This window comes from Pseudomonas sp. NPDC087817, assembly GCF_044742875.1.
Lineage (GTDB): Bacteria > Pseudomonadota > Gammaproteobacteria > Pseudomonadales > Pseudomonadaceae > Aquipseudomonas.
Window position 1 is genome coordinate 57,672 of sequence record NZ_JBIUVJ010000007.1, and the last position, 57,671, is coordinate 115,342.

44 protein-coding genes and 2 pseudogenes (2 of these 46 cut by a window edge) are annotated in these 57,671 nt (G+C 60.0%); 20 read left to right on the forward strand and 26 right to left on the reverse strand.

Features of this window, described 5'->3' with window-relative positions:
* From ACIONG_RS09165 to ACIONG_RS09175, 3 genes are all read left to right on the forward strand, one after another.
* Positions 1–137, forward strand: partial view of an amino acid permease gene (locus ACIONG_RS09165; RefSeq protein WP_401298421.1) — the final stretch only. The gene continues 1,282 nt to the left of window position 1, outside the view; the window shows 137 of its 1,419 coding nt (coding positions 1,283–1,419); its start codon lies off the left edge, out of view; it ends in the stop codon at positions 135–137.
* Positions 138–311: 174 nt separating this feature from the next.
* The gene (locus tag ACIONG_RS09170) at positions 312–1,805 is read left to right on the forward strand and encodes a glucosyltransferase domain-containing protein (RefSeq protein ID WP_401298424.1); all 1,494 of its coding nucleotides are present in this window, start codon (positions 312–314) and stop codon (positions 1,803–1,805) included.
* Between the two features lie 115 nt (positions 1,806–1,920).
* Complete coding sequence (locus ACIONG_RS09175) at positions 1,921–2,283, forward strand: GtrA family protein (protein WP_401298544.1); 363 nt, start codon at positions 1,921–1,923, stop codon at positions 2,281–2,283.
* Positions 2,284–2,318: 35 nt separating this feature from the next.
* Here ACIONG_RS09175 and ACIONG_RS09180 read toward each other — a convergent pair whose 3' ends face one another.
* Together ACIONG_RS09180 and ACIONG_RS09185 are read right to left on the reverse strand one after the other, a co-directional pair.
* Entirely contained in the window at positions 2,319–3,938 is a 1,620-nt protein-coding gene (locus tag ACIONG_RS09180) for an FMN-binding glutamate synthase family protein (RefSeq protein ID WP_401298427.1), read from the reverse strand.
* Between the two features lie 133 nt (positions 3,939–4,071).
* On the reverse strand, positions 4,072–4,872 hold the full coding sequence (locus ACIONG_RS09185; RefSeq protein ID WP_103304594.1) for a LuxR C-terminal-related transcriptional regulator: 801 nt from the start codon (positions 4,870–4,872) through the stop codon (positions 4,072–4,074).
* A 125-nt stretch (positions 4,873–4,997) separates the two neighbouring features.
* Between ACIONG_RS09185 and ACIONG_RS09190 the strand changes: the two genes are divergently transcribed.
* Both ACIONG_RS09190 and ACIONG_RS09195 read left to right on the forward strand, forming a co-directional pair.
* Positions 4,998–5,813, forward strand: coding sequence for a carbon-nitrogen hydrolase family protein (locus ACIONG_RS09190; protein ID WP_401298430.1), 816 nt, complete (start codon positions 4,998–5,000; stop codon positions 5,811–5,813).
* Between the two features lie 186 nt (positions 5,814–5,999).
* The gene (locus ACIONG_RS09195; RefSeq protein WP_401298433.1) at positions 6,000–7,325 is read left to right on the forward strand and encodes an APC family permease; all 1,326 of its coding nucleotides are present in this window, start codon (positions 6,000–6,002) and stop codon (positions 7,323–7,325) included.
* Between the two features lie 7 nt (positions 7,326–7,332).
* On the opposite strand, the gene ACIONG_RS09200 is transcribed toward ACIONG_RS09195, so the two are convergent.
* From ACIONG_RS09200 to ACIONG_RS09230, 7 genes and pseudogenes are all read right to left on the reverse strand, one after another.
* A complete protein-coding gene (locus tag ACIONG_RS09200; RefSeq protein ID WP_401298547.1) occupies positions 7,333–7,998 on the reverse strand; it encodes an ATP-binding protein in 666 nt (221 codons plus the stop codon).
* A gap of 57 nt (positions 7,999–8,055) precedes the next feature.
* Positions 8,056–8,142: pseudogene (locus tag ACIONG_RS09205) on the reverse strand (sensor histidine kinase); the annotation flags it as partial.
* A gap of 156 nt (positions 8,143–8,298) precedes the next feature.
* A pseudogene (locus tag ACIONG_RS09210) lies at positions 8,299–8,736 on the reverse strand (response regulator); the annotation flags it as partial.
* The gene (locus ACIONG_RS09215; protein ID WP_401298436.1) at positions 8,733–10,547 is read right to left on the reverse strand and encodes a DAHL domain-containing protein; all 1,815 of its coding nucleotides are present in this window, start codon (positions 10,545–10,547) and stop codon (positions 8,733–8,735) included. The pseudogene ACIONG_RS09210 and the gene ACIONG_RS09215, both read right to left, overlap by 4 nt.
* A complete protein-coding gene (locus ACIONG_RS09220) occupies positions 10,544–11,497 on the reverse strand; it encodes a cytochrome-c peroxidase (protein ID WP_401298439.1) in 954 nt (317 codons plus the stop codon). Before ACIONG_RS09220 ends, ACIONG_RS09215 begins: the two co-directional genes overlap by 4 nt.
* A gap of 44 nt (positions 11,498–11,541) precedes the next feature.
* On the reverse strand, positions 11,542–13,413 hold the full coding sequence (locus ACIONG_RS09225; protein ID WP_401298442.1) for a putative bifunctional diguanylate cyclase/phosphodiesterase: 1,872 nt from the start codon (positions 13,411–13,413) through the stop codon (positions 11,542–11,544).
* Positions 13,410–15,674 (reverse strand): EAL domain-containing protein, encoded by a 2,265-nt coding sequence (locus tag ACIONG_RS09230; RefSeq protein WP_401298444.1) that lies wholly within the window; start codon positions 15,672–15,674, stop codon positions 13,410–13,412. The genes ACIONG_RS09225 and ACIONG_RS09230 overlap by 4 nt, the downstream gene beginning before the upstream one ends.
* A 254-nt stretch (positions 15,675–15,928) precedes the next feature.
* Between ACIONG_RS09230 and ACIONG_RS09235 the strand changes: the two genes are divergently transcribed.
* From ACIONG_RS09235 to ACIONG_RS09260, 6 genes are all read left to right on the forward strand, one after another.
* Positions 15,929–17,284 carry an HD domain-containing phosphohydrolase gene (locus ACIONG_RS09235; protein ID WP_401298447.1) on the forward strand — a complete coding sequence of 452 codons (1,356 nt, stop codon included), beginning with the start codon at positions 15,929–15,931 and terminating at the stop codon, positions 17,282–17,284.
* Positions 17,285–17,353: 69 nt separating this feature from the next.
* Positions 17,354–17,785 (forward strand): NUDIX domain-containing protein, encoded by a 432-nt coding sequence (locus ACIONG_RS09240; RefSeq protein WP_401298449.1) that lies wholly within the window; start codon positions 17,354–17,356, stop codon positions 17,783–17,785.
* A 24-nt stretch (positions 17,786–17,809) separates the two neighbouring features.
* Positions 17,810–18,448, forward strand: coding sequence for a LysE family translocator (locus tag ACIONG_RS09245; protein ID WP_103304603.1), 639 nt, complete (start codon positions 17,810–17,812; stop codon positions 18,446–18,448).
* Between the two features lie 2 nt (positions 18,449–18,450).
* Positions 18,451–18,948 carry a GNAT family N-acetyltransferase gene (locus ACIONG_RS09250; RefSeq protein ID WP_401298453.1) on the forward strand — a complete coding sequence of 166 codons (498 nt, stop codon included), beginning with the start codon at positions 18,451–18,453 and terminating at the stop codon, positions 18,946–18,948.
* Positions 18,949–19,232: 284 nt separating this feature from the next.
* Positions 19,233–22,814, forward strand: coding sequence for a hypothetical protein (locus ACIONG_RS09255; RefSeq protein ID WP_401298456.1), 3,582 nt, complete (start codon positions 19,233–19,235; stop codon positions 22,812–22,814).
* A gap of 676 nt (positions 22,815–23,490) precedes the next feature.
* Positions 23,491–23,850, forward strand: a complete 360-nt coding sequence (locus tag ACIONG_RS09260) for a DUF6124 family protein (protein WP_315449314.1) — start codon at positions 23,491–23,493, stop codon at positions 23,848–23,850.
* Between the two features lie 253 nt (positions 23,851–24,103).
* Here the strand turns inward: ACIONG_RS09260 and metR are convergent, their stop codons facing one another.
* On the reverse strand, positions 24,104–25,021 hold the full coding sequence (gene metR / locus ACIONG_RS09265) for a transcriptional regulator MetR (protein ID WP_103305460.1): 918 nt from the start codon (positions 25,019–25,021) through the stop codon (positions 24,104–24,106).
* A 113-nt stretch (positions 25,022–25,134) separates the two neighbouring features.
* On the opposite strand from metR, the gene metE reads away from it, so the two are divergent.
* Entirely contained in the window at positions 25,135–27,447 is a 2,313-nt protein-coding gene (metE, locus tag ACIONG_RS09270; RefSeq protein ID WP_401298460.1) for a 5-methyltetrahydropteroyltriglutamate--homocysteine S-methyltransferase, read from the forward strand.
* A 75-nt stretch (positions 27,448–27,522) separates the two neighbouring features.
* Here metE and ACIONG_RS09275 read toward each other — a convergent pair whose 3' ends face one another.
* Positions 27,523–33,054 (reverse strand): dermonecrotic toxin domain-containing protein, encoded by a 5,532-nt coding sequence (locus ACIONG_RS09275; protein ID WP_401298463.1) that lies wholly within the window; start codon positions 33,052–33,054, stop codon positions 27,523–27,525.
* A 209-nt stretch (positions 33,055–33,263) separates the two neighbouring features.
* On the opposite strand from ACIONG_RS09275, the gene ACIONG_RS09280 reads away from it, so the two are divergent.
* Both ACIONG_RS09280 and ACIONG_RS09285 read left to right on the forward strand, forming a co-directional pair.
* On the forward strand, positions 33,264–34,298 hold the full coding sequence (locus ACIONG_RS09280) for an alpha/beta fold hydrolase (RefSeq protein WP_213026470.1): 1,035 nt from the start codon (positions 33,264–33,266) through the stop codon (positions 34,296–34,298).
* A gap of 161 nt (positions 34,299–34,459) precedes the next feature.
* Positions 34,460–35,125 (forward strand): DsbA family oxidoreductase, encoded by a 666-nt coding sequence (locus ACIONG_RS09285; protein ID WP_103305464.1) that lies wholly within the window; start codon positions 34,460–34,462, stop codon positions 35,123–35,125.
* Between the two features lie 198 nt (positions 35,126–35,323).
* Here the strand turns inward: ACIONG_RS09285 and ACIONG_RS09290 are convergent, their stop codons facing one another.
* From ACIONG_RS09290 to ACIONG_RS09330, 9 genes are all read right to left on the reverse strand, one after another.
* Complete coding sequence (locus ACIONG_RS09290) at positions 35,324–35,653, reverse strand: GlpM family protein (RefSeq protein ID WP_177431437.1); 330 nt, start codon at positions 35,651–35,653, stop codon at positions 35,324–35,326.
* An 8-nt stretch (positions 35,654–35,661) separates the two neighbouring features.
* On the reverse strand, positions 35,662–36,990 hold the full coding sequence (locus ACIONG_RS09295; protein WP_103305466.1) for a sigma-54 dependent transcriptional regulator: 1,329 nt from the start codon (positions 36,988–36,990) through the stop codon (positions 35,662–35,664).
* Positions 36,987–38,888, reverse strand: coding sequence for an ATP-binding protein (locus tag ACIONG_RS09300; RefSeq protein ID WP_401298467.1), 1,902 nt, complete (start codon positions 38,886–38,888; stop codon positions 36,987–36,989). The genes ACIONG_RS09295 and ACIONG_RS09300 overlap by 4 nt, the downstream gene beginning before the upstream one ends.
* Before the next feature lie 158 nt (positions 38,889–39,046).
* Positions 39,047–39,781, reverse strand: a complete 735-nt coding sequence (locus tag ACIONG_RS09305) for an amino acid ABC transporter ATP-binding protein (RefSeq protein WP_007927141.1) — start codon at positions 39,779–39,781, stop codon at positions 39,047–39,049.
* Positions 39,778–40,449 carry an amino acid ABC transporter permease gene (locus ACIONG_RS09310; RefSeq protein WP_103305468.1) on the reverse strand — a complete coding sequence of 224 codons (672 nt, stop codon included), beginning with the start codon at positions 40,447–40,449 and terminating at the stop codon, positions 39,778–39,780. Before ACIONG_RS09310 ends, ACIONG_RS09305 begins: the two co-directional genes overlap by 4 nt.
* Positions 40,449–41,195, reverse strand: coding sequence for an amino acid ABC transporter permease (locus ACIONG_RS09315; protein ID WP_103305469.1), 747 nt, complete (start codon positions 41,193–41,195; stop codon positions 40,449–40,451). The genes ACIONG_RS09310 and ACIONG_RS09315 overlap by 1 nt, the downstream gene beginning before the upstream one ends.
* A 194-nt stretch (positions 41,196–41,389) precedes the next feature.
* On the reverse strand, positions 41,390–42,304 hold the full coding sequence (locus tag ACIONG_RS09320) for a glutamate/aspartate ABC transporter substrate-binding protein (protein WP_401298472.1): 915 nt from the start codon (positions 42,302–42,304) through the stop codon (positions 41,390–41,392).
* A gap of 260 nt (positions 42,305–42,564) precedes the next feature.
* Positions 42,565–42,978: a DUF4440 domain-containing protein gene (locus tag ACIONG_RS09325; RefSeq protein ID WP_401298474.1), complete on the reverse strand. Its 414-nt coding sequence runs from the start codon at positions 42,976–42,978 to the stop codon at positions 42,565–42,567.
* Positions 42,959–44,326: an MFS transporter gene (locus ACIONG_RS09330; RefSeq protein WP_401298477.1), complete on the reverse strand. Its 1,368-nt coding sequence runs from the start codon at positions 44,324–44,326 to the stop codon at positions 42,959–42,961. The genes ACIONG_RS09325 and ACIONG_RS09330 overlap by 20 nt, the downstream gene beginning before the upstream one ends.
* Positions 44,327–44,431: 105 nt before the next feature.
* On the opposite strand from ACIONG_RS09330, the gene ACIONG_RS09335 reads away from it, so the two are divergent.
* Positions 44,432–45,319 carry a LysR substrate-binding domain-containing protein gene (locus tag ACIONG_RS09335; RefSeq protein WP_401298551.1) on the forward strand — a complete coding sequence of 296 codons (888 nt, stop codon included), beginning with the start codon at positions 44,432–44,434 and terminating at the stop codon, positions 45,317–45,319.
* Positions 45,320–45,523: 204 nt separating this feature from the next.
* Here ACIONG_RS09335 and glpD read toward each other — a convergent pair whose 3' ends face one another.
* The 4 genes from glpD to ACIONG_RS09355 form a co-directional block, all read right to left on the reverse strand.
* Positions 45,524–47,059 (reverse strand): glycerol-3-phosphate dehydrogenase, encoded by a 1,536-nt coding sequence (gene glpD, locus ACIONG_RS09340; RefSeq protein ID WP_103305473.1) that lies wholly within the window; start codon positions 47,057–47,059, stop codon positions 45,524–45,526.
* 274 nt (positions 47,060–47,333) lie between these two features.
* Complete coding sequence (locus tag ACIONG_RS09345) at positions 47,334–48,089, reverse strand: DeoR/GlpR family transcriptional regulator (protein ID WP_016986643.1); 756 nt, start codon at positions 48,087–48,089, stop codon at positions 47,334–47,336.
* Between the two features lie 95 nt (positions 48,090–48,184).
* Positions 48,185–49,687: a glycerol kinase GlpK gene (glpK, locus tag ACIONG_RS09350; protein WP_103305474.1), complete on the reverse strand. Its 1,503-nt coding sequence runs from the start codon at positions 49,685–49,687 to the stop codon at positions 48,185–48,187.
* A 77-nt stretch (positions 49,688–49,764) separates the two neighbouring features.
* Entirely contained in the window at positions 49,765–50,616 is an 852-nt protein-coding gene (locus ACIONG_RS09355) for an MIP/aquaporin family protein (RefSeq protein ID WP_103305475.1), read from the reverse strand.
* Between the two features lie 362 nt (positions 50,617–50,978).
* On the opposite strand from ACIONG_RS09355, the gene ybaK reads away from it, so the two are divergent.
* Entirely contained in the window at positions 50,979–51,449 is a 471-nt protein-coding gene (gene ybaK / locus ACIONG_RS09360) for a Cys-tRNA(Pro) deacylase (RefSeq protein WP_114885222.1), read from the forward strand.
* Positions 51,450–51,547: 98 nt separating this feature from the next.
* A complete protein-coding gene (locus tag ACIONG_RS09365; RefSeq protein ID WP_103305477.1) occupies positions 51,548–52,330 on the forward strand; it encodes a PhzF family phenazine biosynthesis protein in 783 nt (260 codons plus the stop codon).
* A gap of 115 nt (positions 52,331–52,445) precedes the next feature.
* Here the strand turns inward: ACIONG_RS09365 and ACIONG_RS09370 are convergent, their stop codons facing one another.
* Positions 52,446–53,555, reverse strand: a complete 1,110-nt coding sequence (locus ACIONG_RS09370) for an ABC transporter ATP-binding protein (protein WP_401298484.1) — start codon at positions 53,553–53,555, stop codon at positions 52,446–52,448.
* On the reverse strand, positions 53,552–54,472 hold the full coding sequence (gene argF / locus ACIONG_RS09375; protein ID WP_045123046.1) for an ornithine carbamoyltransferase: 921 nt from the start codon (positions 54,470–54,472) through the stop codon (positions 53,552–53,554). The genes ACIONG_RS09370 and argF overlap by 4 nt, the downstream gene beginning before the upstream one ends.
* A gap of 403 nt (positions 54,473–54,875) precedes the next feature.
* Between argF and ACIONG_RS09380 the strand changes: the two genes are divergently transcribed.
* From ACIONG_RS09380 to grxD, 3 genes are all read left to right on the forward strand, one after another.
* Positions 54,876–55,166, forward strand: a complete 291-nt coding sequence (locus tag ACIONG_RS09380; RefSeq protein ID WP_401298487.1) for a hypothetical protein — start codon at positions 54,876–54,878, stop codon at positions 55,164–55,166.
* Between the two features lie 133 nt (positions 55,167–55,299).
* Complete coding sequence (locus ACIONG_RS09385) at positions 55,300–57,405, forward strand: molybdopterin oxidoreductase family protein (protein WP_401298490.1); 2,106 nt, start codon at positions 55,300–55,302, stop codon at positions 57,403–57,405.
* A gap of 97 nt (positions 57,406–57,502) precedes the next feature.
* A protein-coding gene (gene grxD / locus ACIONG_RS09390; RefSeq protein ID WP_016773402.1) for a Grx4 family monothiol glutaredoxin crosses the window boundary here: on the forward strand, positions 57,503–57,671 show its 5' end (the start). It continues 173 nt past the right edge of the window; only the first 169 of its 342 coding nucleotides appear in the window; it begins with the start codon at positions 57,503–57,505; its stop codon lies off the right edge, out of view.

The following is a 57,671-nucleotide window of genomic DNA, read 5'->3' on the forward strand; positions in this document are numbered from 1 at the left end:
TGATGGCGTACTTCCCGGACACGCGCATCGCGCTGTATGTCGGGCCGGTGTTTCTGGTGCTGCTGACTGTCTTGTTTTACGTGTTCAAACTGCAACCGACCAATGCGTCGCAGGGCGCGGTGCGTTCTGCTTCGTAAGTTGTAGCGGTTGAAACATCAAAGCCTCGGCCATTTGGTCGGGGTTTTTTTCTGGGCTGCAATAACCTTGTGGCGTGGGGCAGCGCCTTGCCGCTGGTCTGAATTACCGATAAAAAGCCGCCGCACGGGTTCCAAGCGTTATCCCTTCGCGCAGCAATGAACAGAGGCGCAGCCATGAGGACGAGTGCGTTTCTTGAGCGAGAACTCAGTCAGCGGCAAGTCTTGCTGTTCTTTCTACTGGCGACCTTTCTTTATGTTCTGCCAATAATCCTCGCCGACTTCCCCTACATCGACGACAACTGGCGCGCGCTCGCGGCCGGCAATGAGTGGGCCGGGCAGGGGCGTTTGTTCAGCGACTGGTTGTATCAGGCGCTCACGTTCACCGGTGCTGCGCCGGACATCTTTCCGCTGCCGCTGCTACTAGCCAGCATGGCGATGAGCCTGGCGCTGACCCGGCTGACTTTTCACTATTTTTCCGAGCCGACCCTGGCCTGTTGCTGCGTGGCGCTGCCAATCTGGTACAGCCCGTTCCTGTTGCAGAACCTGTCCTATCAATACGACGGCCCGGCCATGGCCTTGAGTGTGGTCGCGGTGGTGTATGCGATTACATTGCAGAGCGATTCCCGGATACAGCGCTGGCTGGTTCCAGCAGTGCTGATTGCCTTGGCCATCGGGCTTTATCAAATCTGCATCAACGTGTTTCTCGGTCTGTGCGCCGTGGAATTGATCCGGGTTGTGCATCGCCAAATGGCGTGGCGCGACGTGGCTTGTCTGTTCGGTGGAAAACTCGCGCAACTGGTGTTGGGCGTGCTGATTTACGGCATCACCGCGTACCCGTTCATGGCGTCCGGCCGTGGCGAACTGCTGAACTGGCGCGCCGATCCACTGTTGCAAATCGGCATCAACCTTGGCCGGGTGCTGGAGAAGGTCGCACTGTTGCTTCATGGCGGTTACGCATGGATTTTTGTCGGTCTGACGCTGTTTGCGTTGGCCGGTATCGCCTGGGTCAGTCGGCGGTGGAACTCGCGTGGGAATAGCGCGCTGCGCAGCCTGATCTGCCTACTGCCTCTGCCTTTATTGATGCTGCTGGTGCCGGGCATCACCCTGTTTTTCCGCGACTTCAATGAAGGCGCGCGCACGCTGATGGGCTTTGGTGTGCTGCTGGTGTTTCTGTTCTATCTCGCGCATATCGCCTTGGCGGCGCACCACCCGCGACTGCCGCTGCTGCTGATCATCCCTCTGCTGGCAACGCTGTCGCTGTCCTTCGCTTACGGCCGGGTGCTGACGATGCAAAAGATCTTCGCCAACAGCGCGCTCTACAGCTTGAGCCACGATATTGCAGCGCACCCCGAACTGCGCAAAGCCAAGCGGATTTACCTGTCAGTCAGCTATTCGGATCGTTGGCTGACGGCGGCAGCCGGGTCGTTCAGACAGCTACCGGTTTTGCATTATCTGCTTAACGTCGACTACTACATGCTCGCTGAAAATCTGCCGAGTGCAGGCATCACCAACGTGGTTGCCGAACGCGAGCGGCGCAACGCTACTCGCGTGGGGTATATGGGTTATTCAGCGCTGGTGGATAGCTTGAATTACCGGATCTACCTGTTGGGCGATTACGGTTTCATTGTCATGAAAGAGCCTCCGCACGGGAGGTTGTTGCAATGGTGAAGCAGCCATGACCGTTGGTCGGAACTACCCTCGTACCTGTAATTTCTGACAGTAGACCGGCCCATCGCCATGAACTAGCTTGAAAGCCCGCCAAGTGGAATCAGCAGGAATGGCCATGAAAGAATTCTCTGCAATCAGCGTGATCGGACTGGCCGACGCGCTGATCCATTGGCAAATATTTTTCGTACTCCGTACTGCCGTCGGTCTTGATCAGGCGGCCAGCAATTTTGCGGCGTTCTGCGTGGCCGCAGCGTTCTCGTTTTACGTGAACGCGCTTTACACGTTCGAGCGAGAAACATCGGTATTCCTTTATCTGATGTTCATCGCTGTGATGGGCGCCATAAGTTATGGCGTGGGGGTGATGGCGGATATCTGGCGTTTACCGGGGCTGGTGACGGTTGTTTCGTTTTCGTTGCTGAATCTGTTGCTGGGGTACGGTTTTTTCCGGTTTGTGTTGTTTCGCAATAATCCTGCTTGAGGCGCCAGCTGCGGGCAGACTGGCGCACTCAATCGTCAGGCCGCCGCCACTTCCTGCGGCTCAAAACTGTCCGCCCGCGCCATCTGCCACATCCGCGAATAAAACTCGCCGTTCACTTCGCCAGTGAGCAGTTCGCCGGGTTTGAGGAACACATGCAACTGCGAGAACAATTTGATCTCGGTCGCGGACATGCGTCGTACCAGGTGCTTGGCCGACAATTGTGATGGATGTTCTAGCCCGGCTGCGGCGAGCATTTCCGCCAGCGCCTTCAACGTGTTGCGATGGAAGTTGAACACTCGTTGCGCCTTGTCCGGCACGACCAGCGCACGCTGGCGCAGGGCATCCTGAGTGGCGACCCCGGTCGGGCATTTGTTGGTGTGGCAGCTTTGCGACTGGATGCAGCCGATGGCGAACATGAAGCCGCGCGCCGAGTTGGCCCAGTCGGCGCCGATGGCCAGCACGCTGGCGATGTCGAACGCGCTGACGATCTTGCCGCTGGCGCCGAGTTTGATCTTGTCGCGCAGATTCAGGCCGACCAGCGTGTTGTGCACGAACAGCAGGCCTTCACGCATCGGCACGCCGATGTGGTCGGTGAATTCCACGGGCGCAGCGCCGGTGCCACCTTCCTTGCCATCGACGACAATGAAGTCCGGAAGGATGCCGGTTTCCAGCATGGCTTTGGCGATGCCCATGAATTCCCATGGGTGGCCGAGGCAGAATTTGAAACCCACCGGTTTGCCGCCGGACAGTTCACGCAGTTGCTGGATGAAATGCATCATCTCGATCGGCGTGGAAAAGGCGCTGTGGCGTGATGGCGACACACAGTCTTCACCCATCATGATGCCGCGGGTTTCGGCGATTTCCTTGGTGACCTTGTGCTTGGGCAGGATGCCGCCATGGCCGGGTTTGGCACCCTGGCTCATCTTGATTTCGATCATCCGTACTTGCGGATTCTGCGCCTGGGCGGCGAAGCGTTCCGGGTCGAAACGGCCGTCGCTGGTGCGGCAGCCGAAGTAGCCGCTGCCCAGCTCCCAGGTCAGGTCGCCGCCGTGCTCGCGGTGATAGGGGCTGATGCTGCCTTCGCCGGTGTCGTGGGCGAAGTTGCCGAGTTTCGCGCCCTGGTTCAGTGCGCGAATCGCGTTGGCGCTCAGCGAGCCGAAGCTCATCGCCGAGATGTTGAACACCGACGCCGAGTACGGCTGGCTGCACTGCGGGCCGCCGACGGTAACGCGAAAGCTGCTCGGGTCACTCAGCGGTGCCGGGCGCATCGAGTGGCCGATGAATTCGAAACCCGATTGATAGACATCGATCAGCGTGCCGAAGGGTTTGTCAGCGGTTTCGTTTTTTGCCCGCGAATACACCAGCGAGCGCTGGGCGCGAGAGAAGGGCAGGGCATCGCTGTCGGATTCGAGCAGGTACTGGCGAATCTCCGGGCGAATGCCTTCGACCAGGTAGCGGATGTTGCCGAGGATCGGGTAGTTGCGGCGCACCGCGTGCGGGCTCTGCAACAGGTCGAACAGGCCGATCAGGCTTAATACGCCAGTGACGGCGGTGAATGGCCACAGCCAGTCATGTTCGAGAAAAGGCAGGCTGGCGAGGGTGAAAATCACGCAGACGGCAAAGAAGGCGTAGCGGCTCAGAAGTGACAGGCCCATACGGTTTCCTTGGTTCGGACTCAATGGGTTGCAAGCCTATGGCAGCAGGCGGGCCTGTTGATGAGATCTATTGTGGTGAGGGGATGAATCCCCTCGCCACAGGGGATATCAAGCCACTGCGTGCGTTGGCTGTTCAGGCGTTCTGCGCCTGAAGAAATATCGAAAACAGCTCCGACTGGGATTTGATCCCCAGCTTGCTGTACATGTGTTTCTTATGGACTTTCACGGTTTCTACGGAGATTTCCAGCTTACGGGCGATTTCTTTACTGGAGCAACCGCTGAGCATCAAACGGCCGACGTCCAGTTCGCGGGCGGTCAGTTGCGCGCCCTTGAGTTGTTGCACCGAGGCTTCCAGTTGCACCCGCCAATCCACCGCTGCGGGTGAGGTGGCAAGGGCCACGGTTTCGTTGATCTCATAAGGCAGACGCTGGCGCAACAGGCCCAGCACCCATGGCTGGATCAATGACAGCAAAGCGATCTGCTCGCCAGTGAAACGTTTTTTACTGCCCAGCGACAGGCACAACGTGCGCTCGCCTTCGAGCTGACAATTGAACTGGATTTCGTCGGCGACCACATTCAGACGAAAGTATCGCTGGTAATACTCGGTCAGCTCGAAATGCTCCGGCGCCACCTCCGAGAGGCGATACAAACCGGTACGCGATTGCTCGCGGCAGGCGATGTAGAACGGGTCGAGCAGGTACAGACCGCGCAGATAGTCCTGAAACAGTTGATCCGGACTGCCGTCCACGCCAGGGCATTCAGCGAACACCTGCGGGTGTTGATCGGCGCTGAACAACAGCGCAACCCAGCTATCGAACGCCACGTACTGGTCGAGCAAACGCACCAGTTGCGCCCAGAAATTCGGCTTGTCCAGCGCATCGATCAGCTGCCCGACGGCGCGGTGCCAGGTGATGTCGTCAAACGAAAGTGTCATCGATCTACCCCTATCGGGTTACCCCGGCCGCGTGATTCCCAGGCCGGTTGCTTGCTGCGCATACTGGCTCACAGACAGCCACCGGGCAATCTTTCAGCGCCCGGCACTCAGAACAAGGATTACCGATGAAAGTCGAACTCGCGCAACTGGCGGGCCGTGACAATGGCACCGCCTACAACCTCGAACGGGCCCTTGCCGCGATTGCCGCGTGTGCGGCCGACACGCAACTGATCGTGTTCCCGGAAACTCACCTGATGGGCTTCCCGACTGCCGCGACCGTTGCGCAAACATCCGAGCCAGTGGATGGCCCGACCGTGAACGCAGTGCTGGCCGCCGCCCGCGAACGCAACATGGCGGTGGTGATCGGCATGGCCGAGAACGACAACGGTCGCTTCTTCAACACCACACTGCTGATCACCCCCGAAGGCATTGCCTTGAAATATCGCAAGACGCATTTGTGGGCTTCCGATCGCGGTGTGTTCGAGGCGGGTGATCGCTATGCGACCTGCGTGTGGAACGGCGTGCGCATCGGTCTGCTGATCTGCTACGACATCGAGTTTCCGGAAACCGCCCGTGCCTTGGCGCAACTGGGTGCCGAGTTGCTGATCGTGACCAACGGCAACATGGACCCCTATGGCCCGACCCATCGCACCGCGATCATGGCGCGGGCTCAGGAAAATCAGGCGTTCGCGCTGATGGTCAACCGCGTGGACGCGGGGGATGACGGCTTGATGTTTGCCGGTGGCAGTGCGCTGGTGGATCCGCTGGGGGCGCTGTTGTTCGAGGCGGGGCGCGAAGAAGGGACGTTCAGCGTTGAGCTGGATTTCGCCCAATTGAAGATCGCGCGCAAGGATTACCGCTATCTGGATGATCAGCGCTTGAAGTTGCCGGGGGAGGTGGTGGAGCACGCTTGCGGGCGGCGCGAGTTGCTGATCCCTTGACCCGTTGTACCCGATCGTTCCCACGCTCTGCGTGGGAATGCAGCCCGGGACGCTCCGCGTCCCAAGAGCAGACGCAGAGCGTCCATTGAGGCATTCCCACGCAGAGCGTGGGAACGATCAGCCACACCCGAAACATTCGCCGAACTCGGCTCTGCCATAAAACCAATAATTCGGAGTAAGTCGCCCATGGCTCGTTTGCAACGCACCCTTTCGCTAGGGTCGGTGGTGCTGTTCGGCATCGCCTACATGACGCCGATCATTGTCCTCGGTACCTTCGGCATCCTCGCCCAATCCACCGCTGGCATGGTGCCCGCCGCTTATCTGGCCGCACTGATCGCGATGTTTTTCACCGCGATGAGCTACGGGCGCATGGCCGCTGCGTTCCCCGTCGCCGGCTCCGCCTACAGCTACGTACGCAAGGCGATCAGCCCGAAACTCGGGTTCATTGCCGGTTGGGCGGTGCTGCTCGACTATCTGTTCCTGCCGATGGCGATCTGGCTGATCGGCGCCGCGTACCTGGCCTCGGCCTTCCCGTCAATTGCGCAATGGATCTGGGTCCTTGGGTTCATCGGCATCACCAGTGCGATCAACATCATCGGCCTGAAACTGGCCAACGGCATCAACGCCTTGCTGATGCTGGTGCAGTTTCTTGTGCTGATTGCCTTCGTCGCGCTGTGCGTGCACTACATCGGAGGCGATGCGAGCACGCCGCTGTGGTCGATCAAACCGTTCTTCAACGGCGACATGCAGATGCCACTGATCATGAGCGGTGCGGCCATCGCCTGTTATTCGTTTCTGGGTTTTGACGCGGTCAGCACGTTGACCGAAGAAGCCCGCGATCCACGTCGAACCATTCCTCGGGCGATCATGTTGATCACCTTGATCGGCGGGCTGATTTTCGTCGGTGTTTCGTACTTCGTGCAGATCGCCCACCCGTCGTTCCAGTTCGACAGCGTCGACTCGGCGGCCTACGAAATTGCGCGCAACATTGGCGGCGACCTGTTCGTCTCGATCTTCCTCATCGGCCTGATCGTCGGTCAGTTTGCTTCCGGGCTTTCGGCGCAGGCCAGTGGCTCGCGACTGTTGTTCGCGATGGGTCGCGACGGCGTGCTGCCGAGATCGTTCTTCGGCACCTTGCACGCGCGCTTCGGCACACCGGTCAACAGCATTCTGCTCTGCGCGGTCGTGGCATTGCTGGCGCTGAAACTCGACGTGACCACCTCGACCTCGTTCATCAATTTCGGCGCGTTCCTGGCGTTCAGCCTGGTGAACCTGTCGGTGATCTTTCATTACTGGATAGGCGGTGAAAAGAAGGGGCTGCGCGAGCTGGTGCTGTTCCTGATTTTCCCGTTCATCGGTCTGGTGGCGGATTTATGGCTGATGGTCAGCCTCGATCACCTGGCGGTGTATCTGGGCCTGAGCTGGCTGGCAATCGGTGTCGTGTATCTGGCGGTGCTCACTGGCGGCTTCCGTCGCCAGCCGCCGGAGATGGATTTTCAGGAAGCCACCTGAGGCGTCCTCACGCGCCGGGCCGGCTCTGGCGCAGCGGCAGTTCGACGCGAAAAGTCGTGCCCACGCCTGGCTCGCTGCGCACTGAAATGTCTCCACCGTGTTTTTTCACGATGCCGTAGGACAGGGACAAGCCCAGCCCTGTCCCCTGGCCGACCGGTTTGGTGGTGAAGAAAGGGTCGAAGATTTTTTGCAGAGTGTCCGCTGCGATGCCCGAACCGGTATCGGCAACTTCAATCCATGCAGTGTCTTGCACCTGCCCGGTGCGCAAGGTGATGGTGCCGCGCTCGGCGCCCATGGCCTGAGCGGCGTTGACCACCAGATTCATGATGACCTGATTGATTTGCGACGGCAGGCACTCGATGTCCGGCAGCGCCTGATACTCCCTGACCACGTCGGCCTTGTATTTGAGTTCGCTGGCGACAATGTTCAGGGTCGACTCGATGCCTTGCTGCAGGTTGGCCCACTGCCATTGCTGATTGGTATCGACCCGGGAGAAATCCTTCAGATCCTTGACGATCTGTCCGACCCGGCCGATGCCTTCCTTGGATTCGCGGATCAGCACGGGAATGTCTTCAAGCAGAAAATCCAGTTCGATGTCTGTGCGCAATTGCTCCAGCCGTGCCACGGTCTCGCGGTCCTGGCTGGGGCCAAGCGTCTGGTAGGCGTCGAGCATGGTCAGCAGCTGCTTGAAGTAGCTGTCCAGAGTGCCGAGGTTGGAGGAAATGAAGCCGATCGGGTTGTTGATTTCATGGGCCACCCCGGCCGCCAGTTGCCCCAGTGACGCGAGTTTTTCCGACTGCACCAATTGCCCCTCCAATTGCTTGCGTTCGTCGATTTCTCTTTGCAGGGCTTCACTGGCCTGCTTGAACTGGGCGGTGCGCTGATCGACCAGATCCTCCAGATGATGCATTTGCAGCGAGGCGCGCTCCGTCATCTGCCATTTGGTCAACAGGGTATTGGCCATCTGTTGCACTTCGATGTTGTCGAACGGCTTCTTCAGGATCAGTAATCGATCATGGGCGTGCAGACGTTCCAGCAGTTCGTCCCAGGAATAATCCGAGTACGCCGTGCACACCACCACTTGCAGCAGCGGATCCTGTTGCCAAAGGTGTTCGATGGTTTTCGCGCCGTCCCAGCCATCGGGCATGCGCATATCCACAAAGGCCAGCGCGTAGGGGCGTTGTTCCTGCATGGCCTGCACCAGCTTGCCCAGACCTTCTTCGCCGCCATAGGCCGAATCCAGTTCAAACAGCGGACGCTCGGCATGAGCCTGAGTGCCGAACAGTGCGGCTTCCATCTCGTCCAGTTCCACCGATTGCGCTGCCGGTGGCGCGAGAATCTTGCGAAAGTCCTCATGGATCGACGGCATGTCGTCGATCAGCAGAATACGGCGGTTGGTCTGCTCGCTCATGCGTTCTCCGTGACGCTGATCAGAGGGATCTGCAGGGTGAACAGCGCGCCTTTGCCCGGTCCGTCGCTGTGGGCGGTGAGGTGGCCGTTCATCTCGATGGCCGCCAGGGCGCAGCTGTGCAGGCCGAAGCCGTGGCCTTCCTTGCGCGTAGTAAAACCGTGGGCAAAGATCCGCGTCATGTTCTCGGCGGCAATGCCTTCGCCATCGTCCCGAACGCTGATTTCGAGGAAGTGGTCATCGACGATTTTTACGCCCAGGGTCATGGTGCGTGGGCGATTGCTGAGGTCGGACATGGCGTATTTGGCATTGCTGATGAGGTTGATCAGAATCAGCAGCAAGCGGTGTTTGTCGCCCATCACCTGAGGCACATCGGCGTACTCCTTGACCACCGTGACGTGATGCCGGGTCAGGGCGCCGGCGTTCATGCGCAGCGCGTCTTCGAGCAGTTCGTTGATGAACAGCGGCTCGGTCATGCTGTTGGCCCCGGCATAGGATTGCTGGGTGGCGACAATGTCCTTGATGTGGTCGACGCTCTTGTTCATCTGGTTCAGCTCATCGACCATTTCCTGCTGTTCCAGGGCAATGGCGGCGACCAGTTGATTGAGGTAGCCGGGGAGCAATTTGCCCTTGGCATCCTCGCTGAGAAAATGGCCGAGGTCGTGGGGGTGTTCGTTGATCAACTGCATGGCCTTGCCCAATCCCTGGCTTTTGCTGGCACGCAGTTTTCGCGCGATCAGGTCGGAGGAAATGTTCACGCTGTTAAGCACGTTGCCGACGTTGTGCAGCACGTTGGTCGCGATCTCCGCCATGCCGGCCTGACGCGCGGCGTCGAGCAGTTCGCTCTGGGCGTTCTTCAGTTCGCGGGTGCGCTCCTCGACCCGTTGTTCCAGTGCATCGTTGGCGGCTTGCAAGGCGCTGTTGACCCGATTGATTTCGGCGAAACTGCGAATCAGGCGAACGGCCAGCCACATCAGCGACAACATCAGCAGCACGGAAAACAGCAGCAGATAGAAGTGGTATTTGCGGTCGATGATTTCGACCCGCTGCTGATCCTGGTCGAGCATGGTGGTGATGGTGTCCAGACGGTCGGCCACGGGAATTGCTTCGATACTTTCAAGCAATTGATTGACCCGCGGCTGCTCCCGCGCAATCAGTCTGATGTGGTTACTCAAGATCCTGATCGGCGCCTGAAACTCCTGGGGCAGGCGTTGTGCATTCACCGCCAGTTTGTTCAGACCGACCTCGATGTCGGCGGCCTTTTCGGCGGAGGTGACCTGAGCAAACTCCAGGGCGCTGAGCAGCAGGTCGTAGGTATCGGTGGTGATGTTCTGCAGTTGCAATTTATCGAAATCGGCCAGGTTGGCCAGCTGCGCCTGGATGTCGTCTTCTGCCGTCGGCAGGAATGCCAGCGAGTTGCGCAGCAAGGCGTTGTGCGACTTGAACTGTTCGACCAGACGGGTCTTTTCCTGCATGGCTTGCAGGTAGGCCTCATGGGCGTCGTTCCATTGCGCCGAGTCGTTGCGCCCGTGCCCGGACTCCAGAGAATCAAAGCGCTCCCAGAGCCGGCTCATCTCGTTCATCGGCGATACCAGCGGGTCGTAGTTGTGAGAGATCGCCACTCTGGCCTTGAGCACCTCGTTTTCCCATAGCGCGTTCTGTTGTTTGATTTGCCGGATCAGGTCCCGGGAATCGGTGTACGTCATGGTCCGTTCGGAACTGGACTTGAGGTAAAGAAACAACAGGGTCGAGGCCAGGATCACCGCGAGCAGAGTGAGCAACAGCAGGCTGCCGCGACGTGAGATGTGGTTCATGGCGTGCCCTCCCATCGGCCGGTCAGGGTCTGCAGAAACTGAATGATCAGGGCCTTGTCTTCGTCGCTCGGCATACGCCCCAACTGGTATTGGAACATCACGTCCACGGCCCGCTCGAGGGTCGGCGCCGAGCCGTCGTGGAAGTAGGGCGCGGTCAGTGCGACATTGCGCAGACTCGGCACCTTGAACACGGCACGATCCGCTTCGTCAGCGGTGACATTGAAGCGTCCCTGGTCGGCCTCCGTCGGGTGGCCGCGATCAGCGATGTAATCACCGAACACCCCGAATTTCTGGAACATGTTGCCGCCGATGTTCACGCCTTGATGGCAGGCAATGCAGCCGTAATCCTTGAAACGCTGGTAGCCGTACTTTTCTTCCAGGGTCAGGATGTCGGTGTTGCCCGACAGGTATTGATCGAAACGCGAGTCAGGGGTCAGCAAGGTGCGTTCGAAGCTGGCCAGCGCTTGCTGGATATTGGCCTTGCTCACGCCGCCCGGGTAGGCGGCGGCGAAGTCCCGGCGATAATCGGCGTCGCTGGCGATACGCTCGACAACGGTGCTCCAGTCACTGCCCATTTCATGCGGGCTGGTGATGACGACGTTGCTCTGCTGCTCCAGTGTTTCGACGCGGCCGTCCCAGAACTGGCGAAAGTTGAGGACGGCGTTGAAAACGCTAGGCGTGTTGAACGCTACCGGTTTGCCGTCGAAGCCCAGTGAAAAGGTACGGCTGTCGGCACCGTTCTTGTCCAGTTGGTGGCAGCTGGCGCAGGACAGCGTGTTGTTGATCGATAACCGTGGCTCGTGGAATAACCGGCGACCGAGTTCGACACGCCGGGCATCCTGTTGCTCAACCTTGGGCAAAGGCTTGAGCGGTTCGTCCAGCGGCTCGGCGCGGGCGTTTGCGCAGAGCACGCAAAACAGCAAAAGCATGGCGCGATGCAAAAGGTTCATCGATAAGGAACTCCCTGATTCGAGGCCGGTTTCACGGGAGGGCATCAAACCGTCCATGGCGCGGATCCGGCGCCGCTCAGCAAAGCCACAAATTCAGTGGCCGGCAGGGCTTTGCTGAAAAAGTAGCCCTGTCCTTCTTCGCAGTGGTGAGTCTTGAGAAAGGCCAGTTGTCCGGCGGTTTCGATGCCTTCGGCGATGACCTTCAGGCCCAGGCTTTTTCCCAGGCTGATGATGGCGCCGACGAGGGCGGCATCGTTGCTGTCATTGCTCAGGCTGCGAATGAACGATTGATCGATCTTCAGCACATCAATGGGAAACCGGCGCAGGTAGCTCAGGCTGGAATAGCCGGTACCGAAGTCGTCGATGGCCAGGCGTATGCCCAGTGCCTTCAGACGATTGAGCGCGCTCATCGTCGCCTCGACGTTTTGCATCAGTACGTTTTCGGTGATTTCCAGCTCCAGCCAATCGGCCGCCAGCCCCGACTGCGCCAGCGCCCGCTCGACACTGTCGACGAAATCCCGCTGACGAAAGTCGATCGGTGAAATGTTCACTGACATGCGGATCGGCGGCAGTCCGGCCACTTGCCAGGCCTGCGTCTGGCGACAGGCCTCGCCCAGCACCCATTGGGTCAGTGGCACGATCAGTCCGCTGTCTTCGGCCACAGGAATGAAGTCCGCCGGATATACCCAGCCGTGCCCGGGTTTCTGCCAGCGCACCAGTGCTTCGGCGCCGACCACCCGGCTGCTGCGCAGATCGATTTTCGGTTGATAGTGGAGGACGAATTCGTGCTGTTGCAGGGCCCGGCGAATGCCTGACTCGATGCCTTGTTGCTCACGGGCCCGCAGGTTCATGGCTTCGATGAAGAAACCGATGTCGTTGGGGCCGGTTTCCTTGACGTTGCGCATCGCGGTCTCGGCTTTCTTGATCAGCTCGATGGCATCCAGTCCGTCTTCGGGGTAGACGCTGATGCCCACGCTGGCCGTAACGCTGACGTCATGGCCGGTAATCGTCTGTGGCAGGCGGATGGCGGCAAGCACTTTTTCGGCGATGCCGCGGGTCTGCTGAGGGTGGCTGATGTCGCTGAGAATCACCACGAACTCGTCGGAGCCGTAGCGAAAGACCGAGTCTGATTCACGCACGCACAACAACAGTTGCTGGCCCACCCGTTTGAGCATCTCGTCACCCGCCGGATGCCCCAGCGCATTGTTGATGCGCTTGAACCGGTCCAGCCCCAGAAACATCACCACCAGTTGCTTGTCATGGCGCCGGCAGACGGCCAGCGCCTGACTCAAACGATCACCGAGCAGGGTGCTGTTGGGCAGGCCGGTGAGGCTGTCGTATTGCAGCAGGTGCGACACTTTCAGCAATTCGTGCACCCGCGCCTCGATGGTTCGTTCAAGGCCGAGCATCTTCAGGGCGGCGTCTTGGGCCAGCTGCCATTTCCACGTCAGGGCGTTGGCCATCTGGCGGATTTCCAGGCTGTCGAACGGTTTCTTCAGGATCAGCAATTGATCGCCGAACTCCAGACGTTCGGCCATGGCTTCCCAGCTGTAGTCACTGTAGGCGGTGCACAAGGCGATTTGCAGGTCAGGATCGGCGCGCCACAGTTGCTCGATGGTTTCCAGGCCGTCCCAGCCGGGCGGCATGCGCATGTCGATGAAGGCGAGGGCGTAAGGGCTGCCGGCAGCCAGTGCGCGCTGGACCAGGGCCAGAGCCTCCTGACCTTGATAGGCGGAGTCGAGCTGGAACGTCAAATGCGGCGACAGGGGGCTGCCAAACAGCGTTTGCTCAAGCTGATTCAGATCGACTTCGTCTTGCGCCTGCGGGGCGAGGATCTTGCGGAAGTCATCGTGAATTGCCGGCGTGTCGTCGATGATCAGGATGCGCCGGTTGGTTTGCGGGGAAGGCTTTTTCATCCCTCGTCTTCCTGTGTGGGCGCAGCCGATGCGTGTCCGTCCTTGAGCAATTGTCCTGCCTGCTCGGCGCTGACGGCTTCGCTGAAGTAGAGACCCTGCGCGCTGGGCAGCGGGGCAACGGCGGACGCTGCGTAATGCCGATTCTGCGGAGGCTGGCCTTCGGCGATGATGCCGATGTCCAGGTCCCGGGCGAAATTGACGATCGCTCGCAGAGCGTTGGCGCCGGCCACATCCTGAGTCGCGCTGTCGATAAAGCTCTGGGCGAGTTTGAGGTGATTGACCCGGTAGGTTTTCAGGTAATCGAACGATGAGTATTCGGTGCCGAAATCATCGATGGCGATGGTCACGCCCAGTTCGCGCAGGCGCGGCAGTACGTCGTTGTGCGTCCACTTGGTCTGGGCCAGCGTCGCCTCGGTGACATCAAAACGCAGGTCCCAGGGCGCCAGCTCCCAGCGTGCAGTGGTGCGCAGTACGTCGTAAATCAGCTCCGGGCCGCTCTTGAGTTGGGCCAATGAAAGCTTGATCGCGATCACCGGCGGCGCGACACCTTCGTCGCGCCATATCTGCATCTGGCGGCAGGCGCGATCCAGCACCCAGCGGCCCAGCGGAATGATCGCGCCGGTTCGCTCCGCCGCCGGCACAAAGGCGCCCGCCGTCAGCAGCCCGAGTCGCGGATGTTGCCAGACGATTTGTGCCTCCATGCCCAGAATCCTGCCGCTGTGCAAATCCATCTCCGGCGCGTAATGCAGCCGCAGCTCATCGCCCTCAAGCGCGGTCATCAATTCACTGACAATGGTCATGCGCTCGGCCACTTCCCGGGAGATCTCCTCCGAGTGGAAGTGGTACTGGTTGCGGCCCATTTCCTTGGCGCGATACAGGGCCATGTCGGCCTGCCCGAGCAGGCTGTCGGCATCGAGGCTGCTGGCGCTGTAGGTGCTGATGCCGATGCTCACGGAAATGTGCAACGCATTGCCGGCCAGGTTGTAGGGCGTCAGCAGTGCGTCGCGGATATTGGCCGCCATCGCGGCCGATTGGGTCGGGTCGCTGACGTCAAATTGCAGGATCGCGAACTCGTCACCCCCGAGGCGCGCGACGACATCGTTTTCGCGCACACCGGTCCTGATGCGCCGGGCCACCTCCTGCAACAGCAGATCGCCGACGGGATGGCCCAATGTGTCATTGATCCGCTTGAAGTGGTCCAGGTCCAGATAAAACACCGCGAAGGGCATGGCGCCTCGGCGTGCGGCGGCAAACGCCTGATGCAGACGCTCAATCAGCGTGGCGCGATTGGCCAGCCCCGTGAGGCCGTCGAGGCGGGCCAGCAATGCCAGTTTTTCCTCGGCGAGGCGACGCTCGGTGATGTCCAGAATAATGCCTTCGACTTCCAGCAGTCGGCCGTCGTGATCGCGTACCGGGATGTAGCGGTTTTCCACCCAGCGCCAGGTGCCCTGACCGGTGCGCAGACGAAATTCGATCGACGCCCCCGACGCATGACGATCCAGCACCCGGGCCATGGCGACATCGACGCAGGGCTGGTCGTCCGGGTGAATCAGTACCTGAGCCCAGTTCGCTGAGCCGACGAGGTCCGCCGCGACATGGCCGTAGCGGGTGATGTTGTGGGAGATATACATCAGCGCAAACGAAGGGTCGCCGCGCAGCCGGTAAAGGATGGTCGGGCTGTTCTGCACGATGATGTTGGCGTCGGACAGTTCCCGGGTGCGCGCCTGAACCGCTTGTTCGAGCCGGTTGAGCTTGAGTTCGGCGTCTTCGGTCATTTGCCATTTGACCGTCAGGGCACTGGCCATCTGGCGAATCTCGATCGCATCGAAGGGCTTTTTCAGAATCAGCAAGCGATCGTTCAACGCCAGGCGCCGGTCGATGTCTTCCCAGGAATAGTCGGAATAAGCCGTACACAGCGCGACCTGCAACCTGGGATCGACCTGCCACAGCCGTTCGATGGTCTCCAGGCCATCCCAGCCCGGTGGCATGCGCATGTCGATAAAGGCCATGGCATACGGACGATTGTCGGCCAACGCGGCTTCGAGCTTGTCCAGGGCTTCGCGGCCCTGAAACGCCGAATCGATTTCGAATAGCTGAGGCTGGGCCACAGACGGTGTGCCGAACAACAGGCTTTCGGTTGCGTCCAGACCGTCGTCTTCGGGAGCGGCGGGGCTGAGAATCTTGGCAAAATCGCCATGAATGGCCGGACTGTCATCGACAATGAGCACACGGCGATTGATCTGCGTCGATGGCAGGCTCATGCCGCAACGTCCATGGGGTCACATGCTGCTGTCATCGGGAGCATCCTTTCCCTCGTGTCAGGCCTGTTCGAAGGCTGACGGAGTCGTACAACGTGATGAGCATAGTTGTCCCGGCGCCATTTCGCCTGTGCAGCCGGGCCGAAGATTTGCGTGAGCGCTGCAAAAAATCATCTAGCCTTTGAGGCAGGCGCGGGGCAAGCGGGGTGGTAGGTCGGTGCGTCGATCAAGTTCACTGTCACGCTTGAGGGCACGCCATGGAAGAGCAATCCACCTCGACGCACAGCCGCCCCAAGGTGCTGCTGGTCGATGACGAAGAGTCGATTCTCAACAGCTTGCGCCGCTTGTTGCGGGGACAGCCCTACGATGTTCTGTTGGCCACCAGTGGCGCGCAGGCGCTGGAGATGCTCCAGACGCAGGCGGTGGATCTGGTCATGAGTGACGCACGCATGCCCAATATGGACGGCGCCTCGTTGCTGGCCCTTGTCCGCGAACGCCATCCGGCCGCTGTGCGCATCATGCTCACCGGTTATGCCGACCCGTCCGCCATCATCAAGGCGATCAATGACGGGCAGATTCACCGCTACATCAGCAAACCGTGGAATGACGAGGAGTTGCTGCTGATCCTGCGCCAGTCCCTTGAGCATCAGCACTCCGAGCAGGAGCGCCAGCGTCTGGAGCAGGTGACGCGGGTGCAGAACGACCAGCTCAAGCTGCTCAACAGTACCCTTGAAAAGCATGTCGCCGCGCGTACGGCCGAACTGCAGCAGACCGCCGACATGCTTGATCTGGCCTACGAGGAGCTCAAGCACAGCTATGTCACCGGCACCGAAGTGTTCTCGTTGCTGGCCAATCTGCGCTTGCCCCCGGCCAAACAGACCAACCGGCAGATCATCGAACTGGTGCGCAGCTACTGCACACAGCATGGTCTGGACGAGGCCACCAGCCGTGACCTGACCATGGCGGCGGCGCTGTACAACGTCGGCAAACTGAGCTGGACCGACGGCATGATGATCACGCCCTCGGACCTGCTACGGCATACCGATCGCGAGCGTTATCGCGCTTATCCCAAGCAGAGCGAATCACTGTTGATGACGCTGGACCCGATGAAGGATGCGGCACGCCTGATCCTGCATCATCAGGAGCGTTGGGACGGCAGCGGTTTTCCTGACCGGCTCAAGGGCGAGGCGATTCCGTTTGGTTCACGCTTGCTGAAACTGGCGGTGGACTTCGTTGAATTGCAACGTGGTTTGATTCTTGAGCGGCAGATGAACAGTGACGAAGCGCTGCTGTACCTGCGCCAGTACGCCGGGCGCTTGTACGATCCCGATCTGATCGAAGATTTCATTCAGGTGTGTGCGGCCTTCCTCAGTGACGTCACCTTGGCGGATCCCACGGTCAAGGTACTGACCACTCGGGATCTGGCGGCGGGAATGATCCTGGCACGCAATCTGAATGCCGATAACGGCATGTTGCTGCTCAATGCCGGCAAAGTCCTCAGCGGTCTGCTGGTGGAAAAGCTGATTGCCTTCGAAGCCATGGAAGGCGCCAAGTACAGGATATTCGTCAAGGTGCCGGAGGAGGTCGAAGCCGCGCTCAAGGCTCAGGGGTGAGGCCGGGCAACGTGACGTCATCGGGCGAGCATGGGATCCTTGCGTTTTTTCAAGGCTGGTGGCTGACCCATGACCTCTGCATCCGTTGTCCCTCCACTGATTCGTATCGCCGCCGCCCTGCTGGTTCGTGCCGATGGCCAGACATTGCTGGTACGCAAGCGCGGCACCACGGCGTTCATGCAACCGGGCGGCAAGATCGAGGCGCATGAGTTGCCGGTGCATGCGCTGGCCCGTGAGTTGGAGGAGGAGCTGGGATTGGCGATCGATCCTGCTCAGGCAGCGTTCCTCGGGCAGTTCTCGGCACCCGCCGCCAACGAACCGGGGTTTATCGTTCAGGCCGAGATATTCCAGCTGAGCATCGACGCCGAGGTGTCTCCGGCCGCTGAAATCGAAGAAGTCATCTGGATCGACCCCACCACTGATCCTGCTGTGGTTCTGGCGCCATTGACACGCGACCTGATCCTGCCGTTTTATCGAGCCTCGCTGACTGCGATCGCCTGATCATCCACGCAAAGGACGCCCACCATGATCCCGCTTCAAGACCTGCTGATCTTCGCTGCCGCCGCGTTGCTGATGGTACTGACGCCGGGGCCGAACATGATCTACCTGATCTCGCGTTCGATCTGCCAGGGACGCAAGGCCGGGGTCACGTCATTGCTCGGTGTGGTGGCCGGGTTCTTCGTGCATATGTTTGCCGCAGCCGCCGGTTTGACGGCGGTGTTCCTCGCGGTGCCGATGGCTTATGAAGTATTGAAGTGGGCCGGTGCGCTGTACCTGCTGTGGCTGGCCTGGCAAGCGGTGAAACCCGGCGCGCGCTCGCCGTTCGAAGCCCAGCAGTTGCCGCCGGATTCGTCGCGCAAACTGATCACCATGGGTTTTCTCACCAGCGCGCTGAACCCGAAAATCGCCGTGTTCTACCTCTCGGTGTTTCCGCAATTCATCAGCCCTGAACACGGCTCGGTGTTCACCCAAAGCATCATCCTCGGCCTGACCCAGATCAGCGTCAGCTTCTGCGTCAATCTGCTGATCGCGTTGTTTGCGGCGGGCATTGCTTCGTGGTTCGTGCGCAATCCGACGTGGCTGGCGCTGCAGCGTTATTTCATGGGGATGGTGCTCGGCGGTCTGGCTGTGCGTCTGATGCTTGAGCAACGCAGGACGGCCTGACCATGTGGATCGAACGGCTGGACGCCAGTCATGCGCTGGCCTATCGCGAGCTGATGCTCGAAGCGTATGACCGGCATCCGCAGGCGTTTACCTCCAGCGTGCGCGAGCGAGCGGTGATGCCGTTGAGTTGGTGGGAGGCGCGTCTGACCAGCAAACTCGATGCAGTGCTGGGCGCATTCGAAACGGGTGTGCTGGCCGGCATCGTCGGTCTCGCGTTTGAACCGCGTGAGAAGGCCCGGCACAAGGTGACGCTGTTCGGCATGTACGTTTCGGCGGATTTTCGTCAGCACGGTTTCGGTCAGGAACTGGTGCAAGCCGCACTCGCCGAAGCCGGCAGACATCCCGAGCTGAAGCTTATCCAGCTCACCGTCACCGCCGGTAATGACGCCGCGTTCAAGCTGTATCAGCGCTGCGGTTTCATCCAGTTCGGCCTGGAGCCACTGGCGGTTCGGGTCGGCGAGGACTACTTCGACAAGATCCACATGTGGCGTGAGCTCTGACCCCTCCACTGTTCCATCCTGTAGGAGCTGACGAAGGCTGCGATCTTTTGACCTTCGCTTTTTGGTAATGACCGTTCGTCGAAAACCCGCTCGCACCTGTCAGATCTGACAGGTGCGCTTTTCCTAAATCCCACGTTCAATCACTCCGTCGCCCCCACCATCGACCGGAGCCCGCCGCCATGACCACGTCCCAACATCCGCTAGCCCTCAAACCGCTGTACTTTCCTGCGCTGGTCACCCTGAACCCCGCCGAGCATTACAGCGGTGGCATTCCCATCCGGGCGGTGGAGGACGACCTGCAAGGCATCATTCCCGCCTGGTTCAACATGAACATTGGCGACAAGGCCGAGGTGTTCTGGGGCAATGCCAATTCGGCGGTCTGGAGCAAGACCCTCGATCTCGATATCGAGCTCAACAAGGACCTGTCGTTCACCATTCCGAAGGCACACGTACTCGACGGCGAGGCCAAGCCAGTGTTCTACCGGATCACCTACAAGAACCAGACGTCGGAAGATTCCAAACCCGAACTGATCCTGCTGGTCAAGCTCACGCGTCCCGGCGAATACGATGACATTCCCGGCGATGACGGCCACTCCGATCTGAAATTTTCCCTCGACCATGACGAGGTTGACCAAAACCTGCCGGCCAAGGGCGTGACGATGCGCATCGTGCCCTACCGCAACCTCACCCGCTACGATCGCATCCTCGCCCGCTGGGGCAGTCAGCAAGTCACTCACGTTGTCACGCCGGAACAGGCCCAGGACCCGGTCCGCCATCCGATCGACGTGGTGTTCAGTCGCGCCGTGATCGAGACGGCGGGTGATGGCCCGGAAGTGGCGGTGGCTTATCAGGTCGTCGATCGCTGCGGCAATTACCCGGACGAGCGCGCGCCGTGGTCGGCCATTCGCAAAGTGCTGGTGGATCTGGGCGGCAATCGACTGGACGTTCCATTGGTGCTGGTCAAAGGCCAGCCGGCCAACAGCATCAATCTCGATCAGCTCGGCGATGACGATGTGGAGGTCCTCGTCAACACGCCGGCAGCTGATTTCAAGGTCGGTGACAAGGTGTTCCTGACCTGGACAGGCACCCCGGCGCAAGGCTCGCAGATCATCGTCGGGCCACTTGAATTGCCGGTCGCGGTCGTATCGTTTCCTCTGAAATTTCCCATTCCCAATGCATCGGTCAGGGCCATCGCCAAGGGCAGCGCCTCGGTCGGCTACATCTGTCAGCGCAGCGGGATCGCCGACCGCCCTTCGAAAAACGCCAGCGTCCCGGTAATTGGTGAAATCAGCCAATTGCGCGCTCCCACTGTGGACGAAGCTCCGGGAGGCACCTTGCCGCCGGAGACACCTTGGGCGACGGTGAACATTCCCTGGTATCCCGGCCGCAACAGCAGCGACCTGATCAATCTGATCTGGCAGGCCCAGGCGCCGGGTGGTAGTACCGTCTATTACGAAGATCCGCGTCCGGTCGGCGACATCGCGGAAAACCAGCCCGTCCAACGCAACGTGAGCAATGCCGAAATCCGGCGCTTCAACGGCCTGAACGTCAAGGTCTTTTACACCGTCACCAACAGCGAAACGGCGCTGCTGAGCGTGCGCGAATCGCTGGTATTTCCGATGCAGGTCGGCGTGGCCTTGCCGACGTTTGACCGACCGGAAGTCGAGGGCGCAGACAATGACGTGCTCGATCCGGACAAGGTGCCGCCGCTCGGCGCCACGCTGGTGGTGCCGTACCTGGGCACCCGCGACAAGGACCGCGTGACCTGGCGCTGGCGCGGTTCGGCCAGCGGCGGCAGCACCAGCGGCCATATCGACCTGATCCCCGCCACCGCCGGCAAACCTGTGCGCATCACCGTAAACAAGCAATACGTGACGGCCAACCTCAACGGCACGGTGGTCGCCGATTACAGCATTCAGCGAGCCGGGGCGACGGTAGGAAATTCGCATGAATTGACGTTGCGTATTGGCGCGGCGCTGGGTCTGGACGCACCGAAGATCAAGGAGGCCAATGGCAGCACCAGCCTCAATCCGTTAGCGGCCAAGGACAGCCTGACTGCCATCGTCGACTACACCGGTATGGCCATCGGTGATGACATCGTCGTTACCTGGACTGGCACGACGCCGAACGGCTCGGACACCTCCGCGAAAAAAACCGTGACCACGCTGGGGCCACAATCGATCGAGCTGAAAAAATCGGTTGTAGCCTTCAACCTGGGCAAAGCGGTGACGGTGAGCTACACCGTGACGCGCGGGGGAGCGCCGGTGCCTTCGAAGGTTTTGCCGCTGACGGTGCTGACGATCCCGCATGAACATGCACAACTGCCCAAGGCAACCATCGATGGCGCGTCCAACGATGATCTCGATGTGACCGCCCTGGCCAATGCGTCCACCCGCGTGGCTGCCTGGCCTTTGATTGCTGCGAATCAGAAAATCTGGCTGCGCTACAGCGGCACCAAAGCCGATGGATCGGAGTACAAAAAAACGACTTATGAGGGGGAAACTCTACGCGGTGATGGCGTGATCGTAGGGCCTTACCCGGCGACACCGGTGGCCGAGTTGCGCGGTCTCAAGGACAACTCGACACTGAAAATCGAATTCAAGGTCACTTTCGACGGCAGCCCCGATGAAGCCAAAGCCGTGACCTTCCCGCCGCGCGTTTACAAAGTCAAAGCCGTGCAGGATGTGAAACCCGTGATCAGCACGGTGAAAGACTCCAAGGGTGAAGACATTCCGCATAACGGTGGCACGGTCGATCCGAAGATCAAACTGACCGGCACTGCGGCACCGCTTCAGGAAGTCGAGGTGTTCGAGGGCGCTGCCACTAAAGGTAAACACCCGGTCAATGCCGGTGGCATCTGGACCTGCGAAATCACACTGGCCGGCATTGCCACTCGCACGTTCACCGCCAAAGCGCAGTACGGTACGGGGCAGGTATCGGTTGGCAGAATCCTCACCCTTTCGAATGCCATCAAGCCAAGCGTCACCTCGGTGAAAGACTCGACAGGCATTGAAATTCCCTCTAACGGCAAGACGTACGATAACACTCTCAAATTGACCGGCGGCGGTACACCGCGCCTGAAAGTCGAGATCTTTGACGGGCCGACGTCCAAAGGTATAGCGGAGGTGCGTGCCGATAACGGCCGTTGGGAACTTGAGGTGAAAGAACTGAACGCCGCGCTGCACAGTTTCACCGCCAAGGCGCTGTACGCTCCGGGGGAGATATCTGCCGCAAGGACATTAACCGTAATGACGCGTCCTGAACTTATCGTGGATCCGTCCCTGCTCAGAATCACCGGATACAACATATCAATCGAAGGCTCGGGACTGCCATGGGTCCTGACTGGCGTCGATCCTATCGGAACCGCGTTCGATCGTAGTGCCGAAGGTGGGGTTCCTCCTTATATCTATGAATCCCTCGACGAGCGCATTGCTTCAGTTGATCGCCTTCTCGGTATCGTCAGAAGTCAAGGCAACGGAAGGACCACTATCAGAGTTCGCGACCAGGCGAATCAAATTAAGGAGTTCCCCGTCACCGTTTCCAATGTAGCCCATTACGTATCTTCCAATAATCAGAAATTCAATCATGAGGAATACCGCGCATGGGCGCAAAGCGTTGGTGCGGAACCAATCCCAGTTCATGAACGCTATAATCACATGGCAGTCATAAATACAAAATTCTCAGCTACCGTGCATTACCCAGAAGTCTGGTGGCATGGGCCTATTCAGAAGGATCACGATAGAGAGCTGGCATTCAGCACAGGCTATCTTGATTATGCAAAAAAATGGACTCTCCAGAGAACTTTGTTGAGCGCGCAGAACCGCGGTGTGGCCATGTACGTTCCCGATCAAAAAAAAACTACCTGATCGCATTAATAGGACAACTTTGATTTGTCCCATCCACTGCCCTTCCTAGAGCAGTGGATGAGGTTGTTCCTGAAACAGGCGCTCTTTTAATGATAAGTAACCAGCATGATTCCTATTGAGATGGGCTAACGCTTTCGATGGTGAGTCTGGTCGGTTCGATATAACGTCGGCGAAGGGTCGTGATGTCGCTGCATGATGGCTGTGTTGGCCCAGTATGTTCAGGCTCGGATCAGACGGAGAGAAAATCAAAGATCACCGCCTTCGGCAGTTCCTACATGGATCGGTGTAGGCGCTGCCGAACGTTGCGATTTTTGTTTTTAAACACCTTCGTTTAAGTGACACGGCAAGACACGTAATCAGGCTACACGACCTTGCGTAATTGCCTACAGCTACGCCAGAATCCGCCGGCTTGTGCGCCTTGGGGGCGGGTTCTATTGTGGTGCGGTCGCTGACTAATCAGCGATCGGGTTTAGCGACTCGGATCAACTCAAAGGGTGCATCAGCGTTCCAGGCTGCGTTGCAGATATTTATGTCTGCGATTTCGCTATGGTGGCTGTATGCGGGAGACCTTCGCGGTCTGCCGGGTACCTTTGACCGGTTCGCTAACCTGCGTACAGCTGCCACCCTTCCTGTTTAGCGACAGGATATGGCGGCTCCACTTCAAAGGAGCTTCACCATGATCAAACCAACACCCAACCCGCCCGAAACCGACCTTACCTCGCCCTACGAATCCCTCGATTCGAAAAAGCTCAACGACGCCGCCGACCGCGCCCTCGATCACTATCTCTGCCCGCCCGGGTCCACGCCACCGCCCCGCAGAACCCGCAGGATGTACGCCGTTACTGCGGACTTCAAAAACGAGGAGATGCTGGCCGATGCCTTCGAGACCCTTGCTTCGGCAAGAACCATCGCCAGTGACTTCGCTCACCTCTTGCCAGCGTCGCAGCGCAGGACGCTGTTGGGGATTGCGCAGTTGATCATGCTCGGGGAGTTGGCGGTGAATCGGGTGTTGGATAATTTGCAAATTCCGGACTGACACCTGCCCCCTGTGGCGAGGGGATAAATCCCCTCACCACAGGTATGGTGTTTTTGAAGGATCGAAGTCGCAGATTTTTGGGCTGCAGCGCAGCCAATCGGGGCGGTGCGAGGGTTCGCTAAATCCTCTCATCACAATGACTATGTGGAGCGAGCCTGCTCGCGATAGCGATCTTTCAGTCTGCATCCAGGTGACTGACACACCGCTATCGCGAGCAGGCTCGCTCCTACAGGGGAGGGTGGCGTTGTTTCGATCAGCGTACGGCGCTGACGCCATCCAGGGTCGAGAACGAGGTGTCCTTGGCCGTCAGCAAAAAATCGCGCATGTACGGCGCATCGAGCATGTCTGCACGGATCGCTGCGTACAGCGTGGCGAACAGACCTTTCTCGCCCAGCCGCTTGCCCTTCACGTAACCACGCGAGCTGTACTCATGCAGCGCCCAGTGCGGCATGCCGCAGACGCCACGGCCGCTGGCGACCAGTTGCATCATCATCACTGTCAGTTCCGAGGTGCGCACCTGAGCGGGTTCGATGTCGGCCGGTTCGAGGAAGCGCGTGAAGATGTCCAGACGATCGCGTTCCACCGGGTAGGTGATCAGCGTTTCCGTCAGCAAATCCTCAGGGACGATGTACGGTTTGCTGGCCAACGCGTGCTGATTGGCCACCGCGAGCATGGCTTCGTAAGTGAACAACGGCACGTAGGTAATGCCGGAGATGTCCAGCGGGTCGGAGGTCACCACCAGATCGAGATCACCCCGGGCCAGCGCCGGCAGCGGGGCGAAGGAGAAGCCCGAAGCGAGGTCGAGTTCGACTTCCGGCCACGCATCGCGGAACTGGTCGATGGTCGGCATCAGCCACTGGAAGCAGCTGTGGCATTCGATTGCCATGTGCAAACGTCCGGCGGTGCCACCGGCCAGGCGACCGATATCACGCTCGGCGGCGCGCAGCAGCGGCAGAGTGGCGTCGGCCAGTTGCAGCAGGCGCAGGCCGGCGCTGGTGAAGCGCACCGGTTTGGTCTTGCGCACGAACAACGGCATGCCCATGCGCTCTTCGAGTTCCTTGAACTGGTGGGACAGCGCCGATTGGGTCAGGTGCAAACGGTCGGCGGCATCGACCAGGCTGTCGGCTTCGCGCAGTGCGTGCAGGGTTTTCAGGTGACGGATTTCAAGCACCGGCTGGCTCCATGAGGAAAACTTGTGATCAACACGAAAAGGTTGAGTTTGTCTCATGTTGGTCGGGCTGTCGACAATGGCGCCATCTTTTACGCAAATGGAGCACCTTCGACATGGCCGTGGCCCACACCCTTGGTTTTCCGCGCATCGGCGCCGACCGCGAACTGAAAAAATCCCTCGAAGCCTACTGGAAAGGCGATCTCGATCAGGCCGCGCTGAACCAGGTCGGCCGTGATCTGCGCGCCGCTCACTGGCAGTTGCAGAAAGATGCCGGCATCGACCTGCTGCCGGTCGGCGACTTCGCCTGGTATGACCAGGTGCTGACTCATTCGCTGACCTTCGGCGTGATCCCCGAGCGTTTCGACAATGTGCGCGATGAACACGGCCAGCCGAGCCTCGACACGCTGTTCGCCATGGCTCGCGGCGCGACGGCAGGCTGCTGCGGCGGCGAGCACGGCAAGACTCAGTACGCCCAAGAGCTGACCAAGTGGTTCGACACTAACTACCACTATCTCGTCCCGGAATTCACCGCTGACCAACCGTTCAAGCTGAGCTGGGAACAGCTGTTCGACGAAGTCGAAGAGGCCCGGGCACTGGGGCACAACGTCAAACCGGTGATCATCGGCCCGCTGACTTACCTGTGGCTGGGCAAGGCCAAAGGCAACGAATTCGACAAACTCGATCTGCTTGAACGCCTGCTGCCGGTGTACAACGAAATCCTCGGCCGCCTCGCTGGCCAAGGCGTGGAATGGGTGCAGATCGATGAGCCGATCCTCACCCTCGACTTGCCGCAAGCGTGGAAAAGCGCCTTCGAACGCGCCTATCACATCCTCCAGTATTCGCCGCTGAAGAAACTCGTGGCGACCTACTTCAGTGGTCTGCAAGACAACCTCGGTCTGGCCGTGGGCCTGCCGGTGCAAGGCTTGCACATCGATGCGGTGCGGGCGCCGGAGCAACTCGGCCAGGTGCTGGATCGCCTGCCGACCTACAAGATTCTCTCGGTGGGCCTGGTCAACGGGCGCAACGTCTGGCGCTGCGAACTGGAGCAGGCGCTGGCGCAACTGCAACCGGCGCAGGAGCGTTTTGGCGACAACCTGTGGGTCAGCAGTTCTTGCTCGTTGCTGCACAGCCCGGTGGATGTCGAGCGTGAAGACAAGCTCGATCCGGAACTCAAGGGCTGGCTGGCGTTTGCCGTACAGAAGTGCAGCGAAATCTCGGTGCTGCGCGATGCCTTGAATGATCCACAAGCGCCCAAAGTGCAAAACGCACTGGCTCAGAGCCGGGCGATTCAGGCCAGCCGTGCGCAGTCGTCGCGCATTCATAAACCCGAGGTTCAGGCGCGGATCAGCGCGATCAATGCTGAGGACAGTCAGCGTCATTCGCCGTTCGCCAAACGCATCGCCCGGCAACAGGCGCGCCTGCAATTGCCGACGTTCCCGACCACCACGATTGGCTCGTTCCCGCAGACCGGTGCAATCCGTCTGGCGCGTCAGGCGTTCAAGCAGGGCAAGCTGTCGGCCAACGATTATCACGACGCCATGCGCAGTGAAATCCGCCACGCCGTGCAGGTGCAGGAACGCCTCGGCCTGGACGTGCTGGTGCACGGTGAAGCCGAGCGCAATGACATGGTCGAGTACTTCGCCGAGCAGCTCGACGGCTACCTGTTCACGCGTTTCGGCTGGGTGCAGAGCTACGGTTCGCGTTGTGTGAAACCGGCGGTGATTTATGGCGACCTCAGTCGTCCGCAAGCCATGACCGTTGACTGGATCACCTACGCGCAGAGCCTGACCGACAAGGTCATGAAAGGCATGCTCACCGGTCCCGTAACCATGCTGATGTGGTCGTTCCCTCGCGAAGACGTGTCGCGCAAAGTCCAGGCGCAACAACTGGCGCTGGCCCTGCGTGATGAAGTGGTGGATCTGGAACGCGCCGGGATCAAGATCGTGCAAATCGACGAAGCCGCTTTCCGCGAAGGCCTGCCGCTGCGCCGGGCGCAATGGCAGGAGTATCTGGAGTGGGCGGTGGAAGCGTTTCGTCTCACAGCCTCCGGCGTCAACGATGAGACGCAGATCCACACCCACATGTGCTACAGCGAATTCAACGACGTGATCCAGGCGATTGCCGCCATGGACGCCGACGTCATCACCATCGAAACCTCGCGCTCGGACATGGAATTGCTGGAAGCCTTTGAAGCGTTCGACTACCCGAACGACATCGGCCCGGGCGTCTACGACATTCACTCGCCACGGGTGCCGGACACGGCGGAAATGGTCAAGTTGATGAGCAAGGCAGTGAAGCGGATTCCCGCCGAGCGCCTGTGGGTCAACCCCGATTGCGGCTTGAAGACGCGTGCGTGGCCGGAGACGGAAGCGGCGCTGGTGAACATGGTGGCGGCGGCGCGACAGTTGCGCAGCCAACTGGCGTAAACCTTCGGCCTGTCCGTTGATGCAGAACACCCGCTGAGCCAAAAAGCCAGCGGGTGTTTTGTTTAAGGGCGGCGATCAAAGCGCTTCGAAATGCGTCAACACCGCCGACTGTTTACCAATATCGGCATATGGCAGGCTGGCGTTATCGGCATGAGTCAAGAAGCGGTGTTCAGGCAGTTTCAGGTGGGCCTTTTCGAATGTGCGCATCACCGGCGTTGCGCTGGCGTAATGAAAGTGGGCATACCACAGTAGCTCATTGGGGATCAGGGTCTGATCCCAGATCTCATACTCCTGCAGGTAGTCTTTGCGCGCTTTTGGTTTGCTGAGGTTTTTCAGCAGGCTGGGTTTGCGGATCTCTACGGCGTCCTGTTCGATCAGGTCCAGCAGCATGCCGTCAGTGGGCCTTTTACTGGTCAGTGACTGGCGGGTACGCAGGTTGCGACCGGTGGCTATCAGCTCGTTGGCCTTGTTGCGTAGTTGGGGAATGACCGGATCCTGCGGCGCGACGTTCGCGATCCGGTCGGCGCGGTGGCTCAGCTCTGCGGCTTCACTGACCATCATGTGTTCAAGGTCGACCGGCAGCATGTCCTGGTCGGCATAGGACTCGACCCGGGCCCGATAACTCGCCTGAAAGTCCAGGCGTTTGCGCGCTTCGTTTACCAGTGTCGACAGGCTCAGTTGAGGCGGCGCCGGTGGCGCAGACTCTGTCAGTCGATACTTGCCGCTTGCGGTCTGTTCCCAGACTTCGCCGCTGTTCATTTCGAACTGAAGCTTCTTGTTTTTCTTGTCCCATCGCTCTACGCCGATCAGCCATTGATCGTCTTCGGTGGGAAAGACTTTGCGATTGATACTGCCTTGCGGTGGCGTGGCATGCACCGGGGTGCCAATGTTTTTGCGCGCCTGTTCGCCGAGCTTTTCTATCCCGGAGATCAGCGGCTCTATCAGTTCTTCATGGAAATACTGCGGGTAGCTGGCGGTCCAGACTTTCATTTCACGGATAAATTGCGCGTACGTATCGACGCAGTCTTGAAGAATGGCATCGCGCTGTACGCGGGTGACGTTGGCGCTGAGCAGATCGTGATGGGTATTGAGCGCACGGGCGACCTTTTCCCGTAATCGGCGCGCCTGCCCCAGCAGATAAATCCATGAAGCGTCGCCGACGCTACCGGCACGCTGTACCGCCTCAAGGCGTTGATAGGTCTTCTGAAAGCTCAGTAGAAACGGACTGTGTTTGGCGTTCAGGTCATCGACAAGGCTGGCCACCAGTTTCTTGTCCGCCGCAACGCGAACGCGTTCATACCAATGGTTGACGTCAACCCTGAGGTCTTCCATCCGGTCCAGTTTGCGCAGGTATTCCAGCCGCAGTTGGCGGCGCTCTTCCATCAGTGTCAGGCGTTGCGCGAGAGCATCGTGCGGCAGTTCATCCAGTTGCCTGTTCAGTTCCAGGATCCGTTTTGTCAGTGGCACGGTACTGTGCGAGTTGTGAATGGCGCGGCGTGTGTATCGGTCAGCCAGCAGTGCGGCGTTTTTGCTTTGCATCTCGATCAAGGCGCGACGTTTGTTGCCGTGGGTCAGCGGTTCCAGTTCGAGCAATGCCTGATAACGTCGGGTAGCCAGTTCAATATCACCGATGGCGGCAGCTTCGGCGGCAGGCAGAAGGGGTTGACGTGCCGCATCCGTCTTCGCTGCGCCATAACGGTTGATGGTCACGTCGCTGTTTCCGCCGCGTCTTTCCAGTTGCACGGCAAGGTCGTCGGCGAGCTCGGTCAGGTAGTGATGACGGCGAAAGGTCCGGTCCGCCCACCAGCGCGGCAGGCGTTGACGAATTGCCTGCGGCCAGATCGGATCAAGCGCATCAGCCAGATGCCCTGCCACATTTCCGCCACCCAGACCACCGCCCTCGAACGTACTGCCGTAGACGCCGAACCAGGTGTCCCATTCGCCGTTTTCATTGAGTGCGACCGGTTGTTTGTAGGTGGCCTTGCGCGTGCCGCGCAAGCGCCAGTTGCGTGAATCGTTGCTGCGCTGCACCTCGAAGATCCGCCCCTGACGCAGAATGAAATCGCCGTCGGCATGCCGGTAAATGCCGCGATACACGCCATCGCGGCCCGGTTGCAGGCCGGCCAGGGAAATCGGTTTTTCATATTCGTAACCGGAGAACCGTACCGCGAGATGTCGAGCCTGACGCCGGGATGTGCTCCTTAGCGCTGCCGTGGTTCTGAGTAACACGCGCATCTGGCGTGCGCGAGTCACTGAGCGGGCCGCACGCGACAAGGCCGAAGACGCCAGTTCACCGGGCAGCAGATCCATGGCCGCGTCGATCAATGACAGCAGGACCGATTCGAGTTCGGCCAGACCGTCACCGACCTCGCCACGCAGAAACGCGGCCACCGCCTGGTTGGCCGCCGTCCAGGCATCGTAAACGGCGATGGCGCTGCCGATGAAGGGCAGCAGGCCGATGGCCATTTTCAGGTAGTTGAACGCGCGCGGTCCCTTCAGCGCGTGGCGTTCCATGTACAGCGCATCGTTGGAGCGCGAGGTGCCGCGATGGGCTTCGATCAGGCGTCCCATGTGCGCATCCAGCAAGTGCGCGGCGAACGAAGTACTGGCCGGCCAGCGCTCGCCGACGCCAATGATCGCGTCGAAATGCTTGAGCACGGCCTGGTTGAGCCGGCTCACGTGCGCCCGGACGTTACCCTGCAAGGCCCGGCCGGCCAGATAGCGGATCCAGGTGTCCTGTGTGCACATTCTGTACAACGCCATGCGCGCTGCTTCGAGGTTGTCGTAACGGCGCAGAAAGTGGTCGTCGGGACTGTCGGGCAGGTACAGCAGAGTGATGCCGCTGACCTGCTCCTCGATGAAGGTCACACCGGACAAGGTGACCGCACCTTCATTGGGCGTGTCCGCGCCGCCGGCGCTCAGATAGGCCGGAAGGATGACTACGCGTTTGCGCTCGGATCGCCAGGCTTGCGCGGTGTTGGCGTCAGCAGCAATGGTGAGGATCTGCAATTCCTCCAGGCTGATGTGGTGTTGCAAACGGGCGAATTCACCTTGCAGTTTGAGCATCGCGCGCCAGGGTTCGATCAGGCATTCGCGGCGATGCTCCCTGACGAAAGCCGATTCGTCGGACGCGCCGGTGAACGCTTCGCGAATGCGTTTTTCGTAGGCCTGGGGCAGATCCAGTTCCGGCAGCACGCGTTTCAGCCAGGTCAGGGTGAGACCTTTTTTCAAGGTTTCAGCCTCGACCGCATCGCTTGCATTGACCTCCACCCGCATGTACGTCAGGCGCAATGAAAGCGGTTCGAGCTGCATCGATGGCGTGTTGTCGATGTTAAGTTGGGCCAGTTCCACCAGCGGCATTTTGCTGCGGGTGGCACTGGGCTCCAGCACCAATTCATAGCCCGAGTGGCCGGGAGCGGGTTTGTAGCGTTTGACCATTTTTACCGAGTCGGGCAAGTCGAGGGTGATCTCGAAACTGCCCTTGAGTGCGAAGTCCTTGCGCAGTCGCTCATGCAGATGTGTGCGGGTGAAGTCGTCCCGTGGTTCCAGAGCGAGGGTCAGTTGCTTATGGCTGCGTTGCATCGCGAGCAGGAACGTCTCGGTCAGTTGCTTGAGCGCACTGCGCTCAGTCTTGCCGAGCCGGGCGAGCCAGTCCGGTAGCGTGTCGGCGAGCGTGCCGCTGTTTGCCTGCTCCAGCACCTGAGTGAACGCCAGGCTGCGAGCGGCGTTGACCGGCACCTGTAACGTGCCGAGGCTGCGCTGGCGCAGGTCGGCGAGTTGTTCGTCGTACTCGGCTTTTTTACTCGTGTCGGCAAGGCGCGAGCGCAGGAGGCCGGCCTGTTCGTCGAAGTCACTGGTCAGTTGGTTGAGGCCATGCTGCAGCGGATCACCGCTGATTTTTTTCAACTGCAAGGCAAGTGCCGTGTCTACCTCGGCGATCTTGAATACCTGCTGTTCCAGCGCCCGCCGATTGGCGAAACGTTGCAAACCACCGCCCGTGCCCGGCCAGTACAGCAACACGCTGTGCGCAGACGCCCGATCGAGCAATGCCTGCGGGTGGGTCATGACAAACGGGCCGTTGAGTTCAGCGGGGGCCGAGCTCTTGGCATCCGGCTCATGGGTCGACAGGATCAGGCTGGCCGCGACATGCTCGGCGCCGGGGTTTTGTGGCGTGTCGAGCAGGGCCTTGATCCGGTCTCGTTCGTCCTGGTTCAGTTCGGCCAGCAAGCCTTGTAATTCGGCTTCGGCGTGCAGACCGCTCTTGTGCGCCTGGTGCAGGGCGGTGAATTCACGGTTGAACGTCGTCAGATCGAGGACGCGCGCACGGCCGAGCAAGGCAGTCGCAGCCTTGTCGGCGGCTTGCTCGGCCGCTTCCAGTGTCTCGTGTGCCTGCTTGAAAGGTTGCAGGGCGGTGTTGGCATCGGCGCTGTCGAGCAGCGTTTCGAGCGCGTCGCGGTGCCGGTTGAGGGCTGCCTGGCGCAGGGGCCAGGGAATGTCGGCGTAGAGGCTGCCGAACAGGGCCAGCTGCTCAGGCTCGATCACTACGTTGTCGAGCGTTGGCGGCGAGGCAAACACCGCGCCGGTCTTGCGCTGATGATCGGTCTGATCGACGTTGTCGAGGGCCAGACTGGCCTGTTCGTACAGGTCCGCTTTGCCGACACTGCCATTGCGCAGCGCATCGAGTTGGGCTTTGTATTGGTGAGCCAGCAGATCGGTCATGCCTGCCGTCAATGGCAGGTGTCTGCCGGTGTATTCAAATTTCAGGTCGGTGTGCGGCAGACCGGCGGGTACCAACGGTTGCGTCGATAGCCAGGTCTCAAGGTCCTGACGTTGGGCAAACACCTGGAATGCTTCGGGTCGCAACGGCAAGTACAACCACTGGGTGACCGGCGCCTCAGTCCCGAAACTGATGACCCAGGCAGCGGGCAATTTGACCTTGCTGCCATTACTCAGCACCAGTGACAGTTGCTCGGTGGTGATGGCGGGTGTGGCGGCGCTGGCCTCCTGTAGTGTGGCGAGCGCCAGCAATTGTTCGGCGGTCAGGCTGCGCCGGGCGAAGGCGAGCTGCGCGGCCGCGTCCAGATGTTCGCGGTACAACTGGCTGGCGCGCTCGCGGCGCGATACCGGGCTGCCCGGCGCGCGGGCATCCCAATAGGTGTTCCAGCGCGCCTCCAGGGCCTGTTCGAGGGATAGCGCCTTGAGCTTCGCGAGCAATTGCACCGGCGTGATGCCGAACAAACTGTGAGCGGTAGAAACGCCGGTGACCTGACAGGACGCATCGACGGCAATTGTTGCCGATGGCTGCTGCAAGACAAAGGCACACACCTGCACCAGCGGGATGAACCGTTGCGGACGCGGGTCCTGCGCGTCAAAGAGCAGGCCGACGCCGGTTTGTTCCAGATTCAGGTGCTGCTTGAGCACCTGTAACAGCGTGTCCCGCGCGGCAGGCACTTGGGCAAACAACTGGTGCAACGCCTCGCAGCTTTCTCGCCAGCGGTGGGCGGCATCCAGCAGCAGACCCTCGTCGTGGTGGGCCGGCAAGCGCCCTGCCGTCGACTGGACGGGCGGCTCAAGGGTGGGGGTGTTCAACAATAATCGATCGGGCATGGTTAACGGCTCGCGGTGGGGAGCGGCGGAGGCGCTCCGGTCCTGAGCCATTCAACGGCGAAAGCGCTCGGCCATGGCGGTAGATAGTTATCGCCTGGGCGATGACCGCTCGGCACTCTTCATCAAACTGTCATCGAACTGTGGCAGCGCGCTTGTACAAACTTCATCAGACTCGCGCTCTACTGGGGTTCTGCGTTTCGGTGTTTTTCATGGGTAAGTTTTTTCTCTCGATCGCGGCCGTGCTGGCCGCGCTTTTGTTCGGCTCGCCGGCCTACGCCGCCTCACGGTGCGACGTCAATGTGCCGACCGAACGGGTCGACCTGGCGCAGGTGAGCCTGGCCTACCAGAGCATTGGCCGGGCGTCGGACCCGGCGCTGCTGCTGGTGATGGGCCTGGGTGGGCAGTTGATTCACTGGCCGGACGAAGTGGTGGTGGCGCTGTGTCAGCAGGGCTTTCGGGTGATCCGCTATGACAACCGCGATGTCGGTCTGTCGACCTGGCGGCAGGCCCCGGTCGAGGCCAATCTGACCTTTGAAGTGTTGCGCTACAAACTCGGGTTGCCGGTGGCGGCGCCGTACACGTTGACCGACATGGCCGACGATGCGCTGGGTTTGATGGATGCGTTGCACGTCGAGCAATTCCATGTGCTGGGCGCGAGCATGGGCGGGATGATCGCCCAGCACCTGGCCGCGATGGCGCCGCAGCGGGTCGAGAGCCTGACGTTGATCATGACCAGTTCCGGTGCCGAAGGTTTGCCGGCGCCGAGTGCGGCGCTGGTGCAGTTATTGTCGCGACGCGGCGCGCCCAACCGCGAGGTGGCGCTGGAGCAACAAGCTGACTTGCTGGCCGCGCTGGGCAGCCCGGCGGTCACCGATGATCGACAGGTTTTGCTGCAACAAGCGGCGGCGTCGTATGACCGTGCGTTCAATCCCGAAGGGGTCAAACGTCAGATCATGGCGATCCTGGCGGAGCCGAGCCGGGTAGCCCTGCTCAATCAATTGCGGGTGCCGACGCTGGTGGTGCATGGCACGGCCGATCCTTTGCTGCCGGTGATGCATGGCGTGCATCTGGCGGCACATATTCGTGGCAGCCAGTTGAAGCTGATTCCCGGGTTGGCGCATCGCTTTCAAGAGGCCTTCAAGGCACCGCTGCTGGCGGCAGTGTTGCCGTATTTGCAGGCGCACCGTGAAGACACTTCGCACTGGGCGCAGATTGAGCCGGTGGTAGGCGGGAATCTGCTGTAACTGAAATTTCGCGGTGTCTGCTCTGGCGCCTTCGGGAGCAAGCCCCCTCCCACAGGTTCGGTTTGATCCTTGTGGGAGCTGGCTTGCCAGCGATAGGGCCATCACTGTCGCTGCAAGACCTGACAGGTGTATCGTCTGGATTTTGCCGTGCGAGGTGAGTCATGAATTCCACTCTGAACATCGACTTCGTCAGCGACGTTTCCTGCCCCTGGTGCGTCGTCGGTCTGTACGGCTTGCTGCAGGCGCTGGAGATCCTGCGTAACGAAGTGCAGGCCAACATTCATTTCCAGCCGTTCGAACTGAACCCGAAGATGGGCCCGCAAGGGCAGAACATTACCGAGCACATCGGCGAGAAATACGGCTCGACGCCGGAGCAGTCGCAGAAGAATCGCGAGGCGATTCGTGCCCGTGGCGCCGAACTCGGGTTTGCCTTTCGCACCAACGGCAACAGTCGCATCTACAACACCTTCGATGCGCACCGCTTGCTGCATTGGGCCGGGCTTGAGGGGTTGCAGTTGCCGTTGAAGGAGGCGTTGTTCAGGGCTTATTTCAGCGATGGCGGCAATCCTTCCGATCACGGCCAACTGGTGCAGATTGCTGAAAGTGTCGGGCTGGATCGTCAGCGTGCCGAGGCGATTCTGGCGTCCGATGAATTTGCCGACCAGGTGCGCGAAGACGAGCAATTGTGGTTGCAGCGCGGGGTGAGTTCGGTGCCGACGGTGGTATTTAACGGCCAGTACGCGGTGACGGGTGGACAGCCGGTGGAGACGTTTGTCGGCGCGATTCGGCAGATTATGGCTGAGTCAAAAGGTGGCACCGTCAACTGAAAAGCTAAAAGCCCCTCACCCTGACCCTCCCGAAACGTCGGACCGCCCAGAGGGAGAGGGGACTGAATGGGGGATGCTGGAGTGATACGCCGACCTGAGGGTGTTGTAGCGAATCCATAATCGACTGGATCTTTCAGGTCGATGTCAGACGCAAGACACCTCGCCCCCTCTCCCGGAGGGAGAGGGCTGGGGTGAGGGTCAGCTGTGCAGGCGCACCCAAACGGTCACCAACACAGTGGCGGCCATCAACCACGCTACCGCCGCCACTGCCAGCGAAGCCTCCAGCCTTAACCGGTCGACCATCACATACAACGTCGCCAGATACACAAAATACGGAATGATCGACCACATCCCGAAGACGATGGTGGTCTTCAGATCATCCACCGAGCGCCCCTTGCCAACGATGTAATGGGCGATCAGCGCAAACGTCGGAAACAGCGGCACCAGGCCCGCGATGTAATAGTTTCTGGTCTTGGCCAGTGCCGCGAGAATCACGACAACCGCGGCACCGAGTGCGGCTTTCAGCAACAGATCCATCAGTGGCTCAACCCGTATTTTTTGACTTTGTCGAACAGCGTGGTCTTGGCCATGCCCAGCTCCAGGCTGGCCTGGGTCAGGTTGCCGCCGCTGCGGTGCAGGGCGTCGCTGAGCAGGTTGCGCTCGAACGCTTCCACCGCTTCGGCAAACGCCAGACCCTGCCCCGCACTGCCCGCGCCGGACTTCTTGAAGGCCGGCAGGCCGAGGGCGAAGCGTTCGGCGACATTGCGCAATTCACGCACGTTGCCTGGCCAGTCGTGGCTCATCAGGCTCGACAGGGTCTGGTTGTCCAGTTCCGGCAAGGCGCGGTCGAAGCGCAGGGCCGACTGCTGGGTGAAGTGTTCGAACAGTTGCAGGATGTCTTCGCGGCGCTCGCGCAATGGCGGCAATTCCAGCGTGACCACGTTGAGGCGGTAATACAGGTCGCTGCGGAATTCGCCGGCCTTGCTCGATTCGTCGAGGTCGGATTTGGTCGCTGCGATCACCCGGCAATCCACCGCCACGCTCTGGTTCGAGCCGAGGCGTTCGAGGGTGCGTTCCTGCAGCACGCGCAGCAGTTTGATCTGCAACGGCAGCGGCATGCTTTCCACCTCATCGAGGAACAGCGTGCCGCCGTCGGCGTGTTCGATCTTGCCGATACGGCGTTTGCCGGCGCCGGTAAAGGCGTTGGCCTCGTGGCCGAAGATCTCGCTTTCGAAAAGGTTTTCCGGCAGACCACCGCAGTTCAACGCGACGAACTGCTTGCTGTGACGGCGGCTGAAATCGTGCAGGCAACGGGCGACCAATTCCTTACCCGTGCCAGTCTCGCCTTCGATCAAGACGTTGGCCGAAGTGTCGGCGACGTTGGCGATCAGTTCACGCAGGTTCTGCATGGCCGGCGAACGGCCGATGATCCGGCCTTCAAGGGAGTCGCGCTCGGCCAGTTGCCGACGCAACGACGAGACTTCGCGCGCGAGGCTGCGTTGCTCCAGCGCACGGCGGGCGACGTCGACCAGACGCTCCGGCGAGAACGGTTTTTCCATGAAGTCGTAGGCGCCTTTCTGCATCGCGCCGACCGCCATGGAGATGTCGCCGTGGCCGGTGATCAGCACCACCGGCAGGCTGCGGTCGCGCTGCTTGAGGCGGGTCAGCAACTCCAGGCCATCGATGCCCGGCAGGCGAATGTCGCTGATGACGATCCCGGCAAAGTTGTCGCCGACACGCTCCAGCGCCTCTTCGGCACTGCCGACACCGACGCAGGGAATGTCTTCCAGTGTCAGCGCTTGCTGGCAGCCGAGCAGCACATGGGGGTCGTCTTCGACGATCAGCACACTAAGGTCGTGGTTCATATTGGCTCGGCAGGAGTAGGGCTTACCAACGGTAAACTGAGGACGAAGGTGGTACCACCGCCACCGGGGTGTTCGACACCCAGATGGCCACCGGTGGCGGCGGCGAGGCTGGCGGAAAGGGTCAGGCCCAGACCCAGGCCTTGCTCGCCGGGTTTGGTGGTGAAGAACGGTTCGAACAGATGCTTGCGCGCTTCGGCATCGACACCGTGGCCGTTGTCGCGCACCCGAAGGCGATATTTGCCGTTGAACTCTTCACCTTCCAGCCACAGTTGTGGCAGCGGTTGCGCTTGCATGGCGTCGAGGGCATTGCCGATCAGGTTGACCAGAATCTGTTCGAGGCGGGTCTGGTCAATGTGCAACTGCACATCAATAAATTGCCGGTGCAGTTGCAATGCCGGGTTTTCCAGCCGTGCGCCGAGCAACTGCAGCGCCGCGTCCACGGCTTTGCCGAGGCTGGCCTGGCCCTGGTTGTCACCCCGGCGGGCAAACGAACGCAGGCTGGCGGTGATCCGGCCCATGCGGTCGATCAGGTCGTTGATGGTCTTGAGATTGGTGCTGGCGACATCGAGCTGCCCACGCTCCAGAAAACGTACGGTGTTGCCCGACAACGTGCGCATCGCCGCCAGTGGCTGATTCAATTCGTGGGCGATGCTGGTGGACATCTGGCCAATGGCGGCCAGTTTTCCGGCCTGGACCAGTTCATCCTGAGCGCGGCGCAAAGTCTCTTCAGCCTGGCGCCGTTCGCGGATCTGGCTTTTCAATCGATCGTTGCTGGCGCGCAGGTCGGCGGTGCGTTCGGTAATCCGACGCTCCAGTTGGTTGTTGGCTTCCTGCAGGGCTTCGCGGGCGGCGAGGCGGGTGGCGATGACCTTGCGCCGTTCGTTCCAGGCGATCAGCAGAAACGCCACCAAGGCAAACGCGACGGCGACCAGAATCCCCTGATTGATCGCTTCACGGCGCAGGTCCTGCAACGGCGTGAGCAGGGTGAAATTCCACGGCGTATCGCTCAAGGGGCGGGTCTGCGCCAGATAACTGATGTTTTCTTCGTCGGAATCAACTTCGCTGTTGGCCGGGAAGGTGAGTTTTTCTACGCCCTCGGCCAATGTTTCGCGGGCCAGCGGTTGCAGTTCGTTGAGCGGGAACCAGTAGTACTGCAGGCTGCGGGCGAGTTTTTCTTTAGTCTCGTCACTCAACGGCACTACCGATTTGAGGCGCCGGGCCGGATCGCTGGAGAGAATGATGATGCCGTTTTCATCGCTGACAAACGCTTCGAGACGCGCCCGTTGCCAGCGTTCTTCCATGGCTTCGAGGCGCACCTTGACCACGGCGACGCCGACGATCTTGCCGTGTTCTTCGAGACCATGGGCGAGGTAGTAGCCGGGTTCGCCGTTAGTGCTGCCGATGCCGTAGAAACGCCCGGGTTCGCCACGGACGGCTTTTTGAAAATAGGCGCGGAAGGACAGGTCTTCACCCAGGTAACTGTCGACATCGCGCCAGTTGCTGGTGGCCATGACGCGGCCGGTGGTGTCCATCACATAGATGGCCCGACTGCGGCTGCGCCGGTTCAGGCCTTCGAGGTAGTCGTTGACCGTTTGCCGGTGTTCCGGCGTCGGCTCGGCCAGCAGTTGCGGGACACTGGTTTCCAGTTCCAGCAGGCTGGGCAGGTAGGTGTATTTGCTGATCTCGCTTTCGACCGCGCGGGCGTGCAGTTCCAGCTGACGCTGGCCGTTCTCGCTAAGGCTGCGAATGCCGAAATGCTCACTGGTCCAGAAGCCGATAAAACCCAGGCCGATCATCAGCGCGATGACCAGTGGCGGCAGGAACAGATGACGAATCAGACGGGGCTTCACGGCAAGTGATGGCGGCGCGGCGCGATAGAGAGTGGGGTCGCATTTCATCACAGATGCCTTGGGTCAACCACAACACTTACCTGATAGCGAACACCGTCCCCTGTGGGAGCTGGCTTGCCAGCGATAGCGGTCTGACAGTCGACATCATGGTCGATTGACAGGGCCCCATCGCGGGCAAGCCCGCTCCCACAGGGATCGCGGTGCTTTTAGTGCTGCAGGATTTTCTCGAGGAAGTGCTGCGCGCGTTCGGAGCGGGCGTTGATGTCGCCGAAGAACTCTTCTTTCGGGCAGTCTTCGATGATTTTGCCGGCGTCCATGAAAATCACGCGGTCAGCCACTTTGCGGGCGAAACCCATTTCGTGGGTCACGCACATCATGGTCATGCCTTCGTGAGCCAGTTGCACCATCACGTCGAGCACTTCGTTGACCATCTCCGGGTCGAGCGCCGAGGTCGGCTCGTCGAACAGCATGACGATCGGGTCCATCGCCAGCGCACGGGCAATCGCCACACGCTGTTGCTGACCGCCGGACAGTTGGCCCGGGTGCTTGTGGGCGTGGGCCGACAAGCCAACGCGCTCGAGCAGTTGCAGACCTTTCTTGGTCGCCTCTTCCTTGCTGCGGCCCAACACCTTGATCTGCGCGATGGTCAGGTTTTCGGTGATGGTCAGGTGCGGGAACAGTTCGAAATGCTGGAACACCATGCCCACGCGCGAACGCAGTTTCGGCAGGTTGGTCTTCGGGTCGGCAATCGAAGTGCCGTCGACGACGATGTCGCCTTTCTGGAACGGTTCCAGCGCGTTGACGCATTTGATCAGGGTCGATTTGCCGGAACCCGACGGGCCGCAGACCACGATCACTTCGCCTTTTTTGACCTCGGTGCTGCAATCAGTCAGCACCTGGAAGTCCCCATACCACTTGTTGATGTTCTTGATAGAGATCATACGGCGAACCTTTTTTGCAGACGCTTGACCAACCGCGAGGCGGCGAAGCTGATGATGAAGTACACGAGCCCCGCGAAAATCAGGAACTCATTGGAGCGGCCAATGATGTCGCCACTGGCGCGGGACGCGTTGAGGAAGTCCACCAGGCCCACGGTGTAAACCAGCGAGGTGTCCTGGAACAGGATGATCGACTGTTGCAGCAGCAACGGGGTCATCTTGCGGAACGCCTGGGGCAGGATGATCAGGCGCATCATCTGCCCGTAGCTCATGCCCAGCGCTTGCGCCGCGCCCATCTGGCCTTTCGGGATCGACTGCACGCCGGCCCGGACGATTTCGCAGAAGTACGCCGCTTCGAACATCATGAACGCGACGATGCACGAGGTGAACGCGCCGATCGGGGTGTCTTCGCCGGTGATCCAGCGCAGCACGAACGGCACCGCCAGATAGAACCAGGTGATCACCAGCAGCAGCGGGATCGAACGGAAATAGTTGACGTACGCGCCGGCAACGTTCGACAACAGTTTGTTATGCGACAGCCGGCACAGCGCGAGAATGGTGCCGAGAATGATCCCGCCCACCACGCCCATGGCCATCAGCTTGAGGGTCATCACCATGCCGTTCCACAAACCGGGAATGGCCGGGACGATGCCACTGAAATCGAATTCCATTATTTACCCCCCACGGAGATCAGGCCGGGCACGGCAACTTTCTTCTCGACCAGGCGCATCAGCAGCATCAGGCTCATGTTCAGGGTGAAATAGATCAGGGTCGCCAGGGTGAACGCTTCGAACAGGTTGGCCGAGAATTCGGCGGTCTGTTTGGTCTGTGCGAGCAGTTCCATCAGACCGATCAAGGACGCCACGGAGGAGTTCTTGAACACGTTCAGAAATTCCGAGGTGAGCGGCGGAATGATGATCCGGTAGGCCTGGGGCAGCAGCACGTTCCAGTAGATCTGTGGCAGCTTGAAACCCATCGCACGAGCGGCCGATTCCTGGCCACGCGGCAGCGCCTGGATGCCGGTGCGCACTTGTTCGCAGACGCGCGCGGCGGTGAACAGGCCCAGGCACACGACGACGCTCAGGTAAGCCGAGGTGGTCGGGTTGAGGTCCTGCTTGTACCACTCTTGCAGATCCGGCGGCAGCAGATCAGGCACCAGGAAGTACCAGATGAACAGCTGAACCAGCAGCGGCACGTTACGGAACAGCTCGACGTAGCAGGTCGCAATGCCCGACACGATGCGGTTCGGCACGGTGCGCATGACACCCAGTATCGAGCCCAGCAGCAGGGCGATGATCCAGGCCACGATGGCGATGGCAATGGTCCAGCCCAGCCCGGAGATGAACCAGTCGAGATAAGTCTCGCTGCCCACGCCGGTGGACTTGAAGAACACGCCCCAGTCCCAGTTGTAATTCATTAGGGTCTCCCCTCGATTCGATCGATGTACAAGTGCCCGCTTGGGGAACTCCGTTCCCTCCCTGATCGTGAAGATCAGGCACACGCGATCGGCTCGACAGCCACCGGTTCGAGTGTTTCCAAAAAAAGTGCCAGCAGGGAGTGACAAACTCCTGAAAGGGCTGCGCCCCTTCAGGAGATAAGGTTAGTCAGAAATCAGGATTTCTTGTCGTCAGCCGCTTTGTCGGTCGGATTGGCGATCAGGGCCTTGAGTTCGTCGCTCATCGGGAAGTTCAGGTTCAGGCCTTTTGGCGGGATCGGTTGCATGAACCACTTGTCGTAGATCTTGTTGATCGCGCCCGATGCGTAGGTCGCCTTGATCGCGTCGTCGACAGCCTTTTTGAACGGCTCGTCGCCTTTGCGCATCATGCAACCGTAGATTTCGTACGACTGTGGGGTGCCGGTGACGGCCCAGTCATCAGCCTTCTTGGCTTTGGCGGCTTCGCCGGCCAGCAGGGCGTCGTCCATCATGAATGCAACGGCACGACCCGATTCCAGCATCTGGAAGGATTCGCCGTGGTCTTTGGCGGAGATGACGTTCATGCCCATCTGCTTGTCGGCGTTCATCGACTTGAGGATGCGCTCGGACGTGGTGCCGGCGGTGGTCACGACGTTCTTGCCTTTCAGGTCATCGAAATCCTTGTACTGGGAGCCTTTCTTGGACAGCAGGCGAGTACCGATTTCGAAGATGCCGACGGAGAAGTCAACTTGCTGCTGACGCTCGACGTTGTTGGTGGTGGAGCCGCACTCGACGTCCACGGTGCCGTTCTGCACCAGCGGGATACGGGTTTGCGAGGTCACCAGGTTGTATTTGACTTGCAGGTTTGGCAGGTCGAGGTCTTTTTTGATCGCTTCGACGATGGCCACCTGGATGTCGTGGGAGTAGCCGACTGGCTTGCCCGACGCATCAGCGATGTAGGAAAACGGGATGGAGGCGTCGCGGTGGCCCAGGGTGATCACACCGGACTCTTTGATCTTCTTCAGGGTGCCGGTGAGTTCGGCGGCGAAAACTGGCGTGCTGATCAGAGCGGCAGCAATGGCTGCGCCCAGGATATGGGGAACGATGCGCATCAAATTTTCCTCGACATTGTTTTTTTTATGGAGCCAGTTTGTCGGCCCTTTTGTGCTTCGAATGCCTGACGGCTCCTGAAGTGTTGGCACAGCAGGCATTCGTCGAGAGAGTGTAGAGCATGAGTCGTGCCAGACCAGTCGCCGAAGGTTAACTGGCTGATTTACAAGGTGATTAAGTTTTTGTGGCGGTATTTTTCGCAACAACTGATCCGGTTAACCGAATCGACCGCAAAGTCGCGTTCGGAAAACCGAACGAGCTTTTAACCGTTAGTCGGGGTGAACGCAGTTTCATGCAGGTATTGCCACTCAACACGGTCTGCCTGGACTCGCAGAATCGCTACCGAGACGCGTGAGGTGACGTTCTCACCCTGGCGATGGGTTTCGGTATAGCTCAGCGCAATCGTCTCGCCTTCCTGCCAGACCGTGTGCAGGTCACTGATGACGATCTCAAGCCCCGGCCTGCCACCCACATTTCGCCTGAACAGTTGTTCTACCTGCGCCCGATCAACCGTCACCCCCGAGGTGGCGACCATGCTGAAGTCCTTGGCGAAGGCATCCATCAGCGGTGCGATGGTGGCTGCGCCGCTGCCGTCAGTATCGGTAAACACGCGGTGAATCAGTTCATGCACGTGGTGAATGCTGTGTTGCGCTAGTTCAATCGGGTTGTTGTTCATGGTTTGCCTTTGCAGGGTTCAATTGACTCATAAAAAACAGCGGGAACAGGCCGACCAACGCCGCAATCGCAAACGTCGCGTGATAGGCCGAAGGGGTGTCGAACGGCTTGAGCAGCAGGTTGAAAATCATCAGAAACAGCGCGGCACCGAGGCTGAATGACATCTGCCGATTGATGTTCCAGATCACGCTGGCCTTGTGCGTGTCGCTGCCGTTGAAATCCATCAGTGAGGTGGTTTGCGCGGTGTTGGCACCGATGCCGCCGCCAATGCCCATCAGGCTGTAGGCGATGACAATCAGCCAGAGATCGCTCGGCGCATTCACCTGTGTGAGGGTGACGATGCCGGCGCTGTGCAACAGCATGCCGAGGATGAACAGGCGCTTGGCGCCGATCCGGTTGTAGACCCGGCCGCCAATGGTCATCGCGATGAACGCGCCGATGGCGTAGACAATCATGAATGCGCCGGTCAGCCGGGCGCTGAAGTGCAGGGTGTTTTGCAGGAAGAAGATGCTCAACAGATTGACCCCGGTGAACACGCCGGGAATCGCGTAATAGATGAAGATCGACGTGCTGAGCCGCGTGCTGCTGAGCAAGCTCAGATCGATGATTGCGTGGCGCGACTGGCGGTAATGGCGCAGGTACAGCGCTATGAACAGCAGGCCCGCTGCGATGCAGGCCATGGCCAGCAATGTCCGGGAGTCGCCGCCATACAGCGACATGCCCATCAGCAGGCTGGCGAGTGCCGTACTCACCAGCAACAGGCCTTTGATGTCCGGGCGTGACAGGTCGCCCGGCTTCGCTTCCTTGATCCACCACCACGATAAACCGGCTGCGATCAGCGAGAACGGCACATTGCTGTAAAACACCCAGCGCCATGAACTGCTGTCGACGATGAAGCCGCCAACCGTCGGTGAAATCGCCGGGGCAATCAGCGCAACCGCCATCACCAGCGTGGAGATCTTCGCTCGTTGCTCACCCTGAAACAGATTGAACGTCAGCGCCTGCCCGACCGGTATCAACAGACCGCCACCGATGCCCTGCACGAAACGCCAGATCACCAGTTCCGCGAAACTGTTCGCCAGCCCGCACATCCACACCGCTACGCTGAACAGCAGCATTGAAGCGGTGAGCACGTTCCGGCTATCGAAACGCGCGGCCAGCCAAGTGCTCAGTGGGATGATCAGGGTCAGCCCGAGAATGTAGGCGTTGGCGACCCACGCCACGGACGCGCTGCTGACGTGCAGCGTCGCCGACAGGCTGGGCAAGGCCACGGCCGACATGAAGATATTGATGCAGTCGATAAAGAAGCCGATCAGGAAGATCGACGCGACCTTGTAGCGATAACTCATGGTGTTTCCCCTTTGTCGGCGAGCTTAGGGGCGATAGACTCCGGGCGTCGATGCAATGGGGCTGAACACAATGTTTGAAGGGATTTGACAGTGAATCAGGGCGCCATGCACGGGCATTTGAATCGGGTCCAGACGTTTCTCGCGATCGTCGATCTGGGCTCTTTCACCAAGGCTGCCGATTACCTGAATATCAGCAGGGCCATGGCCAGCCTGCACATCAAGGCGCTGGAAGAGGCGTTGGCCACTACGCTGCTGATCCGCACGACCCGCACGGTAGCGCTGACTGAAACCGGTCAGAGCTTCTATAACGAGTTCAAGGAAATCGTCGCCGATATCGACAGTGCCTTTGATAACGTCCTGAAGGGCAGCAATCGGGTGTCCGGCAAGTTGCGGATCAGTTCGACCAGTGAGTACGGCGAGAAATACATCCTGCCGTTGATCCCGTTGTTTTTGCAGACCTATCCGCAGATCAGGCTGAGCTACCACGTCAACTCTTCATTGAATGATCTGGTGGCGGAGAAGCTTGATCTGGTGATTCGTCTGGGCCGCCTGGCCGACTCGGCGTTCAAGAGTCGCAAGATTGCTGACTATGAAATCGTCCTGGTCGCCACCGAGCAATTTCTCGGTCGTCATCCGGTGCGCGAGCCACAGGACCTGAGTGGTGTGCCATGGATCGCCAACAGCAATCTGCAGACGCCGACCCAGTGGTTAATGCGCGATGAGCGAGGGCAGGGCGTCGAGGTCAGCGGTGTGCATCACTTCGAAACCAATTCTTCGGCGGCAATGCGTTCGATGGCCCTGTCGTCGCTTGGGGTGTCGGTGCTGCCGAAGTGGCTGATCGAGGATGACCTTGCCAGTGGACGGTTGATTCGCTTGTTGCCGGCGTATTCGTTGCCGCAGCGGTCGATCAATGTGGTGTTTCCCAACACGGCGCACTTGCCGCACAAGTCGCGGGTGTTTATTGATTTTCTGCTGTTGCATCTGGCGCGCTGACATCGCTGGTGGTGGTGCAGCCTTGTGGCGAGGGGATTTATCCCCGATGGGCTGCTTAGCAGCCCCGCTTTTGTTTCAAGTGAGGGGCCGCTGCGCGACCCATCGGGGATAAATCCCCTCGCCACAGGTCAGCGCCTGATCCTGAGAAAAGAAAAAGCCCCTGAATCTCGCGATTCAGGGGCTTTCGTTTAAGCGCTGCTCAAGTCAGGCCGCTTCGATCTTGCGGTTCTGCTCGACCTTACCCAGATACGCCGCCAGTTTTTCCTGTTCGGCCGGGGTGGTGAACAGCCCCAGTTTGCTCCGGCGCCAGAGAATGTCGTGGGCCGTCGTCGCCCATTCTTCGCTGCACAGGTAATCGACTTCACGGGTATAGAGCCCGCCGCCGAGGTGTTCGCCCATGTCCGCCAGGGTTTCCACACCTTCAAGCATGCGCCAGGTACGGCTGCCGTAGGTAGTGGCCCAGCGGCGGGCGATCTCGGTTGGCACGAAGTCGAACTTGTCGCGGATCAGCGCGCTCAAGGCTTGCGGCGTAGTCATGTCTTCGCCGCCGGGCAGGGTGGCCGTGGCCGTCCAACTCGGACGCATCTGGGTGAAGAACGGCAGCAGCTGCGCCATCGCCGACTCGGCGAGTTTGCGGTAGGTGGTCAGCTTGCCGCCGAACACCGACAGCAGCGGCGCTTCTTCACTGCTGCCCGACAGTGCCAGGGTGTAATCGCGGGTGACGGCCGAAGGGTTGTCGGATTCGTCGTTGCACAGCGGTCGTACGCCCGAGTAACTGTGCTGGATGTCGTCGCGGCTGATTTGCTTCTTGAAGTGGGCGTTGACCACTTTCAACAGGTAATCGGTTTCGCCTTCGGTGATTGCCACTTTCGCTGGATCACCGGTGTATTCACGGTCGGTGGTGCCGATCAGGGTGAAATGGTTCAGGTACGGAATGGTGAAAACGATGCGCTGATCTTCGTTTTGCAGAATGTGCGCGTGATCACCTTCGTACAGCTTCGGCACGATGATGTGGCTGCCCTGAATCAAGCGGATGCCGTACGGCGATTCCATCTTCAGATCGTCACGGATGAACTTGGCCACCCACGGGCCGGCCGCGTTCACCAGCGCTTTGGCGGTGATCGAAAACAGGCTGCCGTCGGCGCGTTCCAGGTTCAGGTGCCACAGGCCTTTGGCGCGGCGGGCGCTGACGCAACGGGTCTGGGTGTGGACGTGGGCGCCTTTTTCACGGGCGGCCATGGCGTTGAGGACAACGAGGCGGGCGTCGTCGACCCAGCAGTCGGAGTATTCGAAGCCTTTCTTGATTTCGCTTTTCAACGCGCTATCGGCACCGAACTTCAGGCTTTTCGAACCCGGCAGTTTTTCGCGCTTGCCGAGGTTGTCATACAGGAACAGGCCGGCACGGATCATCCACGCCGGACGCAGGTGCGGACGGTGCGGCAGCACGAAGCGCATTGGCTTGACGATGTGCGGCGCCTTGGCCAGCAACACTTCGCGCTCGGCCAGCGCTTCGCGCACCAGACGGAATTCGTAATGTTCGAGGTAGCGCAGGCCACCGTGGATCAGCTTGCTGCTGGCTGACGACGTGTGGCTGGCCAAGTCATCCTTTTCGCAAAGGAACACCGAAAGCCCGCGACCGGCGGCATCCGCTGCGATCCCCACGCCATTGATCCCGCCGCCGATGACGGCGAGGTCGTAGATCTCGGAGATAGGGGGCGTACGCAAGGTAGATGTGGACATCGGCTGGCCTCGGGCTCTTTTGATTTTCTGTATTGGAAATCGAACATGAATGTTCATTTGCGAAAATGGTAGCCCATAAACACGCGCACAGCCAGTCGCCTTCGATTGAAAATACTCATCGAAGGGCAGGTAAAGGAAAATTTTCGAACATTCACAGGCAGATCGTTCCCATGCTCCGCGTGGGAATGCATCCATCGACGCTCTGCGTTGGCTTTTGAGATGGGACGCAGAGCGTCCCGGGCGGCATTCCCACGCAGAGCGTGGGAACGAGGGGTTAAACGACTTCCAGACGAATTTTGTGCTGTGTCAGCAACTGCGCCAGCGCCGGCACTGGCTGCTGATCGGTCACCAGACAATCGATCAGGCTGATCGGGCCGAGGCGGATCATCGCGTTACGCCCGAACTTGCTCGAGTCCGCTGCCAGGATCACCTGGCGCGCATTGGCAATGATCGCCTGGGAAACCCGCACTTCCTGATAATCGAAGTCGAGCAGGCTGCCGTCCTCGTCGATGCCACTGATACCGACCAGCGCAAAATCAACCTTGAACTGATTGATGAAGTCCACGCTCGCCTGACCCACCACACCGCCATCGCGGCGCACATTGCCGCCAGTCAACAGCACGTCGAAATCATCCTTGGCACTGAGCATCGACGCCACGTGCAGGTTGTTGGTGATGATCTTCAGGTGATTGTGATTGAGCAGGGCGCGGGCAATCGATTCGGTAGTGGTACCGATGTTGATGAACAGCGAGGCATGATCGGGGATCTGTGCGGCGATCGCTTCACCGATGCGTTGTTTTTCGTCGCGCATCTGATCGGCGCGCATCGCATAGGCAGTGTTTTCGACACTGGAATCATAGGCCGCGCCGCCATGGTAGCGACGTAGCAGATTGGCTTCCGCGAGCTGATTGATGTCGCGGCGGATGGTTTGCGGGGTAACAACGAACAGCGTGGCCATCTCCTCGATGCTCACATAGCCGCGTTCGCGGACCAGCTCGAGGATTTGCTGCTGACGGGGAGGCAGATTCATGGGGCTTCCTTTGGGCTGCCGTGCAAAATTTGCCCATGATGCCGCAGGAATCCGCTCCCTACCAGTTAGATGCCTATCTGGATCTGAAGGTTGGCTTATTCAGCGTCTTCACGCGCCCAGTCACGGGTGCGGCTGACGGCTTTTTTCCAGCCTTTGTACAGCTTCTCTTTCTCCACTTCGTCCAGGCTCGGTTCGAACTCACGCTCGATCACGGCCTTGCCGCGCAGTTCGTCCAGGCTGCCCCAGAAACCGCAGGCCAGACCGGCCAGATAAGCCGCGCCGAGTGCTGTGGTTTCGCGCATTTGCGGGCGCTCGACCTGCGTGCCAAGGATGTCGGCCTGGAACTGCATCAGGAAGTTGTTCGCTACCGCGCCGCCGTCCACGCGCAGGGCCTTGAGGCGTTCGCCGGAGTCCTGTTGCATGGCGTCGAGCACGTCGCGGGTCTGGTAAGCGATCGATTCCAGCGCAGCACGGATGATGTGGTCAACACGTACACCGCGCGTCAGGCCGAACAGCGCACCACGGGCATACGGGTCCCAGTACGGAGCGCCCAGACCGGTGAAGGCCGGTACCAGGTACACGCCGTTGCTGTCCTTCACTTTATTGGCGAAGTATTCGGTGTCGTGGGCGTCGTTGATGATTTTCAGTTCATCACGCAGCCACTGCACGGTCGAACCGCCGTTGAACACCGCACCTTCCAGGGCATAGGCGACTTCGCCACGCGGGCCGCAGGCGATGGTAGTGAGCATGCCGTGCTTGGATTTCACTGCTTTGTCGCCAGTGTTCATCAGCAGGAAGCAACCGGTGCCGTAGGTGTTTTTCGCCTGGCCCGGCTCGACGCACATCTGGCCGAACAGTGCTGCTTGCTGGTCGCCGGCGATCCCGCCGATGGCGATGCCGCTCTTGGTGCGGCCGTAGATTTCCGACGAGGCTTTGACTTCCGGGAGCATCTCGCGCGGGATATCGAGGATCTCCAGCATCTTCGCGTCCCACTCCAGCGAGTGAATGTTGAAGAGCATGGTGCGCGAGGCGTTGGTGTAGTCGGTGACGTGCACCTTGCCACCGGTGAATTTCCAGATCAGCCAGCTATCGACGGTGCCGAACAGCAGTTCGCCGTTGCGCGCACGCTCGCGGCTGCCTTCGACGTTGTCGAGGATCCACTTCAGCTTGGTGCCGGAGAAGTACGGGTCGGTGACCAGACCGGTATTGTCGCGGATATAGTCTTCGTGGCCATCACGCTTGAGCTGCTGGCAGATCTCGGTGCTGCGGCGGCACTGCCAGACGATGGCGTTGTAGACCGGACGGCCGGTGGTCTTGTCCCAGACCACGGTGGTTTCACGCTGGTTGGTGATGCCGATGGCGGCTACCTGATCGTGATGCAGGCCGGCCTGGGCCAGCGCTTCAACCATCACCGCGCTCTGGGTGGCGAAGATTTCCATCGGGTCGTGTTCGACCCAACCGGCTTGCGGGTAATGCTGAGCGAATTCACGCTGGGCGGTGCAGACCACGTTCGCGTCGCGGTCGAAAATGATCGCGCGGGAGCTGGTCGTACCCTGATCGAGGGCAATGATGTAGTTCTTATTCTGAATGTCGGTCATGTCGATTGCCTTGGACGAAATAAGGGAGAGTGGGCCGGGGCGCAGGCTCTATCTGGCAGGAGCCTGCGCCGACTGTTTCAAGAAGTTCTTGGTTTGCCGTCAATGGCCGGTTCTGCATCCTTTGTAGCAGGTGTGGCGCCGGTCAGGTGACGGGCGATGAGCCCGCGATACCCGGCAGCGCCGAGGCAGGCACCGACAATCGGTGCAAAAATCGGAATCAGGAAGTACGGAATATCGCGACCGCCAGTGAAGGAAATTTCACCCCAGCCCGCGAAGAAAGTCATCAGTTTAGGACCGAAGTCACGTGCCGGGTTCATCGCAAAACCGGTCAGTGGGCCCATCGAGCTGCCGATTACGGCGATCAGCAAACCAATCAGCAGCGGCGCCATCGGGCCTTTCGGCAAGCCGTTGTTATCGTCGGTCAGGGCCATGATCACGCCCATCAGGATGGCGGTGATGATCATCTCGACCAGAAAGGCCTGGGCGGTGGACAGCACCGGGTTCGGGAAGGTGGAGAACACCGACGCCAACTCCAGGCTGGCAGCCGAGCCGCGAACCATTTGGTGAGTTTGTTCGAAATCGAAGAACAGGTTGCTGTACAGCGTGTAAACCAACAGCGCGCCGCAGAAGGCGCCGGCAATCTGCGACAGGATGTAGAACGGCAGTTTGCGTTTTTCGAAGTCGGCGAAGATGGTCAGCGCGATGCTCACGGCCGGGTTCAGATGTGCGCCGGAAACGCCAGCGGTGAGGTAGATCGCCATGCTTACGCCGACGCCCCAGATGATGCTGATTTCCCACAGACCGAAGCTGGCGCCCGCGACTTTGAGCGCGGCGACGCAGCCGGTACCGAAAAAGATCAGTAAGGCAGTACCCAGAAACTCGGCCAGGCATTGGCCCGAGAGCGTTGGTTGCTGTAAAGCAGTTGTCATTGAAAACCTCGATTTTTGTTGTTGTCTGGCGCTTTGCCGACAGGGCAAGGCGCGATTTTCCCCGGGGCAGGATCCCCATCCTGTTCCCGGTTTACTGCTGAGTGCTGCGGTAACCATAATTCTTACATTATTCAGATTCGAAAAAATATAGACAAGAAACAAACCTGTCAAAGGTCGAAAGTGAACTGTCGGTCACAATAAAACTATTAGCGCCATGAATGATCCTCGGTGAGCGGTGTTCCCCATCGTTCTGGTAAGTCTGCAGGCCACGGGAAACGCGGCGTTGAACTAGAGCCTTTTGTGATCTGATCGCCTAGAATCCGGCGCAGGATTTTTCTGCCACTGCCAAGCCTGGAGCTGCCATGACCCCTGCGTTGGACTTGTTGAAAAAAGTTCGTGCCGAACATCGCGTGCACAGTTACGAACATGACCCGAAGGCCGCGTCCTATGGGCTGGAGGCCGCAGAAAAGCTGGGGCTTGAGCCGGCGCAGGTGTTCAAGACGCTGCTGGCTGCCAGTGAAAAGGGCGAATTGTTGGTGGCGGTGGTGCCGGTCGTCGGAAGTCTCGACCTCAAAGGTCTGGCGCATGCGGCAGGGGTGAAAAAAGTCGAGATGGCGGATCCGGCAGCGGCGCAGCGCTCCACCGGTTATCTGTTGGGTGGCATCAGTCCGCTGGGGCAGAAGAAACGCCTGCGTACCTTCATCGATAACTCGGCTCAGGCTTTTGCGACTATTTATGTCAGCGCCGGTCGGCGCGGGCTGGAAGTTGAACTGGCACCTGCCGTGCTGGCTGAACATACCCAAGCCAAATTCGCCGACATCGGTCGCGCGTAAGAGAAACCAGCGCTGTATGAAGAAAATTGGCCGGTTCTGTCACTGGCGCTGACCCGGCCAGCGCTGCATGCTCTGCCGACTGACTCAGGGAGTAGGTTATGCAGCTTGATTTTCATCAGGTCGACGCATTCAGTGATCGGCCATTCAGTGGCAACCCGGCGATGGTCTATCGGCTCGACGCGTGGCTCGCGGATGAGTTGATGCAGAAGATCGCCGCCGAACACAATCTGGCGGAAACCGCGTTTTTGGTGCGTGAAGGTTCGGCGTGGCATATCCGCTGGTTCACCCCGACCACCGAAGTACCGTTGTGCGGCCACGCGACGCTGGCCAGCGCTTATGTGCTGTTCGAGATCTACAAGGAAACTGCTGAGCGTCTGGACTTCATTTGCAAGTCCGGGCCGCTGAGTGTCAGTCGTGAGGATGGCCGCTTGTGGCTGGACTTCCCGTCAATCGTGCCTTCGGAAATTGGCGTGACGCTGGATGTCGAACGGGCGCTGGGCGTTGAAGCGGTGGATGTACTCGGCTCCAACGAGCTGTTTGTGGTACTGGAGTCGGAGCAGGCCGTGCTCGACTGCAAACCGGACATGGTCGCACTGGCCAAGCTGCCGTGGCTTGGGGCGATCGTCACCGCGCGCGGCAACCAGCACGATTTCGTCTCGCGCTACTTCGCTCCGGCAATTGGCATCAACGAAGATCCGGTCACCGGTTCGACCCATTGCAGCCTGATTCCGTATTGGTCAAAACGTCTGGGCAAGTCGAGCCTGACCGCCTGCCAGCGCTCGGCGCGGGGTGGCGAGTTGTTCTGTCGGCTTGAGGGTGAGCGGGTGAAGATCGGTGGCCATGCCACGCTCGTGGCGAGCGGCACCCTGATCCTCGGTTAACGCAACCCCCTGTAGGAGTGAGCCTGCTCGCGATCACGGTATATCAGTCAAATCTTCTGTGACGGATGTACCGCGATCGCGAGCAGGCTCACTCCTACAGGGCAATGGTGTTGGATCAGAGTGCAGTGCTGTAGCGGCGCACGCCGTTTTCCACCACCGGAATCTGCGCGGCGGTGCTGCCCGAGGCCTGGAACAACACCAGATGTTCAGCTGCAACCCGAATCCCCACTTGCGCACCCAGCTGATGGTCAGCATGGCTCGGGAAAATCGACTCCAACTGCGCACCGGTCGGCAATTGCAGGCGATACAGCGTCGAAGCACCAAGGAAAGTCTTGCCGACAATCCGTGCCTTCAGCGCACTATCCGGCGCATAAACGATGTCATCCGGGCGCAGCAACACATCCACTGCGCCGCCAATCGGCCAGGTATAGGCACGATTGCCACGCAGTTCGCCGAGTTCGGTCTGCACCGATTCCGGGCTGGCGAGCTGGCCGCGAATGAAATAACCCTGACCGATGAAACTTGCCACGAACGGCGTCGCCGGCTCGTGATACAGGTTGTACGGCGTGTCCCACTGCTCCAGCCGACCTTCCTTGAAGACGCCGACGTGATCGCTCACGGCAAAGGCTTCTTCCTGATCGTGGGTCACCAGAATCGCACTGGTGCCGCGAGCCTTGAGGATGTCGCGCACTTCGTGGCTGAGCTTGCGGCGCAACTCGCCGTCGAGGTTGGAAAACGGCTCATCCAGCAATAGCAGTTGCGGCTCGGGCGCCAGGGCCCGAGCGAGGGCCACGCGTTGCTGCTGGCCGCCGGACAGCTCGTGTGGGAAGCGCTTGCCGAGGTTTTTCAGGTTGACCAGTTCGAGCAATTCTTCGGTGACGCGATCTTTTTGCGGGTGTTTGCGAATGCCGAACGCGATGTTGTCCGCGACGCTCAGGTGCGGGAACAGCGCGTAGTCCTGAAACACCATGCCGATCCGGCGTTTCTCCGGCGCCAAGGTGAAACCGGCGCTGGAAATGGTTTTGCCACCCAGGGTGATTTCACCTTCGTGCACCGGCTCGAAACCGGCAATGGCGCGCAACGTGGTGGTCTTGCCGCAGCCGGACGAGCCGAGCAGGCAGCCGATGTCACCGGCATTGAGGTGCAGATTGAGGTTCTGCACCACTCGTTGATCTTGATAGCCGCAAGCGAGGTTGCGCAGGTTCAGCAGTAATTCATGGCTCATGCGTGGTGATATGCCGGTTCGACGAGGAACTCGAGCAGGGCCTTCTGTGCGTGGAGACGGTTTTCTGCCTGATCCCAGGCGACGGAGCGCGGGTCATCAAGCAGGTCGAGACTGATTTCTTCGCCACGGTGCGCCGGCAGGCAGTGCATGAACAGCACGTCCTCGGCAGCGAGGTCGAGCAGGGCACGGTTGACCTGGAACGGTGCGAACAGCTTGAGGCGCTTGGCAGTTTCCTCTTCCTGGCCCATCGAGGTCCAGACGTCGGTGCTGACCAGATGCGCGCCGCGCACGGCATCCTGCGGATCGCGGACGATGGTCACGCGATCGCCGGCCTTGGCCACGAATTCAGGATTCGGCTCGTAACCTTCCGGGCAGGCGACACGCAACTGGAAGTCGAACTGGATCGCCGCTTCTATATAGCTGTTGCACATGTTGTTGCCGTCGCCGATCCAGGCCACGGTCTTGCCCTGGATCGAGCCACGGTGCTCAAGAAAGGTTTGCATGTCGGCCAGCAACTGGCACGGGTGCAGGTCATCGGACAGTCCGTTGATCACCGGCACGCGCGAGTTGGCGGCGAATTCGGTCAGGGTGCTGTGGGCAAAGGTACGGATCATCACCGCATCGAGCATGCTCGACATGACAATGGCGCAGTCGCCGATTGGCTCGCCACGGCCCAGTTGCGTATCACGCGGCGACAGGAAGATCGCCTGACCGCCGAGCTGGATCATGCCCGCCTCGAAGGAGATCCGGGTACGGGTCGAGGATTTCTCGAAGATCATCCCCAGCACGCGGTTTTTCAGAGGCTCGAACAGTACGCCGCGGTTACGCAGGTCCTTGAGCTCAACGCCTCGACGGATCACGCTGACCAGCTCTTCGGGCGTGCAATCCATCAGGGAGAGAAAGTGCCTTGCGCTCATCATTGACTACCTTTTGCTACAAACCGCAGATGCTCAAAGCCTTGTTTAACGGAACAACGGGCGAGACCTGCGGCGTAAGCCGCACGGGGGCGACGAAATAGGGGAAGGCGCGATATTGACACTAAATGTCGCGTTTTTCCAATAGGCTACTTTTGTTGTGGGATTCGGAGGGCGGACTGCACGGTGCAGTAACGCATTTGAAGCCGGGTTCAGGACAGCAGCGAAGCACTTTGTACACTGGCGTCCCGGGGCTTGGCAATCCGGCGTGACGCGGATGCAGCGCTTTGGTCGGTTCGAGACCGAGTGGTTGCAGATTCGCTTGGTCGGATGCGCAGGCTGAAACATTTGCTAAAGCAAAGTGCTGGGTTATAACTACCTTTCGAGCGACGCAGGAAGCCTTTGAATGGAATCGAAAGAAAAACTGTTGATGGAGTTGCTGGGCCACACGGCTCGCTCCCTGACCCATCTCACCGCGTCGGTCACCTCCATGTCCTTCGAGTTGTTGCGCAGCGAAGATGACGTGGTCAAGGCTGCCAGCCGCCAGATGATCGACCGCATGGCGACGATCAGTGCCGGGCTTGACGAGCACTGGCGCCTCATCGGCGAGCTCACCGGCGTACACGTCGCTCACGAGCAGATCGAAACCATTCAGGAAATCCAGTTGCAGGCGCCGCCGCAGTTGCCACCGAACTGATTCGACGGGCTATCGGCTCGCCTGATGGTCGTCGATTCACAAGACGAACGTCGCTGGCGCCTGGCTGGCGCACGGGCCATAGTTTTGTTCCCGCAGGCGTTGTTGCCTGCCCAGAACACAACAGAGACTGGCCATGACCAAGACTCTCCATCACCGTGCCTGCCACCTGTGCGAAGCCATTTGCGGTCTGACCATCGAAACCACTGAAACCGACGGCCATGTCGCGATCACCTCGATCAAGGGTGATGCCCTCGACACCTTCAGTCGTGGCCATATCTGTCCCAAAGCCGTCGCCCTGCAAGACATTCAGAATGATCCCGATCGCCTGCGTCAGCCAATGCGCCGGGTCGGCAGTGAATGGCTGCCAATCGAGTGGGACGAGGCATTTGCACTGGTAGCCGAGCGGCTGGCGGCGATTCAGGAGCGACATGGGCAGAATGCTGTCGCGGTGTATCAGGGCAATCCGAGCGTGCACAATTACGGGCTGATGACCCACAGCAATTACTTTCTCGGCCTGCTGAAAACCCGCAATCGCTTCTCCGCCACCTCGGTCGATCAGTTGCCCCATCACCTCAGCAGCTACCTGATGTACGGCCACGGTTTGCTGTTGCCGATCCCGGACATCGATCACACCGATTTCATGCTGATTCTCGGCGGTAATCCGCTGGCGTCCAACGGCAGCATCATGACCGTGCCAGATGTTGAAAAACGCCTGAAAGCGATTCAGGCGCGCGGCGGCAAGGTCGTGGTGGTCGATCCACGGCGCAGCGAGACGGCTGCGATGGCCGATCAGCATCTGTTCGTGCGTCCCGGTGGTGATGCTGCATTGCTGTTCGGGCTGCTCAACACGCTGTTTGACGAAGGCCTGGTCCGCGGCAGTCATTTGCCGGTCGAGGGTCTGGACGAGGTTCGCACGGCCGTGGCGTCGTTCACTGCCGAAGCCATGAGTCCATTGTGCGCCGTGCCTGCCGAGCAGATCCGTCGGCTGGCCCGCGACTTTGCCGCTGCGCCGAGCGCCGTGTGTTACGGACGTATGGGCGTTTCTACCCAGGCGTTCGGCACGTTGTGCCACTGGGTGGTGCAGTTGATCAATCTGGTCACCGGCAACCTCGACCGGGTCGGTGGTGCGCTGTGTACCGAACCGGCGGTGGATCTGGTGGCGTCGACCTCCGGCGGGCATTTCAACAAATGGCAAAGTCGTGTGTCGGGCCGTCCCGAGTATGGCGGTGAGTTACCGGTCTCGGCGCTGGCCGAAGAGATGCTCACCGAAGGCGAGGGGCAGATCCGTGCACTGATTACCGTCGCCGGCAACCCGGTGCTGTCGACGCCGAACGGGCGGCAGTTGGAGCAAGCGCTTGATGGTCTGGAGTTCATGGTCAGCATCGACCTGTACATCAACGAGACCACGCGTTACGCCGATCTGATCCTGCCGTCGACCTCGGCGCTGGAGAACGATCACTACGACACCACGTTCAACCTGTTCGCGGTGCGCAACGTGACCCGCTTCAATCGCGCAATCCTCGCCAAGCCCGAAGGCGCGCTGCATGACTGGGAGATCTTCGTCGGCCTGGCCAAGGCCTTTGCCGAGAAGACCGGCAAGGAGCTGAAGCCGACCATGCCACCGGCGAAGATGATCGACATGGGCCTGCGCATGGGTTTCTACGGCGATGCCTCCGAACACAAACTGTCGCTGACGACACTGTTCGATCATCCCCACGGGCTAGACCTTGGAGCATTGAAGCCGAATCTGGCCAAGCGTTTAAAAACGCCTGATCAGCGCGTGCAGGCTGCGCCCCCCGAGATCCTCGCCGACCTCGCACGCTTCGCCGCCTTACGGGCGCCAGCCGCCGATGAACTGCTGATGATCGGGCGCCGCCATGTGCGCAGTAACAATTCATGGATGCACAACTATCACCGTCTGGTGAAGGGCAAGCCGCGTCATCAGTTGTTGATGCATCCGGACGATCTTGCCAGCCGAGGCCTCAACGATGGGCAGTTGGTGCGTGTGAGCTCGCGGGTCGGGCAGATCGAAGTGGAAGTGCTCGGCAGTCTGGACATGATGAAAGGCGTGGTCAGCCTGCCGCACGGTTGGGGACATGCAAGGCCGGGGGTGCAGATGGCGATTGCCAGCGGCCAGCCGGGTTCGAGCGCGAACGATCTGACCGATGAATGTCAGCTCGACGAGTTGTCCGGCAATGCCGCGCTGAATGGCGTGCCGGTGACCGTCGCGGCGGCGTGAGCATGTCTGTCGGGGAGACCGAGCAGGGCGCTCGGGATTCCGTTACAATGCGCCACCGTGCCGACCCATGAGTCGGAAAGTTCAGCCGAGGTGCTCCATGGATATCATCGAAACGATTAAAGAGCAGATTGCCAACAACACCATTCTGCTTTACATGAAAGGTTCGCCGAATGCCCCACAATGTGGCTTCTCCGCGAAAGCTGCACAGGCTGTGATGGCGTGTGGCGAAAAGTTTGCGTACGTGGACATCCTGCAGAACCCGGAAA

Coding starts and splice junctions, on each gene's coding strand:
- ACIONG_RS09170 (WP_401298424.1), top strand. CDS start 312: ATGAGGACGAGTGCGTTTCTTGAGCGAGAACTCAGTCAGCGGCAAGTC.
- ACIONG_RS09175 (WP_401298544.1), top strand. CDS start 1,921: ATGAAAGAATTCTCTGCAATCAGCGTGATCGGACTGGCCGACGCGCTG.
- ACIONG_RS09180 (WP_401298427.1), bottom strand. CDS start 3,938: ATGGGCCTGTCACTTCTGAGCCGCTACGCCTTCTTTGCCGTCTGCGTG.
- ACIONG_RS09185 (WP_103304594.1), bottom strand. CDS start 4,872: ATGACACTTTCGTTTGACGACATCACCTGGCACCGCGCCGTCGGGCAG.
- ACIONG_RS09190 (WP_401298430.1), top strand. CDS start 4,998: ATGAAAGTCGAACTCGCGCAACTGGCGGGCCGTGACAATGGCACCGCC.
- ACIONG_RS09195 (WP_401298433.1), top strand. CDS start 6,000: ATGGCTCGTTTGCAACGCACCCTTTCGCTAGGGTCGGTGGTGCTGTTC.
- ACIONG_RS09200 (WP_401298547.1), bottom strand. CDS start 7,998: ATGCTCGACGCCTACCAGACGCTTGGCCCCAGCCAGGACCGCGAGACC.
- ACIONG_RS09215 (WP_401298436.1), bottom strand. CDS start 10,547: ATGAACCACATCTCACGTCGCGGCAGCCTGCTGTTGCTCACTCTGCTC.
- ACIONG_RS09220 (WP_401298439.1), bottom strand. CDS start 11,497: ATGAACCTTTTGCATCGCGCCATGCTTTTGCTGTTTTGCGTGCTCTGC.
- ACIONG_RS09225 (WP_401298442.1), bottom strand. CDS start 13,413: ATGAAAAAGCCTTCCCCGCAAACCAACCGGCGCATCCTGATCATCGAC.
- ACIONG_RS09230 (WP_401298444.1), bottom strand. CDS start 15,674: ATGAGCCTGCCATCGACGCAGATCAATCGCCGTGTGCTCATTGTCGAT.
- ACIONG_RS09235 (WP_401298447.1), top strand. CDS start 15,929: ATGGAAGAGCAATCCACCTCGACGCACAGCCGCCCCAAGGTGCTGCTG.
- ACIONG_RS09240 (WP_401298449.1), top strand. CDS start 17,354: ATGACCTCTGCATCCGTTGTCCCTCCACTGATTCGTATCGCCGCCGCC.
- ACIONG_RS09245 (WP_103304603.1), top strand. CDS start 17,810: ATGATCCCGCTTCAAGACCTGCTGATCTTCGCTGCCGCCGCGTTGCTG.
- ACIONG_RS09250 (WP_401298453.1), top strand. CDS start 18,451: ATGTGGATCGAACGGCTGGACGCCAGTCATGCGCTGGCCTATCGCGAG.
- ACIONG_RS09260 (WP_315449314.1), top strand. CDS start 23,491: ATGATCAAACCAACACCCAACCCGCCCGAAACCGACCTTACCTCGCCC.
- metE (WP_401298460.1), top strand. CDS start 25,135: ATGGCCGTGGCCCACACCCTTGGTTTTCCGCGCATCGGCGCCGACCGC.
- ACIONG_RS09275 (WP_401298463.1), bottom strand. CDS start 33,054: ATGCCCGATCGATTATTGTTGAACACCCCCACCCTTGAGCCGCCCGTC.
- ACIONG_RS09280 (WP_213026470.1), top strand. CDS start 33,264: ATGGGTAAGTTTTTTCTCTCGATCGCGGCCGTGCTGGCCGCGCTTTTG.
- ACIONG_RS09285 (WP_103305464.1), top strand. CDS start 34,460: ATGAATTCCACTCTGAACATCGACTTCGTCAGCGACGTTTCCTGCCCC.
- ACIONG_RS09295 (WP_103305466.1), bottom strand. CDS start 36,990: ATGAACCACGACCTTAGTGTGCTGATCGTCGAAGACGACCCCCATGTG.
- ACIONG_RS09300 (WP_401298467.1), bottom strand. CDS start 38,888: ATGAAATGCGACCCCACTCTCTATCGCGCCGCGCCGCCATCACTTGCC.
- ACIONG_RS09305 (WP_007927141.1), bottom strand. CDS start 39,781: ATGATCTCTATCAAGAACATCAACAAGTGGTATGGGGACTTCCAGGTG.
- ACIONG_RS09310 (WP_103305468.1), bottom strand. CDS start 40,449: ATGGAATTCGATTTCAGTGGCATCGTCCCGGCCATTCCCGGTTTGTGG.
- ACIONG_RS09315 (WP_103305469.1), bottom strand. CDS start 41,195: ATGAATTACAACTGGGACTGGGGCGTGTTCTTCAAGTCCACCGGCGTG.
- ACIONG_RS09320 (WP_401298472.1), bottom strand. CDS start 42,304: ATGCGCATCGTTCCCCATATCCTGGGCGCAGCCATTGCTGCCGCTCTG.
- ACIONG_RS09325 (WP_401298474.1), bottom strand. CDS start 42,978: ATGAACAACAACCCGATTGAACTAGCGCAACACAGCATTCACCACGTG.
- ACIONG_RS09330 (WP_401298477.1), bottom strand. CDS start 44,326: ATGAGTTATCGCTACAAGGTCGCGTCGATCTTCCTGATCGGCTTCTTT.
- ACIONG_RS09335 (WP_401298551.1), top strand. CDS start 44,432: ATGCACGGGCATTTGAATCGGGTCCAGACGTTTCTCGCGATCGTCGAT.
- glpD (WP_103305473.1), bottom strand. CDS start 47,059: ATGTCCACATCTACCTTGCGTACGCCCCCTATCTCCGAGATCTACGAC.
- ACIONG_RS09345 (WP_016986643.1), bottom strand. CDS start 48,089: ATGAATCTGCCTCCCCGTCAGCAGCAAATCCTCGAGCTGGTCCGCGAA.
- glpK (WP_103305474.1), bottom strand. CDS start 49,687: ATGACCGACATTCAGAATAAGAACTACATCATTGCCCTCGATCAGGGT.
- ACIONG_RS09355 (WP_103305475.1), bottom strand. CDS start 50,616: ATGACAACTGCTTTACAGCAACCAACGCTCTCGGGCCAATGCCTGGCC.
- ybaK (WP_114885222.1), top strand. CDS start 50,979: ATGACCCCTGCGTTGGACTTGTTGAAAAAAGTTCGTGCCGAACATCGC.
- ACIONG_RS09365 (WP_103305477.1), top strand. CDS start 51,548: ATGCAGCTTGATTTTCATCAGGTCGACGCATTCAGTGATCGGCCATTC.
- ACIONG_RS09370 (WP_401298484.1), bottom strand. CDS start 53,555: ATGAGCCATGAATTACTGCTGAACCTGCGCAACCTCGCTTGCGGCTAT.
- argF (WP_045123046.1), bottom strand. CDS start 54,472: ATGAGCGCAAGGCACTTTCTCTCCCTGATGGATTGCACGCCCGAAGAG.
- ACIONG_RS09380 (WP_401298487.1), top strand. CDS start 54,876: ATGGAATCGAAAGAAAAACTGTTGATGGAGTTGCTGGGCCACACGGCT.
- ACIONG_RS09385 (WP_401298490.1), top strand. CDS start 55,300: ATGACCAAGACTCTCCATCACCGTGCCTGCCACCTGTGCGAAGCCATT.